Annotated in this window: 49 protein-coding genes and 2 pseudogenes (1 of these 51 cut by a window edge); 35 read left to right on the top strand and 16 right to left on the bottom strand. The window is 60.6% G+C overall.

From position 1 onward, the window contains the following. On the top strand, positions 1-1,142 hold a 1,142-nt coding region (locus PQR40_RS28470; protein ID WP_408510325.1), incomplete at its 5' end, for an autotransporter family protein. A 75-nt stretch (positions 1,143-1,217) separates the two neighbouring features. Here the strand turns inward: PQR40_RS28470 and PQR40_RS28465 are convergent. Next, positions 1,218-1,336: pseudogene (locus tag PQR40_RS28465) on the bottom strand (LysR family transcriptional regulator); the annotation flags it as partial. Between the two features lie 167 nt (positions 1,337-1,503). Between PQR40_RS28465 and PQR40_RS28460 the strand changes: the two are divergent. Then, positions 1,504-2,541 carry a DUF1338 domain-containing protein gene (locus tag PQR40_RS28460; protein WP_408230851.1) on the top strand — a complete coding sequence of 346 codons (1,038 nt, stop codon included), beginning with the start codon at positions 1,504-1,506 and terminating at the stop codon, positions 2,539-2,541. A gap of 52 nt (positions 2,542-2,593) precedes the next feature. Next, on the top strand, positions 2,594-5,608 hold the full coding sequence (locus tag PQR40_RS28455) for an FAD-binding and (Fe-S)-binding domain-containing protein (RefSeq protein ID WP_408510324.1): 3,015 nt from the start codon (positions 2,594-2,596) through the stop codon (positions 5,606-5,608). 96 nt (positions 5,609-5,704) lie between these two features. Here PQR40_RS28455 and PQR40_RS28450 read toward each other — a convergent pair whose 3' ends face one another. After that, on the bottom strand, positions 5,705-6,337 hold the full coding sequence (locus PQR40_RS28450; RefSeq protein ID WP_408510323.1) for a helix-turn-helix domain-containing protein: 633 nt from the start codon (positions 6,335-6,337) through the stop codon (positions 5,705-5,707). Positions 6,338-6,874: 537 nt separating this feature from the next. Between PQR40_RS28450 and PQR40_RS28445 the strand changes: the two genes are divergently transcribed. The 11 genes from PQR40_RS28445 to PQR40_RS28395 all read left to right on the top strand — a co-directional run bounded on the left by PQR40_RS28445 (position 6,875) and on the right by PQR40_RS28395 (position 18,815). Then, positions 6,875-7,933, top strand: coding sequence for an ABC transporter substrate-binding protein (locus tag PQR40_RS28445; protein WP_408340894.1), 1,059 nt, complete (start codon positions 6,875-6,877; stop codon positions 7,931-7,933). A gap of 68 nt (positions 7,934-8,001) precedes the next feature. Continuing rightward, positions 8,002-8,823, top strand: a complete 822-nt coding sequence (locus PQR40_RS28440; RefSeq protein ID WP_408510322.1) for an ATP-binding cassette domain-containing protein — start codon at positions 8,002-8,004, stop codon at positions 8,821-8,823. Then, positions 8,820-10,100: a sugar ABC transporter permease gene (locus PQR40_RS28435; RefSeq protein WP_408230836.1), complete on the top strand. Its 1,281-nt coding sequence runs from the start codon at positions 8,820-8,822 to the stop codon at positions 10,098-10,100. The genes PQR40_RS28440 and PQR40_RS28435 overlap by 4 nt, the downstream gene beginning before the upstream one ends. Positions 10,101-10,146: 46 nt before the next feature. Beyond that, positions 10,147-10,875: an SDR family oxidoreductase gene (locus tag PQR40_RS28430; protein WP_408230834.1), complete on the top strand. Its 729-nt coding sequence runs from the start codon at positions 10,147-10,149 to the stop codon at positions 10,873-10,875. A 93-nt stretch (positions 10,876-10,968) separates the two neighbouring features. Beyond that, positions 10,969-11,733, top strand: a complete 765-nt coding sequence (locus PQR40_RS28425) for an SDR family NAD(P)-dependent oxidoreductase (protein ID WP_408510321.1) — start codon at positions 10,969-10,971, stop codon at positions 11,731-11,733. Between the two features lie 174 nt (positions 11,734-11,907). Continuing rightward, positions 11,908-12,894 (top strand): tagatose kinase, encoded by a 987-nt coding sequence (locus tag PQR40_RS28420; RefSeq protein WP_408510320.1) that lies wholly within the window; start codon positions 11,908-11,910, stop codon positions 12,892-12,894. Beyond that, entirely contained in the window at positions 12,854-14,179 is a 1,326-nt protein-coding gene (locus PQR40_RS28415) for a D-tagatose-bisphosphate aldolase, class II, non-catalytic subunit (RefSeq protein ID WP_408510319.1), read from the top strand. The genes PQR40_RS28420 and PQR40_RS28415 overlap by 41 nt, the downstream gene beginning before the upstream one ends. Positions 14,180-14,340: 161 nt before the next feature. Beyond that, complete coding sequence (locus PQR40_RS28410) at positions 14,341-15,117, top strand: L-iditol 2-dehydrogenase (protein WP_408230825.1); 777 nt, start codon at positions 14,341-14,343, stop codon at positions 15,115-15,117. A 115-nt stretch (positions 15,118-15,232) separates the two neighbouring features. After that, a complete protein-coding gene (locus tag PQR40_RS28405; protein WP_408394593.1) occupies positions 15,233-15,991 on the top strand; it encodes a GolD/DthD family dehydrogenase in 759 nt (252 codons plus the stop codon). A gap of 201 nt (positions 15,992-16,192) precedes the next feature. Further along, positions 16,193-17,464, top strand: a complete 1,272-nt coding sequence (locus tag PQR40_RS28400; protein WP_408231165.1) for an ABC transporter substrate-binding protein — start codon at positions 16,193-16,195, stop codon at positions 17,462-17,464. A gap of 226 nt (positions 17,465-17,690) precedes the next feature. After that, on the top strand, positions 17,691-18,815 hold the full coding sequence (locus tag PQR40_RS28395) for an ROK family transcriptional regulator (RefSeq protein WP_408230819.1): 1,125 nt from the start codon (positions 17,691-17,693) through the stop codon (positions 18,813-18,815). A 412-nt stretch (positions 18,816-19,227) separates the two neighbouring features. Here PQR40_RS28395 and ald read toward each other — a convergent pair whose 3' ends face one another. The 3 genes and pseudogenes from ald to PQR40_RS28380 all read right to left on the bottom strand — a co-directional run. Next, positions 19,228-20,346, bottom strand: coding sequence for an alanine dehydrogenase (gene ald / locus PQR40_RS28390; RefSeq protein WP_408510318.1), 1,119 nt, complete (start codon positions 20,344-20,346; stop codon positions 19,228-19,230). 693 nt (positions 20,347-21,039) lie between these two features. Continuing rightward, positions 21,040-21,441 (bottom strand): hypothetical protein, encoded by a 402-nt coding sequence (locus PQR40_RS28385; protein WP_408510331.1) that lies wholly within the window; start codon positions 21,439-21,441, stop codon positions 21,040-21,042. A 12-nt stretch (positions 21,442-21,453) separates the two neighbouring features. Next, positions 21,454-21,630 (bottom strand): annotated as a pseudogene (locus PQR40_RS28380) (TetR/AcrR family transcriptional regulator); the annotation flags it as partial. A gap of 124 nt (positions 21,631-21,754) precedes the next feature. Between PQR40_RS28380 and PQR40_RS28375 the strand changes: the two are divergent. After that, positions 21,755-22,786 carry an MDR family NADP-dependent oxidoreductase gene (locus PQR40_RS28375; protein WP_408510317.1) on the top strand — a complete coding sequence of 344 codons (1,032 nt, stop codon included), beginning with the start codon at positions 21,755-21,757 and terminating at the stop codon, positions 22,784-22,786. Here the strand turns inward: PQR40_RS28375 and PQR40_RS28370 are convergent. The 4 genes from PQR40_RS28370 to PQR40_RS28355 form a co-directional block, all read right to left on the bottom strand. After that, the gene (locus PQR40_RS28370; protein WP_408510316.1) at positions 22,783-23,718 is read right to left on the bottom strand and encodes a dihydrodipicolinate synthase family protein; all 936 of its coding nucleotides are present in this window, start codon (positions 23,716-23,718) and stop codon (positions 22,783-22,785) included. The two genes, PQR40_RS28375 and PQR40_RS28370, sit on opposite strands and share 4 nt — an antisense overlap. Before the next feature lie 26 nt (positions 23,719-23,744). Then, a complete protein-coding gene (locus tag PQR40_RS28365) occupies positions 23,745-25,457 on the bottom strand; it encodes an IlvD/Edd family dehydratase (protein WP_408484966.1) in 1,713 nt (570 codons plus the stop codon). 50 nt (positions 25,458-25,507) lie between these two features. Further along, positions 25,508-26,224 carry a FadR/GntR family transcriptional regulator gene (locus PQR40_RS28360; RefSeq protein ID WP_408484964.1) on the bottom strand — a complete coding sequence of 239 codons (717 nt, stop codon included), beginning with the start codon at positions 26,222-26,224 and terminating at the stop codon, positions 25,508-25,510. 339 nt (positions 26,225-26,563) lie between these two features. Then, positions 26,564-27,457, bottom strand: a complete 894-nt coding sequence (locus PQR40_RS28355) for a LysR substrate-binding domain-containing protein (protein WP_408510315.1) — start codon at positions 27,455-27,457, stop codon at positions 26,564-26,566. Positions 27,458-27,558: 101 nt separating this feature from the next. Here PQR40_RS28355 and psrA point away from each other — a divergent pair, with 101 nt between their 5' ends. The 9 genes from psrA to PQR40_RS28310 all read left to right on the top strand — a co-directional run bounded on the left by psrA (position 27,559) and on the right by PQR40_RS28310 (position 39,271). Further along, positions 27,559-28,650, top strand: coding sequence for an iron-containing alcohol dehydrogenase PsrA (gene psrA, locus PQR40_RS28350; RefSeq protein ID WP_408238692.1), 1,092 nt, complete (start codon positions 27,559-27,561; stop codon positions 28,648-28,650). Between the two features lie 180 nt (positions 28,651-28,830). Then, on the top strand, positions 28,831-30,135 hold the full coding sequence (locus PQR40_RS28345) for an MFS transporter (protein WP_408238689.1): 1,305 nt from the start codon (positions 28,831-28,833) through the stop codon (positions 30,133-30,135). Between the two features lie 26 nt (positions 30,136-30,161). Then, entirely contained in the window at positions 30,162-31,457 is a 1,296-nt protein-coding gene (gene phnA, locus PQR40_RS28340) for a phosphonoacetate hydrolase (RefSeq protein WP_408238686.1), read from the top strand. Beyond that, positions 31,454-32,905, top strand: a complete 1,452-nt coding sequence (phnY, locus tag PQR40_RS28335; protein ID WP_408238683.1) for a phosphonoacetaldehyde dehydrogenase — start codon at positions 31,454-31,456, stop codon at positions 32,903-32,905. The genes phnA and phnY overlap by 4 nt, the downstream gene beginning before the upstream one ends. 16 nt (positions 32,906-32,921) lie before the next feature. After that, the gene (locus PQR40_RS28330) at positions 32,922-33,608 is read left to right on the top strand and encodes an MgtC/SapB family protein (RefSeq protein WP_408238680.1); all 687 of its coding nucleotides are present in this window, start codon (positions 32,922-32,924) and stop codon (positions 33,606-33,608) included. Positions 33,609-33,779: 171 nt separating this feature from the next. Then, positions 33,780-36,062, top strand: a complete 2,283-nt coding sequence (locus PQR40_RS28325; protein ID WP_408510314.1) for an alkaline phosphatase family protein — start codon at positions 33,780-33,782, stop codon at positions 36,060-36,062. Position 36,063: 1 nt separating this feature from the next. Next, positions 36,064-36,381 (top strand): hypothetical protein, encoded by a 318-nt coding sequence (locus tag PQR40_RS28320; RefSeq protein ID WP_408238674.1) that lies wholly within the window; start codon positions 36,064-36,066, stop codon positions 36,379-36,381. Positions 36,382-36,436: 55 nt separating this feature from the next. Beyond that, entirely contained in the window at positions 36,437-38,608 is a 2,172-nt protein-coding gene (locus tag PQR40_RS28315) for a phosphocholine-specific phospholipase C (protein ID WP_408238671.1), read from the top strand. Positions 38,609-38,839: 231 nt separating this feature from the next. Continuing rightward, the gene (locus tag PQR40_RS28310) at positions 38,840-39,271 is read left to right on the top strand and encodes a DUF1801 domain-containing protein (RefSeq protein WP_408238722.1); all 432 of its coding nucleotides are present in this window, start codon (positions 38,840-38,842) and stop codon (positions 39,269-39,271) included. Between the two features lie 87 nt (positions 39,272-39,358). On the opposite strand, the gene PQR40_RS28305 is transcribed toward PQR40_RS28310, so the two are convergent. Beyond that, positions 39,359-40,264, bottom strand: coding sequence for a LysR substrate-binding domain-containing protein (locus PQR40_RS28305; RefSeq protein ID WP_408238668.1), 906 nt, complete (start codon positions 40,262-40,264; stop codon positions 39,359-39,361). 191 nt (positions 40,265-40,455) lie between these two features. Between PQR40_RS28305 and PQR40_RS28300 the strand changes: the two genes are divergently transcribed. Genes PQR40_RS28300 through PQR40_RS28260 form a run of 9 tightly spaced genes read left to right on the top strand, consistent with a single transcriptional unit; the run spans position 40,456 to position 48,755 of the window. Then, on the top strand, positions 40,456-41,496 hold the full coding sequence (locus PQR40_RS28300) for an ABC transporter substrate-binding protein (RefSeq protein ID WP_408510313.1): 1,041 nt from the start codon (positions 40,456-40,458) through the stop codon (positions 41,494-41,496). 11 nt (positions 41,497-41,507) lie between these two features. After that, the gene (locus tag PQR40_RS28295) at positions 41,508-42,578 is read left to right on the top strand and encodes an ABC transporter ATP-binding protein (protein ID WP_408238662.1); all 1,071 of its coding nucleotides are present in this window, start codon (positions 41,508-41,510) and stop codon (positions 42,576-42,578) included. Positions 42,579-42,594: 16 nt separating this feature from the next. Further along, entirely contained in the window at positions 42,595-43,491 is an 897-nt protein-coding gene (locus tag PQR40_RS28290; RefSeq protein ID WP_408510330.1) for an ABC transporter permease, read from the top strand. Between the two features lie 4 nt (positions 43,492-43,495). After that, positions 43,496-44,290, top strand: coding sequence for an ABC transporter permease (locus tag PQR40_RS28285; protein ID WP_408238656.1), 795 nt, complete (start codon positions 43,496-43,498; stop codon positions 44,288-44,290). Between the two features lie 8 nt (positions 44,291-44,298). Beyond that, the gene (locus tag PQR40_RS28280) at positions 44,299-45,426 is read left to right on the top strand and encodes an NAD(P)/FAD-dependent oxidoreductase (RefSeq protein WP_408510329.1); all 1,128 of its coding nucleotides are present in this window, start codon (positions 44,299-44,301) and stop codon (positions 45,424-45,426) included. Continuing rightward, positions 45,416-45,775, top strand: a complete 360-nt coding sequence (locus PQR40_RS28275; RefSeq protein ID WP_408238653.1) for a (2Fe-2S)-binding protein — start codon at positions 45,416-45,418, stop codon at positions 45,773-45,775. Before PQR40_RS28280 ends, PQR40_RS28275 begins: the two co-directional genes overlap by 11 nt. Beyond that, on the top strand, positions 45,765-47,213 hold the full coding sequence (locus tag PQR40_RS28270; protein ID WP_408510312.1) for an FAD-dependent oxidoreductase: 1,449 nt from the start codon (positions 45,765-45,767) through the stop codon (positions 47,211-47,213). Before PQR40_RS28275 ends, PQR40_RS28270 begins: the two co-directional genes overlap by 11 nt. Next, positions 47,210-48,364: an NAD(P)/FAD-dependent oxidoreductase gene (locus tag PQR40_RS28265; RefSeq protein WP_408339831.1), complete on the top strand. Its 1,155-nt coding sequence runs from the start codon at positions 47,210-47,212 to the stop codon at positions 48,362-48,364. Before PQR40_RS28270 ends, PQR40_RS28265 begins: the two co-directional genes overlap by 4 nt. 37 nt (positions 48,365-48,401) lie before the next feature. Beyond that, positions 48,402-48,755 carry a RidA family protein gene (locus tag PQR40_RS28260; RefSeq protein WP_408207899.1) on the top strand — a complete coding sequence of 118 codons (354 nt, stop codon included), beginning with the start codon at positions 48,402-48,404 and terminating at the stop codon, positions 48,753-48,755. A gap of 54 nt (positions 48,756-48,809) precedes the next feature. Here the strand turns inward: PQR40_RS28260 and PQR40_RS28255 are convergent, their stop codons facing one another. After that, positions 48,810-49,403, bottom strand: coding sequence for a TetR/AcrR family transcriptional regulator (locus PQR40_RS28255; protein ID WP_408510311.1), 594 nt, complete (start codon positions 49,401-49,403; stop codon positions 48,810-48,812). Between the two features lie 146 nt (positions 49,404-49,549). Between PQR40_RS28255 and PQR40_RS28250 the strand changes: the two genes are divergently transcribed. Continuing rightward, on the top strand, positions 49,550-50,053 hold the full coding sequence (locus tag PQR40_RS28250) for a DinB family protein (RefSeq protein ID WP_408238641.1): 504 nt from the start codon (positions 49,550-49,552) through the stop codon (positions 50,051-50,053). A gap of 118 nt (positions 50,054-50,171) precedes the next feature. Here PQR40_RS28250 and PQR40_RS28245 read toward each other — a convergent pair whose 3' ends face one another. From PQR40_RS28245 to PQR40_RS28225, 5 genes are all read right to left on the bottom strand, one after another. Continuing rightward, complete coding sequence (locus PQR40_RS28245) at positions 50,172-50,591, bottom strand: cupin domain-containing protein (RefSeq protein ID WP_408393196.1); 420 nt, start codon at positions 50,589-50,591, stop codon at positions 50,172-50,174. A gap of 70 nt (positions 50,592-50,661) precedes the next feature. Continuing rightward, the gene (locus PQR40_RS28240) at positions 50,662-51,738 is read right to left on the bottom strand and encodes a polyamine ABC transporter substrate-binding protein (protein WP_408238716.1); all 1,077 of its coding nucleotides are present in this window, start codon (positions 51,736-51,738) and stop codon (positions 50,662-50,664) included. 793 nt (positions 51,739-52,531) lie between these two features. Continuing rightward, a complete protein-coding gene (locus tag PQR40_RS28235) occupies positions 52,532-52,840 on the bottom strand; it encodes a DUF4148 domain-containing protein (RefSeq protein ID WP_408510310.1) in 309 nt (102 codons plus the stop codon). A gap of 172 nt (positions 52,841-53,012) precedes the next feature. Beyond that, positions 53,013-54,098: an aldose epimerase family protein gene (locus PQR40_RS28230; protein WP_408510309.1), complete on the bottom strand. Its 1,086-nt coding sequence runs from the start codon at positions 54,096-54,098 to the stop codon at positions 53,013-53,015. 33 nt (positions 54,099-54,131) lie between these two features. Next, entirely contained in the window at positions 54,132-55,349 is a 1,218-nt protein-coding gene (locus PQR40_RS28225) for a XylR family transcriptional regulator (protein ID WP_408238629.1), read from the bottom strand. 360 nt (positions 55,350-55,709) lie between these two features. Between PQR40_RS28225 and xylA the strand changes: the two genes are divergently transcribed. Further along, a protein-coding gene (gene xylA, locus PQR40_RS28220; RefSeq protein ID WP_408510308.1) for a xylose isomerase crosses the window boundary here: on the top strand, positions 55,710-56,751 show its 5' portion. It continues 281 nt past the right edge of the window; the window shows 1,042 of its 1,323 coding nt (coding positions 1-1,042); the start codon lies at positions 55,710-55,712; its stop codon lies beyond the right edge, outside the window.

Here is a 56,751-nt window from a genome sequence, read left to right as displayed (position 1 = left end):
CACCGACACCCGCGCCAACGCCAACGCCAACGCCAACGCCAACGCCAACGCCAACGCCAACGCCAACGCCAACGGGCGCCCCTGCGCCGACACCGACACCCGCGCCCGCAGCGCTCCCAGCGCCCGTCCTCGCGGTCGGCGCGCCTGCTCTGCCCGTCGTCACAGCCAACGCTGCGACACCCGTGCCGATCTATCGCATGGAAGTACCGGTCTACGCCGAAGTGCCGTCGCTGGCGCGCGAACTTGCCGTTGAGCAGATCGGCACCTTCCACGATCGGCAAGGCTCGCAGAGTTTGCTAAACGAGAATGGCGTGGCGCCGGCAGGATGGGGCCGCGTATGGGGTGGGCACACGGTACAAGGCAACGACGGTGCGGTGAACCAGGAATTCGACGGCACGATCGTCGGCGCGCAGGTCGGACAGGACCTCTATGCCGACTCGAGTTCGAGCGGCCACCGCAACCACTACGGTTTCCTGCTCGGCTACGCCCGCGCGACCGGCGACGTCAACGGCTTCGCGCTCGCGCAACCGGATTTTTCGGCCGGTCATCTGTCGATCAATTCATACAGCCTCGGCGGCTACTGGACGCACATCGGCCCCGGCGGTTGGTATACAGACACCGTGCTGATGGGCAGCACGATGACGATCGATCCGCGCTCCAATCAGAACATCGGCGCGACCACGCATGGCAATGCGTTCACGGCATCGGTGGAGGCCGGCTTGCCGATTCCGTTGCCGCTGAATCTGTCGATCGAGCCGCAGTTGCAATTGATCTATCAGCACACGCACATCAATGACCTGAACGATGGCGTTTCTACCGTCTCGTTCCACAGCGCGAGCGGTCTGATCGGGCGCATCGGTGCACGGCTGCTGGGGCAGTTCTCCGCGCTCGGGACGCAATGGGAACCCTACGTACGCGTTAACGTGTTGCGTTATTTCGGCGGGACGGACGAGGCGACCTTCGCCGGCACCACGGCGATCCCGACGACGGTCGGTCAAACCGAGGGACATGTCGGCGCCGGCGTCTCGGCCCGGTTGAACAACACCGTCAGCGTCTATGCGACGGCGGGATATCTGTTCAATCTGGGCGGCGCGCATCAACGTACCGTCGAGGGAGATCTTGGCGTGCGTTGGCGCTGGTGAAGGCGGGGGCGACGCCAGGGCGCGCGGAGATCAAACGACCTGGCGTCGTCGAGTCCTGCCAGGAATGGGTTCGCCGCGCTTTCGGCGAGTTTCGGTGAGGAATAGCCCGCACGCCGCATATGCGAAGCTTTCGTGTCGCACGGCGGCTCCGAAAGCGAGCAGCGCGCCCATGTCGGGATCCTGAACTTCCGCATGTTCATTCCAAAAACGCATCAAGTAGCGATTTAATCTCGCTTTACGGCGGCGCTGTGGGTTTGAATAATCGTGCATCCAACGATACCGCGCTCGCGTCTTGAAGCCTGGCCGGCAGGCCACCTTCAAACACACGAACGCGCGCTTACCGCACTCCGTCGAGATCAATATGCGAAACACCAAAAATGCGAATGTCGAACAACTCCTGCTAAAACTGCTTGGCGCTGAGAAAACCGCGAGGCTGTTCGCTACGCTGAACCATCCGCAGATCCTCAACGAATGGGAAGACGGCATCGTCACGCGTGCCGAACTGGCTCAGGCGCTGAACATGGCGCTATTCGAAGGCCTTCTGGCGCGCTCGGCGAATGGCCGCCAATACACGGAGGGGACGATCGCCGCTGGCGGTAACGTCTACTTCGACCACGGCGCATTGCGCACAGTGCGCTGGACAGAAAGCGGCGCGTTGCCACCGGGCGAAGCGGCTTTCGCGCGCATCCTGCGTCCGCTCGGCTTCAGCATCAACGGCCGTTATCCGCTTGACCGTCTCGGCATGACCGGCCGCGCCTGGGCCCATGACGACGCCCCCGACGAGATCGCGCAGTTTTTCCTCAGCGAATTGCATCCGGAGCGTTTCTCGGCGGAATTCCAGCGGGCGGTGACGAACGTGATCGGCGATTCGCGCGATCCGTTGACACCTCAGGCCGTTGGTCAGTTGTGGGAGCTCGAACGTGAGGGCGTGTTGCCGCTCGAGGCGGCTCATGCTTTGTTGCCGGTGATCGTCGGCGCGTTCGCGCGTCAACACGAGACGCCACGCGAAGCCGATTACGAAGTACTGTTGAAGGAGTCGGCGGAAATGGCGTGGATCGCGACCGAAGGCAATGCCTTCAATCACGCCACTGATCGCGTCGTGGACGTGTTCAAACTTGCCGACGACGAAAAGGCGAAGGGTCGTCCAATGAAGCCGGAAGTCGAGCGCTCGCGTTCGGGCCGCGTATTTCAGACCGCGTACCGCGCGGACATCGTGCAGCGCGAATTCCGCGCAGCCGATGGCAGCATCGTGACGCGCGACGTGCCGGGCTCGTTCTACGAGTTCATCACGCGCAAGCGGACTTTCGATCAGGATGCACGCCGCTGGGAAACGGACCTGCGTTTCGACGCAGGCAACGCACAGGGCATCTTCAAGATGACCGCAAGCCAGGCTGCGTGATGTGTCAAGCAGGTCGTCACGCGGACGTTGGACACGAGACGTGAGGGACGCAGTGGGAACGTCATTGGATGAAGAGCAGGGCGCGAACGTGAATGCCTCGTTGAGCGACGCCGATAGCACGTCGAGAGAGCTGCGCATCGCCACGCCGTTTTCGAGTACCGCTGCCGTCATGCACGCGCTCGAAGCAGATTTGCGCCGCACTGTGCGCGGCGAAGTGCGGTTCGATCGGGGCTCGAAAGCGCTGTATGCGGCGGACGCGTCGAACTATCGGCAAGTCCCGCTGGCCGTGGTGGTGCCGTCGGACGTCGACGATCTGGTCGAAACGCTCGCGGCATGCCGCCGCAATGACGTGCCTTTTCTCCCGCGCGGCGGCGGCACGTCGCAGAACGGCCAATGTGTGAACGTCGCGGTGGTCGCCGACGCGAGCAAGTATGTGAATCGGGTTGTGTCGGTCGATCCCGTGGCGGGCGTAGCGATCGTCGAGCCGGGCGTGGTCTGCGATACCTTGCGCGACGCCGCCGAAGAGCACGGTCTCACTTTCGCCCCCGATCCCGCAACGCACAGCCGCTGCACGCTCGGCGGCATGATCGCCAACAACTCGTGCGGCGCGCATTCGGTGATGGCCGGCAAGACGGTTGAGAACGTCGAGGCACTGGAAATTGCGACCTTCGATGGCGCGCGTTTCTGGGTCGGGCCCACATCTGACGGCGAACTTGAACGGATCATCGCCGCAGGTGGCCGCCAGGGCGAAATCTACGCCGCACTCAGGCAACTGCGCGACACCTACGCGGATCAGATTCGCGCGAAATTCCCGCAAATCAAGCGACGCGTGTCGGGCTTCAATCTCGATCAACTGCTGCCGGAAAACGGCTTCAATGTCGCGCGTGCGCTGGTCGGCACCGAGGGCACTTGCGCGGTAACCCTGCAGGCGAAAGTGCGGCTCGTGAAGAGTCCGGCGAAACGCGTGATCGTCGTAGTCGGCTTCACGGATATCTACATCGCCGCCGACGCCGTGCCACATTTCATGCGCTGCGGGCCGATCGCGATCGAGGGACTCGACCGCGCGATCATCCGCGGCTTGCAGGCGCGTGGATTGAAGAAGGACGAGATCGCCTTGCTGCCCGAAGGCGATGCCTGGGTCGTGCTCGAATTCGGCGGAGACACGCAAGCCGATGCCGTGCGCCAGGCGGAAACCGCTGCGGCGTATTTTTTGTCGGGCGAAGCAGGGCCGAACGTGTCGGCGATGCTCGTCGAAGATCGCGCATTGCAGGCGAAGGTGTGGTCGATCCGCGAGACGGGTGCGTCGGCGGTGGCGTTGTCGGTGGAGGCGGGCACGCCCGATCCGATGGTCGGCTGGGAAGACGCGGCGGTTGATCCAATGCGTCTTGGCGACTATCTGCGCGCGTTTCAGGCACTGGTAGATCGTTACGGCTACGAGACGAGCCTGTACGGTCATTTCGGCGATGGCTGCGTGCACGCGCGTATTACCTTCGATCTGCGCAGCGTGGAAGGTGTCTCAACGTGGCGTAAGTTTCTGCGCGAAGCGGCGGAACTGGTGGTCGAATTCGGCGGCTCGCTTTCCGGCGAACACGGCGACGGCCAGGCCAAGGCTGAATTCCTGCCGATCATGTATGGCCCTGAACTGATGCGGGCCATGGAGCAGTTCAAGGCAATCTGGGATCCGGCTAATCGATTGAATCCCGGCAAGGTTGTGCATGCGTATCGCGCCGATGAAAATCTGCGCATGGGTCCGGCGTACAAATCGGTGACCCTGCAAACGAAGCTCACGTTCACGAGCCAGGAAGGTGACGGTTTTCAGCGCGAGATCGAACGATGCATCGGCATGGGCAAGTGCCGTTCGCTCGAAGGCGGCACGATGTGCCCGAGCTATCGCGCGACGCGTGAAGAAAAATATTCGACGCGTGGCCGCGCGCATCTGTTCTGGGAAATGTTGCAAGGCGACGTGATCGCTGACGGCTGGCAAAGCCGCGAAGTGAGAGAAGCGCTCGATACCTGCCTTGCGTGCAAGGGCTGCAAATCCGATTGCCCGACGCATACGGATATGGCTTCATACAAGGCGGAATTTCTTTCGCATTACTACGAGACGAATCGCCGGCCACGCCAGGCGCTGTTCATGGGACGGATCGGAGAATGGGCGCCGTGGGCGGCAAAGTTTCCGAAGTTGACGAATTTCATGACGTCGGCGCCAGGGTTGGCTTCGGTTGGAAAGTGGGTTGCCGGGGTGGCGCAGGCGCGTGAACTGCCGAGGTTTGCTACGCAGACGTATCGGCAGATTGCGCAGCGCTCGCCTCAAGCTGCGAGTACGGCTCGTTCCGGCGAAGAGGTCAAGAAAGTCATCCTGTGGGTCGATACCTTCAACGATCACTTCACGCCCGAGATTGCGCAGGCCGCTGCCGATGTGCTGACGCAAATGGGCTGGCACGTCGTGCTGCCGAAGAACCGTTTGTGTTGCGGACGTCCGCTGTATGACTTCGGTTTGCTTGACCGTGCGCGTGAGTTGCTGACCACGATTCTCGATGACCTTGGGGACGATATTGCCGCCGGTGTGCCGCTGGTTGGACTCGAACCCGGTTGCTTATCGGTGTTCAAGGATGAACTGCTGAAGCAACTTCCCGGTCATGCGTTAGCGAAACAACTGTCGGCGCAGACCTTTCTGTTTTCCGATTTCGTCGCGCGTCAGCCGTTCGATTGGCCGACGCTTGCAGCGGATGTGATCGTGCACGGGCATTGTCATCAGAAGGCGCTGTTTGGCATGCAAGGCGATACCGCGCTGTTGAACAAGCTCGGCGTGAAGTGGAAATTGCTCGATACGGGATGCTGTGGGATGGCGGGATCGTTCGGCTTTAACGAAGAGCATTACGCGCTCTCGGAAAAGATCGGCGAGGACACGCTGTTTCCGGCTGTGCGTGCTGCTACCGCTGCGAATGCGGAAACGATTGTGCTGACCAACGGCTTCAGTTGCCGTGAGCAGATCGAGCAGGGGACTGGGCAACACACGATGCATATCGCGCAACTGGCGCAGCGGGCGTTGGCGGCGCGTTGTTAAGGCGCCGTAGCGGTGGCAGTGGCGTTAGCGCTGCCAGCGGCATCGGTTTTCGCTTTTGGTGTTGAGACGTGTTGTTGCGCGGTCCACGCGCTTTGGCTATTTTTTCGCCGGCTCGGCGGTGGCCGGTGCTTGCGCGACGTCGACGCTGGTCGCCATCCACAATACTTCGGCGTCTTCTTCACTTGTGGAGACCGCGGCGTGCCCGGTGCGGCTGTCGAAGTACAGACTGTCGCCAGCATTCAGATGCGTCGGCGCGTACAACTCGGAATACAGGCACACGCTGCCGCTGATCACATACAGGAATTCTTCGCCTTCGTGACGGCCCCAGTCGTCGAACGCGTCCAGCGTGTGCGCAGAGATGCGGATGCGGAACGGCAACATCGCCTTGTGCGCCAGATCCGTGGCGAGTAACTCCATCTGATAGCCGCGATAGGCGTGGCGCTGACCTTCGTCTTTGCGAGTCAGAGCGCGTCGGCCGCTGGCGCTGACTTTGGGTGTCGAACCGAACAGCTCGCCGATTTCAATCTTCAGGCCGAGGACGATTTTCTGCAGGATGTCGAAGGTGGGGGACATCAGGCCGTTTTCGACTTTTGACAGCGTCGAGCGGGAGACGCCGCAGAGGCGGCTCGCGGTTTCGAGCGTCAAATCCTGCGCCTGGCGGGCGGCGCGGACGCGGCGCCCGAGGTCGGTTGTCGATTGGTCGGCGGGTTTGGTGAGGTGAGTATCCATGGGGTCCAACGGCTCAAATGCGCGCCTTGGGAGGCGGGTCGTGTTTCCGATAATAACATTTGAGAAGGGCTGGCCTGGGTAGCGTTCGGTTCACGCGACCATCGAGCAACTTTTCCCATCGGAAACATGGCGCTACACGAGGTTGACGCGGTCAGTTTCAATCCCGTTCCACCGCGGACTTGGCAGGCTTTAGGCCGACTTTCCAGTCCGCGCACGGCATCGATTGGTCTCCAAAACCTTCGTACAAGCACGGGATCAGTGTTTCCCCGAGGTACGATTGAATGCCGTTGACTAAGTTAAATCAATTGATTTAATCTGAAGTCGTCTGAAAAACGCGGACTGCTCTGATGCAGCACGGATGCAACATGCGCGCGAATCGGGTGCTTCCAGCGTTGGCGACCCACGCTGTCGATGACGCTGGTTACGACCGGATCATTGACGACAAGGGCGCTACGCCGGCTGGGCGAGGCGGTCGGACATCGGTACAGGTTCAGGCAACGCCTGCGCCGCTAATTACCTTAAAAACGGAGACACTCGATGACCAGACTATCGAACAAGCTGATCGGCGTCAGCACGCTGACCCTGAGCCTGATGAGCGGCACGGCGGCCATTGCAGCGCCGAGCGGAACGGTCGCCTTCCTGATGCCCGACGAGGGCTCGACGCGCTACGAACAGCATGATTTTCCCGGCTTCAAGGCCGAAATGAGCAAGCTCTGCCCCGACTGCAAAGTGCTTTATCAAAACGCAAACGGCGACGTCGCGCAGCAGCAGCAGCAGTTCAACTCGGCGATTTCCCAGGGAGCCAGGGTGATCGTTCTCGACCCTGTGGATTCGGCGGCGGCCGCCTCTTTGGTCCATCTGGCGCAGAGCCAGGGTGTCAAGGTGATCGCCTATGACCGGCCCGTACCGTCGACACCGGCGGACTACTACGTGTCGTTCGACAACGAAGGCATTGGCCGTGCAATCGCGCAGTCGCTCGTCCAGCACCTGAAAGACACGGGCGTGCCTACGACCAGGGGCGGCTTGCTCGAAGTTAACGGCTCGCCCGTTGATGCTGCGGCCGGACTGATCAAAAAGGGCAGCCACGAGGGGGTGCAGGGCAGCGGCTACAAGACGCTGGCCGAGTACGACACGCCGGACTGGGCACCACCGAAAGCGCAGCAGTGGGTCAGCGGGCAGATCACCCGCTTCGGGTCGCAGATTATCGGTGTCGTGGCCGCCAATGACGGCACGGGCGGCGGGGCCGTCGCGGCGCTCAAGGCAGCCGGTGTCAACCCGGTGCCGCCCGTGACGGGCAACGACGCGACGATCGCAGGGCTGCAGTTGATCATCTCGGGCGACCAGTACAACACGATCCTGAAGCCGAGCGAGATCGTCGCGGCCGCGGCGGCGAAGGTGGCTGTCGGCTTCCTGTCCGGCCAGTCCCCGAAGGCCGAAACGACGCTCTTCAAGACGCCGTCCCAGCTCTTCAAACCAGCAGTGATCACGGCGAAGAACCTCAAGGCGGAGGTCGTCGACAAGGGGTTCGCGAGCGCCAAGGATCTGTGCGCCGATCGCTATGCCGAAGGGTGCAAGAAACTTGGCATCACGAATTGATCCGGCGCGGCGCCGGACGGGATCTGACTCGTGCCCAGTCGCTCCATACATCATGAGGTGTCCCTCCCATGACTGACCAACCCACAACACGGTCCAGGCCAGGCGAGCTGGTCCTGAGCCTGCGCGGCGTCTCGAAGCACTTCGGAGCGGTCTCCGCCTTGACGGACATCGAACTCGACGTGCATGCCGGTGAAGTTGTCGCCCTGGTGGGCGACAACGGGGCAGGGAAATCAACACTGGTGAAGGTGCTCGCCGGTGTCCATCAACCGACCACTGGCACGATCACCTTCGACGGCCAGGAGGTCACGCTGCCCGATCCGGGCGCGGCGCTCGATCTCGGCATTGCCACCGTGTTCCAGGATCTCGCGCTGTGTGAAAACCTCGATGTCGTCGCGAACATCTATCTCGGACGCGAGCTGAATCCGCTGCGTCTCGACGAGGTCGCGATGGAGGTGAGGGCCTGGACGCTGCTGAACGAGCTGTCGGCCCGTATCCCTAGCGTGCGTGACGTGGTCGCCTCGCTGTCGGGTGGCCAGCGCCAGACCGTGGCGATCGCACGCTCGCTGCTGCTGGACCCGAAGCTGATCATGCTCGACGAGCCGACGGCGGCGCTGGGCGTGGCCCAGACCGCTGAAGTGCTAAACCTGATCGAGCGGGTCCGCGACCGCGGCCACGCGGTCATCATGATCAGCCACAACATGGAAGACGTCCGCGCGGTAGCGGATCGGATCGTGGTGCTACGGCTCGGCCGCAACAACGGCGTCTTCTATCCCGACTCTTCGAACGAGGAACTTGTGGCCGCGATCACCGGCGCCACCGAGAACGCCGTGTCGCGCCGCGCCGGCCGCCGTCAGGCCGAGCAGGGCGCCTGGACAAAGGAACGATCATGAGTAACAAAATGCAAGATGCCCCCCATGAAACGCCAGGCGCGCCGCAGCCGTCCCCGCTGCTCGACCGCGGTGATGTCCGCGTCAAGCATGCCGCCGGAGTCGGCGGTACCGTTGCCGCCTTCGTCGAACGGGTGCGCTCGGGCGATCTGGGATCGCTTCCGGTCATCGCGGGCCTGATCATCATCTGGACCGTGTTCACCAGCCTGAACCCGGTGTTCCTCTCGGCCAACAACATGGTGAACCTGCTGTTCGACTGCTCAACGGTGGGAGTGATCTCGCTGGGCATCGTCTGCGTGCTGATGGTGGGGCAGATAGACCTGTCGGTAGGCTCGATGAGCGGCTTCGCTTCGGCCCTCGTAGGGATGCTCTGGGTCAATCACGGCTGGCCGGTGCTGCTGGCTATCGTTGCTGCCGTCGCCGCTGGTGCGCTCGTCGGCGTGCTGTACGCGCTGCTGCTCAACCGCTTCGGCATGCCGAGCTTCGTCGCGACACTGGCCGGGCTGCTCGCGATCCTCGGGTTGCAGCTCTACGTCCTCGGCGCCAGCGGTTCGATCAACCTGCCCTACGACTCGGCGATGGTGAACCTCGGGCAACTCATCATCATCCCCGCCGTCGTTTCGTACCTCCTTGCGCTGGTGCCGGGCGCCGTGATGCTGGCGCTTGGACTGCGCACACGTGAACGCCGCCGCGTATCCAATCTCTCTGCGCCCTCGGTGGGCAGCCTGCTCGTGCGCAGCCTCGCCATCACCGTGCTGCTGGAGATCGTGGTGGCCTACCTCAACCAGGGAAGAGGCGTTCCGCTGATGTTCGGTATCTTCCTCGGCCTCGCGGTCGCGATGGACTATGCGCTTAAGAGGACGCGCTGGGGGCGCTCGATGAACGCAGTCGGCGGCAATCGCGAGGCCGCGAGGCGGGCAGGCATCAATGTCGGCGCCATCTACACCAGCGCCTTTGTGCTGTGCGCCAGTCTCGCCGCACTTGGCGGCGTGCTAACTGCGGCACGACTCGCCTCGGCAAGCACGCAGGCCGGCACCGGCGACGTGAACCTGAACGCCATCGCAGCAGCCGTGATCGGCGGCACCAGCCTGTTCGGCGGTCACGGCAGCGCGTATTCAGCAGTACTGGGCATTATTGTGATCCAGTCGATTGCTAGCGGTTTGACGCTGCTGAACCTGTCCTCCTCGTTGCGCTTCATGATCACCGGCGCGGTGCTGGCGATCGCGGTGATCGTCGACTCGCTCGCCCGGCAGTCTCGCGTCTCGCACGGTCGCGCGTAATTCCAGTAATCCAGCAACCATCTTGCATGAGACCGGAGAGCAGCAAATGACTGACTTGATGAAGGGAAAGGTTGCCGCTATCACAGGTGCTGCATCGGGAATCGGCCTCGAATGCGCGCGCACACTGATCGCGGAAGGTGCGAAGGTCGTGCTGATCGATCGTGCCAAGGAGAGGCTTGAGAAATTGTGCGCAGAGTTGGGGGAGAACGCGTTGCCGCTCGTCGTGGATCTGCTGCAGCCGTCGGAGGTTTCGGGGATGCTGCCGAGAATCCTTGACCTTGCCGGCGGACTCGACATTTTCCACGCCAACGCTGGTGCGTACGTTGGCGGCGAAGTGCTGAATGGAGATCCCGACGAGTGGGATCGCATGCTGAACCTGAACGTCAACGCCGCGTTCCGATCGGTCCACGCTGTGTTGCCGCACATGGTCGCGCAGAAATCCGGCGACATCATCTTCACCAGTTCTGTCGCGGGCTTCGTCCCGGTTGTGTGGGAACCGATCTACACCGCCTCCAAATTCGCGGTACAGGCCTTCGTCCACACGCTTCGACGTCAAGTCTCCAAACATGGCGTGCGGGTCGGCGCAGTGGCCCCGGGTCCGGTCGTCACGGCGCTGCTCGACGACTGGCCAAAGGAGAAGATGGACGAGGCGCTCGCGTTGGGCAGCCTGATGCAGCCCAAGGAGGTCGCCGACGCGGTGCTCTTCATGCTGACGCGGCCACGCAACGTGACGATCCGTGACCTCGTGATCCTTCCGAATAGCGTCGATATCTGAAACGCGTGGCAGGCGAGGGCCGGGTGTACCCGGTCCCTGCGCCGAAGGGCATTGTCAAACAGTCGATCTTCCAACCACTTCACGAGACTCACCATGACCCTTGAGAAATTCCGCCTCGACGGCAAGCTCGCACTGATCACTGGCGGCACGCGCGGCATTGGCCTGGCCATCGCGCACACCTTCGGCGAAGCAGGCGCGCACCTCGTCATCAGCAGCCGCAGCCCGGTGCCGGACGCTGAACGTAGCCTGCGGGAGGCTGGATACGACGTCGACTTCATCGCGGCCGACCTGGAGCAGGAACAGGCGCCCCAGCAACTGGTCGACGAGGTGCTCAAGCGCCACGGGCGCATCGACGTGCTGGTCAACAACGCAGGCGTGGCGATTCACGGTGACAGCGGCGACTTCGACGAAGCGCGCTGGCGTCGCATTATGAGCCTGAACCTCGACGCGGTGTTTCGCGCTTGCCGGGCCGTGCTCGCACCGATGCGAGCGCAAGGCGGCGGCGTGATTCTCAACGTAGGCTCTATCTCCGGCATCGTCTCCAACATTCCGCAGAACCAGGTCGCTTACAACAGTTCAAAGGCGGCCGTTCACATGATGACGAAGAGCCTGGCCAGCGAACTGGCAGCCGAGCATATTCGGGTGAACGCGGTGGCGCCCGGCTACATCGAAACCGACATGTCGCGCGGCGGCATTGAGAATGACGAATGGTTTGCCATCTGGCGCAACATGACCCCGATGGCGCGGGTCGGCCAGCCTGAAGAAGTCGCCGCAGCCGCGCTGTTCCTCTGCTCGCCGGCCGCCAGTTATGTGACCGGCGAAGTACTGGTCGTCGACGGCGGATATACGACGCGCTGAAATCCGCCCTCATGCAAATAGATAGATTTCGGCTGCGCTTGACGCGGCTACTGTGCCGCTCGACGGCAAGCTGTTCTAGCACCACCAATATGTCGATCCATTTTTATCCACTCATCGTGAAGGGCGTCGTGATTCTCGTCGCTGTCCGCATTGATGTTCAAATGAAAAAGCGTCATGGCTAATTCGGAACTGAACAAGGCCGGCAAGACCGGCTACATCCTGACGATGGGGGAAATCCTTGTCGAGATTATGGCGGCCGAGCGCGGACAGTCCTTTCGGCGGCCCGGCACGCTCATCGGTCCATATGCCAGCGGTGCGCCCGCGATCTTCATCGATCAGGTAGCCCGCATAGGCAGTCGCTGCGCGATGATCGGATGCGTCGGCGACGACGACTTCGGCATCCTGAATGTGGAACGCCTGCGCGCGGACGGCGTCGATGTATCGGGCATTGCGGTCATCAAAACCGCGACGACCGGTAGCGCTTTCGTGACCTACCGGGAGGACGGTGAGCGTGACTTCATCTTCAATATTGCGAACAGTGCGTCAGGTCAGCTATCGGTTGACAACATTCGCGAGGACTTCCTGAACGACTGCAGACATTTCCACGTGATGGGGTCGTCGCTGTTTTCGTTTCGCATCATCGAAGCGATGAAAAAGGCGATCGAGACGGTGAAGGGCCATGGCGGGACAGTCAGCTTTGATCCGAATGTCCGTAAAGAAATGCTACGTATCCCGGAAATGCGTGAAGCGCTCGATTTCGTTCTCGACTACACGGATGTGTTCCTGCCAAGTGGCCATGAAGTGACGTTGCTTGTAACGGCGGGTTCCGAGGCGGGAGCGATCGACGAGCTGCTCAAACGTGGTGTGCGCGAGGTGGTCGTCAAGCGCGGGAAGGATGGTTGTAGTTTCTACGACGGCACCAGCGAGACACATCTTCCTGCTTTCTCCGTCGAAGAGATTGATCCGACCGGTGCCGGTGACTGCTTCGGCGCGACGTACATCGCATGTCGCTCGCAGGGCATGGAAGCCGGGCAGGCGCTGCGCTACGCCTGTGCCAGTGGCGCAATGGCGGTGACCGTCATGGGGCCAATGGAGGGAACGGCGACACTCGCAGAGCTTGATGCGTTCATCGCAAGAACATCGGAGCACAATCATGCATAACGTCGTTGCACGGCTGGCCGGCCTGTCCGTCGATAGCGCCGCGGGTCAAACGTTGAAAGGCATCTACTCGATCTGCTCCGCGCATCCGTGGGTGCTTGGCGCCGCCATGAAGCAGGCGCTGGACGACGGCACGCCGCTGCTGATCGAGTCGACCTCGAACCAGGTCGATCAGTTTGGCGGGTACACGGGAATGAAGCCTGCGGATTTTGTGCGCTTTGTCCATCTGATCGCGGACCGTGTCGGCTTCTCGCGCGACCGTCTGATCCTCGGCGGAGATCATCTCGGACCGAATGCGTGGCGAGGCCTTTCCGCCGAAGAAGCGATGCAGCGGGCAGAGGCGTTGATCGACGCGTATGTCTCGGCTGGTTTCTCCAAGATCCATCTGGACACCAGCATGAGCTGCGGCGGCGACCCAGCGCGACTGTCGGATAGCGTCGTCGCGGAGCGCGCCTCACGTCTATGCGCTGTTGCGGAAACGGCGGCCTTGCGCGAAGGGAAAGCTACGAAGCCAGTTTATGTTATAGGCACCGAAGTCCCTGTGCCGGGGGGCGCCAGCGAAGAGCTGGAGAGTGTAGAGGTCACGCGCTGGGAAGCGGCTCTCGACACGGTCGCGGTTCATCGCGACGCGTGGCGTGAGCGGGGGCTTGATGAAGCGTGGGAGCGGGTGATCGCGCTGGTCGTTCAACCGGGTGTCGAGTTCGATCACACGAAGGTGATCGATTACAAGCCTGATCTCGCTACGAAGCTTTCCGACGTTCTCACACAACTACCGGGCATGGTCTTCGAGGCCCACTCGACTGACTATCAGAAGCCAGAAGCGCTCCGGCAACTCGTTCGCGACGGGTTCGGGATTCTGAAGGTAGGTCCGGGCGTGACTTTCGCGCTACGCGAAGCATTGTATGCGCTGGCAGATATTGAAGCAGAGATCGTCGCGGAGAGCGAACGCTCAAAACTGCACGAAGTTGTCGAGGCAGTCATGCTCGCCAAACCCGGGAATTGGGAAAAGTACTACCACGGCGATGACAACGAGAAACGTCTGCTCCGTACTTACAGTTATAGCGATCGAGTGCGGTATTACTGGGCCGACCCCGAAGTCGAGGCCTCGGCCCAAAAACTGATCAACAATCTCGCGGCAATTTCGATTCCGGAAAATCTGCTGAGCCGGTATCTTCCCGTCCAATATTGGGAGTTGCGCCGCGGCGTTATCGACGGCTCTCCCATGAGCATCATTCAAAGCAAGGTAAGAGAAGTCGTCGGGATGTACGCGTCGGCATGTCGCATTTGAATCTGAAAGCACCCGGGCTCGAGTGGCCTGTCTTTCAATGACGGACGATTTCTTATCATATGAGTAGTAGTGCATAGCAAATTTACAGGTAATTGTACTGTGAACTGAGGAAAGGCTTGAACCCGATTCCTTTCGGTACGATTTTTTGACAGGAGACGTACATGCAACTCAAAGACAAGGTTGCGATTGTGACAGGTGCGGCGGTCGGCATTGGCGAAGCAGTTGTACGCCGCTATCTGGACGAGGGTGCAATGGTCGTTGTCGTTGACGTAAAACCACAGGCCGAGCTTGAAAACACGTATAGCGACGTACCTGCGGAGCGGATCGTGCTCATCCAGGCCGACGTCACGAAGCGTGAAGGTATCGAGGGAATTGTCCGCGCAACTGTTGAGCGATTCGGGCGCGTCGACATCCTCTTTAACAATGCTGCGATTTTTGACATGCGCCCATTGCTGGAGGAATCGTGGGAGATATTCGACCGTGTCTTTGCGGTAAATGTGAAGGGCATGTTCTTTCTGATGCAACGCGTTGCGCGGCAGATGGTGGAGCAGGGAGGGGGCGGAAAAATTATCAATATGGCCTCGCAGGCTGGCCGTCGCGGTGAGGCACTGGTATCGCATTACTGCGCGAGCAAGGCTGCGGTGATCAGTTACACCCAGTCAGCAGCTTTGGCGCTCGCGCCTCATCGCATCAACGTGAATGGTATTGCACCGGGCGTAATTGACACGCCGATGTGGAAGGATGTCGACGCGCTTTTCGCGCGCTACGAAAACCGGCCGGTCGGCGAGAAGAAACGTCTTGTCGGAGAGGCCGTGCCCCTGGGCCGTATGGGTCGTCCGTCTGAGTTGACGGGTGCCGCAGTGTTCCTCGCTTCGGCGGACGCGGATTACATCACCGCCCAGACGCTCAATGTCGATGGGGGAAACTGGATGAGTTAACGGCACCCGTCTTACGCTGCAAGCGTGGTGCACAGGGCGCTCTCGATCTTTGGAGCACGACCCGTCGAATCGGATCACCCAGGCAACGATGTAAACGCACGATCAAGGAACAATCATGGTCTTTAAGTCGAACACTACTTATGACTTTACGGATGCTGTCGTCGTAGTCACTGGCGCGGCGGCCGGAATCGGACGCAAGACTGCGGAGCTTTTCGCAGAGGCGGGCGCGACGTTAGCACTCATTGACCGCTCTCGGTCGGTGACAGAGGTGGCGTCAGGTTTGGGCTCAAAACATGCCGGCTGGATTGTTGATGTAAGTAATGCTGAGTCTGTAACTGCAGCTGCGAACGAAATTCTGACGCGATTTGGTCACGTGGACGTGTTGGTCAATAACGCCGGTATCGGACCCCTGGCGCCGGCGGAGAATTTTCCCTTGGAGACGTGGGATAAAACGATCGCTGTCAACTTGACGGGGCCGTTTCTGATTGCGCGAGCGTTCGCGCCAGACATGCTCGCGCGCAAGAGCGGCAGGATTATTAACCTGGCGTCCCAAGCCGCTGTGATCGGCATCGAGGGGCATCTTGCCTACTGCGCAAGCAAAGCCGGAATTATCGGAATGACCAATTGCATGGCGCTCGAATGGGCACCTATGGGAGTCACGGTGAATGCGATTTCACCAACCGTGGTTGAGACTGAGCTAGGGCTAAGCGGATGGGCGGGGGAGACGGGAGAGCGTGCCCGAGCTGCAATTCCAACCCGTCGGTTTGCGAAACCCGCCGAGATAACTTCTGCAATCATGTATTTGGCCAGCACGGAAGCCGCCATGATAAACGGAGCAAACGTGATGGTTGACGGCGGTTACACCATCACTTAAGCCGGGCGTTCTACATGAATTTCCGTTCGTTTGTCTGGTGAGCCGGCTGGGATACTTCATTCGTGATTGAAGCTCTCTGTCCGATTTATGTGCTTGATAAGTTTTAAGGAGACGAAAATGAAAGCAAAGCTCTATCGTGGAGAGGGAATCCTGCGCACGTTATGCCGTTGTTTCACAATGACGGCGGCGATGTGTAGCGTCATGGGGGCATGCAGCGTTGCATACGCGACTACCATCACGGTCGGCGTTCCCAACAATAACGACCAGATTGAACTGAAGAAGCTGTCATCGGCTTTCGAGAAGGCTAACCCGGACATTCAATTGAAATGGGTGGTGCTCGAGGAGAATGTATTGCGTCAGCGCTTGACGACGGACATAACGACCAATGGCGGGCAGTTTGATGTCCTGGCAATCGGAACCTACGAGGCGCCTCTGTGGGGAAAGCGTGGCTGGCTCGTGCCGCTAAAAGACTTACCGACGGACTATGACGTCAACGACCTGTTCAAGACTGTGCGAGATGGTTTGTCCTATGACGACAAACTCTATGCGCTTCCATTCAATGCAGAAAGTTCGATGACGTTCTACCGCAAGGATCTGTTCGCGGCAAAGGGCCTGAAGATGCCCGATCAACCGACCTACGAACAGATCAAGGGATTTGCCGACAAACTGACTGACAGGAGCAATGGCGTATATGGCATTTGCCTTCGCGGCAAGGCGGGGTGGGGAGAAAACATGGCCTACGTCGGTACGCTCGTCAACACGTTCGGCGGCCGGTGGTTTGACGAGAAATGGCATGCACAGATCAATTCTCCTGAATGGAAGAGCGCAATCGGTTTCTATGTGAACCTTCTACAGAAAGATGGCGCTCCCGGTGCCAGCTCGAATGGCTTCAACGAGAATCTTTCATTAATGTCTAGTGGCAAGTGCGCCATCTGGGTCGATGCGACCTCAGCTGCCGGCATTCTCTACAACAAGAAGGAATCTTCGGTGGCAGACAAAGTGGGATTTGCGGCAGCGCCAGTCCAGGCGACGCCTAAGGGCTCACACTGGTTGTGGTCTTGGGCGCTTGCGATCCCGAAGACGTCAAGATCGCAAGACGCAGCGAAAAGATTTATTGAGTGGGCGACTTCAAAGGAATACATCAAGCTTGTCGGCGCCGATATTGGCTGGGCATCGCTGCCACCCGGTACCCGGCTCTCAACTTACCAGTTGCCTGAATACAAACAGGCTGCTCCGTTTTCAGACTTTGTGCGCAACGCGATCGAGACTGCGGATCCGGGTCATCCGACCGCGAAGCCTGTACCGTACACCGGTGTGCAGTACGTCAGTATTCCTGAGTTCCAGTCGTTCGGTACGGTGGTCGGTCAGAGCATCTCCGGCGCGGTTGCTGGACAGTTGACGGTCGACCAGGCATTGGCAGCCGGTCAGGCCGCCGCGGACCGTGCGGTGAAACAGGCCGGGTACCAGAAGTAAAACAGGGATCAGCCACTGGAGAAATACGGCACGCGCCGGCTGATACCCGTCAGTCGGCCGCGAGCTTTGTGAGCGGCGAAGTGCCGGTCGTTGACGGTCGGTATACTACTCGCTGAAAAGCACCGCCCTCGTACTGCGCAAGATCGCGAAGGGCTCAACTGCAACGGAGCATATTCGCGTGCCGAACAAGCAATCCCGACATCAACATGGATTCAACGGGCCTCGCGTGCGCGATCTCAATCGGGCACTCGTGCTCGAAGCCATCCGGCAGGACCCGGGCATCGGGCGCGCCGAGATCGCAGCGTCCACACGTCTGACCGCAGCGACGATCACCAATATCGTCGCTGCGTTGATCGCGGATGGCGCCGTCGAAGAGTCGGCTGAGCGTGAGGCACGGACCACGGGGCAGCCGGTGCGCCGTCTGCGCATCATCCCCGGCTATGCGGCCACGATCGGCCTGCACTTCGACCACGAGTTCGCGACCGGCGTGCTGGTCGACGTGGCGGGCAACGTGATCCATGAAGCGCGCAAACAGTTGTCGATCGAGGACCCCGCCAGTGCAGTGCATGTGCTCGCAGGGCTGTACGATGGCCTGCACGACCATCCGCAACGTGTCGGTAAGCTCCTTGGCGTGGGGGTTTCAGTGATGGGCGCGATCGATAACGTGCGCGGCCTTGTCTGCCAGTCGGCCGAATACCCCGCCTGGCGTGATTTCGGGTTTCGTGACGCGTTGTCCCAGCATGTCGAGCATGAAATCCATATCGAGAACAACGGCACGGCTGCGGGTCTGGGCGAGTACTGGTTCGGCGATGGCCGGCGATTGGGCAGCTACATCCATGTCTTTATCGGCAACGGCCTGGGTGGCGCGTTGCTGATGAATCGCCGGGCGGTACGCGGCCTCACCGGCAACGGCTGCGAGATTGGCCACGTCAATGCTCATAGAGAGGGCAAGCCTTGCTTCTGCGGTGCGCGCGGCTGTCTCGAAACCGTCGTGTCCTTGCGCGGACTGGCTCACGCTCTCGGGCATGAGCGGGTCGCCGAATTCGATCTCACGGCCTTTTATGCAAAGCACAGCGATGCTTTCGATCCGTGGGTCGAGCAGGCCGGCACCGACCTGGGCCGGGTGCTAGCTGGAGTATCCAACGTAGTCGACGTGTCCGACATCATCATTAACGGATTGCTACCGCCCGAGTTACTGCAGCGTCTGATCGAGCGCACGCGCGAGGTGGCGCCCGAGTACGAGATGAACGGTCGCCCGGGGCGCCTCGCTTTCCACCAGGGCCGCGCAAATAGAGAGATTTCGGCTGCGCTTGGCGCGGCCACGGTGCCGCTCTACGAAAATCTGTTCTAGCACCGCCAACAGGTCGATCAGGCTGCTGGTTGAACAGCCAGACGGCGAAGTCTCCGTCACCATGCTCGCCGGCGTTTGCCAGAAGGTCGAGCCGCTTTAGGGCGGCCCAACTGTACGCAAGAGCTTTGCGAGATGGTTGTTGCGCAAGCAAATGATCCGGGCGTTCGCGGCTGATGAGTGACGAACGTCCGGTCGCAAGGTGGTGGCAGACTGAAACGAGAGCGGACAACGCCATTGACAGCAAAGTGCGGCGAAGCAACCGTTTGAAAGCGGCATACTCACGTCACGAAAGCAGGCTCAGAATATCAACGTTGAAGCTCGCATCGAAAACCATTCCACCTAAACTCAGCGCAGCCGTCTAACCTGACTCGGCGTGACATTTCCGGCAAATCGATTGCCGACGATATTTTTGCTATTCAGTGGCGATGGCGCCGGCATCCTCGCAGGTGTAGCCCAGTGCTTCGGCGACCTCGGGACAGGTTACTTTGCCGAACGCGACATTCAGGCCGCGGCGCAGATGTTCGTCATCGGTAAGCGCCTTGCGCCAGCCCTGGTCGGCGATTTGCAGGACAAAGGGAAGCGTCGCGTTATTCAACGCATAAGTGGACGTGCGCGGCACACCGCCAGGCATGTTTGCGACACAGTAGTGTACGACTTCGCCAACTTTGTACGTGGGGTCAGCGTGAGTCGTAGGCCTCGCGGTTTCGCAGCATCCTCCCTGGTCGATCGCGACATCGACGATGACGGAGCCGGGGCTCATCGCATCAACCATCTTGCGCGTGACGAGTTTGGGCGCAGCGGCGCCGGGCACGAGCACGCCACCGATCACGAGGTCGGCATCGAGTACGTGTCGTTCGATGTTGTCCTGATTCGAATACACGGTGATCACGCGTGCGCCCAGCAGCCGGTCCATGCGTCGCAGCGCATCGACATTGCGGTCGATTACGACGACCTGCGCACCCGTGCCGACAGCCATCTGCGCGGCATTGGTGCCGACCACGCCGGCGCCGAGGACCACAATCTTCGCGGAGGGCACGCCCGCCACGCCGCCAAGCAGGATGCCCTTGCCACCGTGCGCGCGTTCCAGGCTGAACGCGCCCGCCTGAATCGACATGCGGCCCGCAACCTCGGACATGGGCGCGAGCAGAGGCAGTCCGCCGCCGCGTTGCGTGACGGTCTCATAGGCGATGCAGACCGCGTTGCTTCGGACGAGATCGGCGCACTGCTCGGGGTCCGGCGCGAGGTGCAAATAGGTGAAGAGAATCTGTCCTCGGCGCAGCATCGCACGCTCGGGCGCCTGAGGTTCTTTCACCTTGACGATCATGTCGGCAGCGGTAAACACCGCTTCTGCGCTGGGCGCAACCTGCGCGCCCGCGGCCCGGTACGCGTCGTCCGTTGCGCCGATGCCTGCGCCAGCGCCTGTTTCGACGTCTACGCTGTGTCCGTGCGCGACGATCTCGCGCACGGAAGACGGCGTGAGACCGACACGATACTCATGATTCTTGATTTCCTTCGGAACGCCTACGTGCATATTGCCTCCTGTATGAGACTGCCGGTCTGCCGCGAAATGATCTGATTTCTCACACGCCCAGCACGAGCGGCGAGCGTTGGCGAGGGAGGCGTCGACGACGCTAACGCCCGCAGCGGGATCGCAAGAAACGATCGCCACCGCCTTCCCGATTTCATCTGTTGGCCACGCCATCGCCGGGTGCCTGGCCAGTAGCACGTTGTGACGAGTAGCATCGGAGCGGGATGCATGCGGGAATCGAGCGTGACGTAGGTGCTATATCCGGCTACTAGTGGTGATTTCCACAATACTATCGACGGTGTGCTAGAGGTTGTTAATGTAATTGTGGTGAATTTTGGTTGAAACGCCTGAATGAGGCGACATGTGTCCATCATCTTACATCGCAGGCCTAAGGGTTTATAACTAGTCCTGTCTCTTCCATGTCTCCCCTTTCGCATGCAACCTTATTGTTGCCGAATGTGCAACGCCAACTTGTTGTTCGAACTCAATCCGCTGCAGCCGGAGCACTCGGATCAGGTTCGCCTGTATCAGGCCTCAAACATTTTTGACCCCGTCTCACCAGCTCATCCGGGTATGGACGAAGGCGATCGAGTTCGAACACGCCTATCCTTTGCTGGGCAGGAGAACTTATGTCTACGTGACCAAGGCGTTGCAAGCCAGGACGGTACCCGACCAACACGGCTACGCACAGCGTATCTAGCGCGGTCCGAGCAAATACGCACTCACCATCCCCACAAGCTCTCGCTTCAGGATCGGCGTTCCCAGCGTCCCTCTATGCGCGGCATCATGAATGACACCCGCAACTGCAGACGAAAGAACTTGCGCGGTCATTCCAACTGATTCCCGTCCACGCCGCTTCCCCGTTGACACAACCATCGCCGTGTAGCAACCGAGATACTCCGTCTCGAACTTGTCGTGAGCGGACCTCAAACCGTCGACGTAGGGCGTCTCCTCAAGAAGCACGCGATGGAGTGCCGGATTGATGCTATGGACCCCGATCATGCCGTCGACCAGTTGCTCGACACGCCGTGCGAGCGTCATCGTCCCGTCGTCGATTGCGCGTAGTACCGCGAGAATTTCGTCGAAGTGGCGAGCCATGATGGCCTCCACCAACACGTCCTTATTTGGAAAGTATTGGTACAAAGAGCCAATGCTCACGCCGGCGACTTCAGCGACTTCGTTGGTCGTGAATCTAGCCCAGCCCCTGCGCCCCAAAACCTGTGCGCCTGCCGTGAGAATAGCCTCGACCGTAGCGCGCGCACGTGCTTGCCGCGGGGCTTTGCGCATCGTTAAAGCACGCGCGGGAATGCGAGTAGCCAAATCGCTGCCCTCAAGTGAATATGAGCCATATGCTCACATTATTCGACGCGCTTGACAACGACATGCACGCCCATCTCGCGAGGACGCTCCGATGACCGCCATACCTGGCACCTGTCGCGAAGTTCGATTGAAGGTCAGACCCGACGGTCTGCCCAGCGCAGGCAACTTCGACATCGTTTCGGTTCCGTTGCCGATACCCGTGGACGGCGAGGTGCTTGTCCGCAACCGCTACTTTCTCGTGTCGGCTTCACTGCGCATGATGATCAGCAAAGGGGCCGAAGATGTGGACGGTGTGCCTTTTCGGGCCCTGCGCGCGGGCGAGACACTCGCAGGGGAAGCGCTGGGCGAAATCGTTTCAGCGCCCGCAGGCAGTGGGTTCTCGCCAGGCGACCTGATTCTGCATTTTCGGGGCTGGCGCGAATACGCGACCGTGCCCATCGCACAATGCCGGCCGGTAGAGCCTGGCTTGCCGGACCCGGTCGGCTACCTGGGGCATGGATGGACGGCTTATGCAGCGCTCACGCGCGGCGTGCAGATCCGGCCTGACGACACGGTATTCGTTTCCAGTGCTGCGGGCGCGATCGGTTCAATGGCTGGACAGATCGCGCGATTGCTCGGTGCGGGCCGCGTTATCGGCAGTACCAGCTCCAAAGAAAAGGCAGCCCGTCTCGTGTCCGAGTTGGGATATGAAGCAGCGGTGTTCCGCGGCGCCACACCGATCGTCGAACAGCTTGCCGAGGTCGCACCCCAAGGTATCGATGTCGTCATCGATAACGTCGGAGGCGAACAGTTGCAGGCAGCCGTCGCCAACGCACGCGTCGGTGCCCGTGTCGTGATTCTCGGCGCGTTGTCGGGGCAATTGGCGACTCACGGCTCCGGCCGAACCGCGCCGGTCGAGTTGGATTCGATCCAGCTTCTTCGAAAGAAGATTACGTTGCGCGGGTACAGCGCAGACGATGATCCTCACATGCATGTGGAGTGGATCAATCGATTCGCCGAGTGGTTGAGAGCCGGCAGCATTCGCTTTCTGCACGAAATCATCGTAGGACTCGAATGTGCGCCTCAGGCCTTGGAGCGAGTGATCAAGGGAGAATACTTTGGAACGGTGGTCGTGAAGTCTTAAGCTGCAGCCTTTCCAGATAGCGGAGACCTTAAAGGACCCAGCTGCATTGCAAAGCGTCGCGCACATTCCAGCCCGAACGCCGTCGGCTCGACGCCGCGATCGTGCTGTACGTCGAAGCCCATTCGCCACGCGGCGATCCGCTTGCCGTAGCACGTGAGAGCGTCGAGCGATTGCATCACAAAGACGATAACCGGCAATGTCTGGGCATAGAGCGATTCGGCCTCCTGCTCAAGTCCGTTAGCGAACGCCTGTTGTATTGCAACCTGCCAGTCGAATGTGTCCGGAGCAACGATCAATCCGGCACATCCTGCCCGCAGATTGTCGACGAGTTCCTGTCCGCCCCTGCCATTGAAGACCGGTAGCGTATGACCGAGCGCGCGCAGCCGTTCGACCGTGCGCTGAATCGTGGTCGCAGGTCCCTCGCCTTTAAGCAGGCAGAAATTTGGACATCGACTCGCAAGCGCCACGATCGATTCCGCCGACAAGCCGACGCCGAGGTATTCCGGCGCGTTCTGGATTCCGACCGGGACGTGTGTGCGCTGCATCACCGCTGCAAAGAAGTCGAAGTAGAACGATTCCGGCTTGTCGCGCATTGACGGCGGCTGAAGGATCAGCCACGAAGCGCCGCGCCCGACGGCATAATCAGCCATGGTGACTTGCGCATCCACGGTATCGCCTGTGATCGTGACGACGAGCGGTACGCGTGCGGCAATGTCTTCGCTTGCCCAGTCGATCAGTTGATGTTTCTCATCAAGTGATAGCCGATTTACCTCGGTCGCAAGACCGAGTATGACGATGCTCCGAGCGCCAGCCGCGATCGTCGCATTGATCTGCGTCCGTAGTGCTTCGCGATCCAGTTGGTTGCGGGCGTCGAAGTAGGCATAGAGAACAGGCCAGATTCCGCTCGGCGCAGAATGGGTGTCAGGTGTCATCGATATCATCCGCTGCCAGGTGGGGTTCAATGCGAGTCGCGCGGCACGGCCGCGCCGCTCGATCCGACCAGGAAATCGAGATCGGCGCCCTGGTCCGCTTGCAGCACATGGTCGACGTAAAGCTTGTAGTAGCCGCGCGTGGGCGGCGCAGGCGGCTGCCACGCGGCGCGCCGGCGCGCGAGTTCTTCGTCGGTGACGTCCAGATGCAGACGGCGGGCGTCGACGTCGAGTTCGATCATGTCGCCGGTTTGCACGAACGCGAGCGGGCCGCCCGCAGCCGCTTCCGGCGATACATGCAGCACCACCGAGCCGTACGCCGTGCCGCTCATGCGGCCGTCGGAAATGCGCACCATGTCCGTGATGCCTTTTTGCAGCACCTTCTTCGGCAGCGGCATGTTGCCGACTTCAGCAAAGCCCGGATAACCCTTCGGCCCCGCGCCCTTGAGCACCATGACACAGTGCTCGTCGATGTCGAGCGAGTCGTCGTCGATCTTGGCGTGCAATTCCTCGATGTTCTCGAATACCACCGCACGGCCGCGATGCTTCAGCAGATGCGGTGTCGCCGCCGACGGCTTGATCACCGCACCGTTCGGCGCCAGGTTGCCCTTGAGCACCGCAATGCCGGCCTTGGGCTTGAACGGCTCGGCAAATGTCGTGATGACCTTCTCGTCGTGATTCGGCGCGTTGCGCACGTTGTCCCAGATCGTCTTGCCGTTCACCGTCAGCGCCTCGCGATGCAGCAAGCCTTGCTCGCCAAGTTGCTTCAGCACGGCGGGCAACCCACCCGCATAATAAAAATCTTCCATCAGGTATTCGCCCGACGGCTGCAGATTCACCAGACACGGCACGTTCGAACCGAGCTCCCAGTCCTCCAGCGACAGCTCCACGCCAATGCGCTTGGCCAGCGCGATCAGATGCACGACCGCATTGGTCGAACCGCCAATTGCCGCATTCGTGCGAATCGCGTTTTCGAAGGCCTGGCGCGTGAGGATCTTGTCCATCGTCAGATCCTCGCGGACCATATCGACAATGCGCCGGCCCGCCAGATGCGCGAGCACCTGCCGACGTGCGTCGACCGCAGGAATCGCCGCGTTGTGCGGCAAACCCATGCCGAGCGATTCCACCATCGAGGCCATCGTCGACGCGGTGCCCATCGTCATGCAGTGGCCGCGCGAGCGGTTCATGCACGACTCGGCTTCGGTGAATTCTTCCTGCGTCATCGTGCCGGCACGCACTTCCTCGGACATCTGCCAGACACCCGTACCGGAGCCGATGTTCTTGCCTCGAAAGCGGCCATTGAGCATGGGGCCACCCGACACGGCAAGCGCGGGCAAATTGCACGACGCCGCGCCCATCAGCAGCGCCGGGGTGGTCTTGTCGCAGCCGACCAGCAGAATCACACCGTCCATGGGATTGCCACGGATCGATTCTTCGACGTCCATCGAGGCGAGATTGCGGAACAGCATCGCGGTCGGGCGCAGATTCGACTCGCCGAGCGACATCACCGGAAACTCGAGCGGCAAACCACCCGCTTCGTGAACGCCTTTCTTCACATACTCGGCAAGCTCGCGAAAATGCGCGTTGCACGGCGTCAGTTCGGACCACGTATTGCAGATGCCAATCACCGGACGTCCGTCGAATTCGTCGTGCGGAATACCCTGATTTTTCATCCACGAACGGTGAATGAAACTGTCCTTATCGTTCCTGCCGAACCAGCTCTGCGAGCGAAGTTTGCGCATGTCGTCTCCTTCGGTGTTTGTCGGGTACTTTTTGACAACCAGTTAATTGACTATCCCTGCGAGCGAAGTACTCCGCCGCGACCCATTGCGTCAAGGTCGCGCCGCGTAGAAAGGAGTAGCCAGGTCATGGCGGCATGCGCTTCCGCGGGTTGTCGCCGGCGAATCGCTTCAAAGACGTTCCGGTGTAGCTGCAAGGACTCTTTCGGGGAGGCCGCATACTGACCCGTCACCCGGATCTCGGCGGCAAGCGCTGCCCGGATCGTCACGATCAATTGTCGTAAAACCCAGTTCCCGGTTGCATCGATGATTGAGGTGTGAAAAGACAGATCTGCATCGTGCCAACCTGGGCCGCGCGTTCCTTCGGCCTGAGCTCCCATTGAAGTGAGCGCAGCTTCTATCCGTTCGATATCCTGATCGTTTGCGCGTTGTGCGGCGAGCTCCGCGGCGCGAGGTTCAATAAGCAGACGTGCCTCGATCAGAGCCTGAAAAAATTCTACATCCGCTACATACGTGACGGCTACGTCGAGCACGGTCGGGTCCAGCAGATTCCAGGCACTACGGGGCAGCACGCTGGCTCCCTTGCGTCGCCGCACTTCGATCAGGCCAAGGGACTGCAGCTTTTGCATGGCTTCCCGCGCCGCGGTTCGGCTGACCCCTCTTGCCTGAGCCAGTTCGATCTCGTTCGACAGGGAAGTGCCCGGCGCATGACGCCCGGACACGATCGCTTCGATCAAATCGGCGACGATCGACTCATGAAGCTTCAACATTCTCCCTCTCCGAATCGATCAATAATTTAGTCTGACATATTTTCCTGATGTCGGCCAATATTCACGAAAATGTCCAATATTTGCGAAAATATGACGTACATATAGGCTCGACAAGCAAGAGTTTGTTATACGCACTCGTCACACGTAAGACGTATATCGGATAGGGAATAGGGGGCCACGGGGGAGAAATTCTCACTTCAGTTGCCGGCAGGCGCGCGGTTGCGCATCGCCCAGCACGGAGTGCGGTTTATCGATTGGCAACGCATCACGATGGCCGATGGCCGACCTGGGCTGTCAGCCGATCACCGCATCCCGCTTTTAAACGCCACGCTGCCGTTCCTAGCTCGCGGCAGCCTCAGCGTCTTTTTCGACCAACACCTGATTGACCACATCCAGGAAAGCCTGCACGAGCCGCGCGGCCTTGCGCTCGGCGAGGCAGGCGACATGCGCGTGAGTCAACACCTGCTCGCCCTGAATCGTCAGCTTGCGCAGCCGCGAGTCGTCGACATGCTCGCGCTCCGACACCGCTGCTATTCCGAGCCCAAATATGACTGCTTCGCGCACGGCCTCCCGGCTACCCACTTCCAGCGCAAAGTTTGGCTCGATGTCGTGCTGGCGTAGTGCGTCTTCCAGCGCCTTGCGGGTGGTGGAGCCCGGCTCGCGCATGATCATGGGCTCGTCACGAAGTTCTTCCAGACGGACGCTGCGCCTACGCGCCAGCGGATGCTTCGCTGGCACGATGATGACCAGCGGGTGTTGACGATAGGGCACGTAATGAAGCAGGGGGTTGGCGCCGTATTGCGCTAGCACGGCGACGTCCGTTTCATACGACAACAGACCGCGTACGGTTTCCTCCGAGTTGCCGAGCCGGATCGATACGCGCAATCCCGGATAGCGAAGATGAAATGCCGCGACGATTTCCATTGCATGGAGTGGCCCGACCGCACCCACGTGGATGATTCCGGTGCTCAGGCCCGCCGATTCCTTCAGAAAGTCGATTGCCTCCTGTTCGTTACCGAACATCCGCTGGGCAATCGCAAACAAGGTTTCCCCGGCCGCCGTCAGGATGATTCGACGGCCGCGGCGGTGAAACAGCTCCACCCCGTAGCTTTCCTCCAGATCCCGCACCTGCGTTGTGACAGTCGGCTGACTGACGTGCAGCGCCCGCGCGGCGGCCGTGACACTGCCGTGCTTGCCGACGGCGTAGAACGAGCGCAATTGAGTGAGTCGCATAGATTGGTTGAATACATCGACAGAAATATTTGTATTTTTACTATACATCGATATTTCCCATAATTCATCCGTAACGACAGTTCACAAAACGAGGGGAGACGATGAACGGTGTCTTTTGGAATCCTGTAGAGGTGAATTTCGGTCCTGGCTGTATCGCGCGGCTACCCGAGATTCTCAATGGCCGCCGCGCCGTTGTTGTGACGTTCGCGGAGGCGGCTCAGATCGGCCTCGTGCAACGTGTGAGCGAGTTGTGCGGCGACAGCGTGGTCGCGGTAATCGACGACGTACAACCGAATCCGGACGTCACCCACCTCGCCGGGATGTACCGCGATTTCTGGCGAAAGCACGAGGATTGTCCGGTCGTGGTCGCGATCGGCGGCGGCAGTGTGCTCGACACGGCGAAAGCGCTGATGGTCGGAACACAAAGCAATGAGTTTGACGAACTACTGGCCTTGCTCGACACGGGCAAGCCGTTCACACCGCCGCGCGTGAAGTCGCTGATCACGGTGCCGACTACCGCAGGCACCGGCAGCGAAGTGACACCGTGGGCGACGATCTGGGACCGCACGATCAAGCAGCGCAAGTATTCGCTGCAGCTCCCGCAGACGTGGCCGGAAGCCGCGATCGTCGATCCGGATCTCACGCTGTCGCTGCCGCACTCGGTCACGGTGCAGAGTGGTCTCGATGCGCTATCGCACGCGCTCGAAGCTATCTGGAACGTCAATGCGAATCCGATTTCCGATGAATTCGCCGTGTCCGCTGCGCGCGACATGCTGGCCACGCTGCCGGCGCTCGTCGGGAATCTGCAGGACCGGAAGCTACGCGAACAGGCTTCGCTCGCAGCGCTCAAAGCCGGACTCGCGTTCTCGAATACGAAGACCGCACTAGCCCATTCCATTTCGTATGAGATGACGATTCATCACGGTCTGCCTCACGGCATTGCGTGTTCGTTCACGCTGCCGATGGTGCTGGATCTCGCGCTTGGAAAAAGCGCTGCGCGCGACGCCGTGCTCGCGAAAGTCTTTCCGTGCCCGCTGGCAAATGCGCGGGACTACCTGACCGGTTTCCTCGAAGCGTTGGGTGTGCAAACATCGTTCTCGAGCTACGGCGTCAGTGTTGAGGAGTCGGACCGGATGATTGCGCACGCACTCAGTGGGCCGCGCGGACGCAATTTCATCGCCGCAGCGGCCTGACGTTTTCGCAGTAGCGAGGCAAGGGGATCAGCATCACGCGACGGTGATAGAGGAGGAAAAGAGACATCCGGTTTCGTACCGGCGTATCTTGCAGCACAACAAAAGCCGCATGAACGGCAAGTGCTGAGGCAGCGGACGTCAGGCGACGTCACGGGCCCGGCAACTATCAGGAGACAAGCAATGGAAGCAGTGGATATTGCAGGAGGCCCGGCAGTCAGCGTCGACGCCAGGTCTGTGAAGTCGGTTGCCCTCGCCAGTCTGATCGGCACGACGGTCGAATGGTATGACTTTTTCCTCTACGGCACGATCACCGGACTCGTATTCGACAAGCTTTTCTTTCCGACGGGGAACGCATTCGTTTCCACCATGCTGGCCTATACGGTGTATGCGGTCGGCTTTGTCACCCGGCCGCTCGGCGGTGTGATCTTCGGCCATTTCGGTGACCGGTTCGGCCGCAAGCCATTGCTGGTGCTCACGCTTTCCATCATGGGCGTGTCCACGTTCCTGATCGGGATACTGCCAACCTATGCGTCGATCGGTATCTGGGCGCCGGCCTGTTTGCTCTTGTTGCGGCTGCTGCAGGGCATTGGGCTGGGCGGCGAGTGGGGCGGTGCAGTGCTGATGGCTTTCGAGTATGCACCTCGCAAACACCGCGGCCTGTACGCGTCATATCCGCAGATCGGGCTCGCAATCGGCCTGTGCCTGAGCAGTGGCGTGGTGGCCGCGCTGACGACCTGGCTGACGCCCGACGCCTTCCTGCAATGGGGATGGCGGGCCGCCTTCATGGCCAGCATCCTGCTCGTTGCCGTGGGCATGTTTATCCGGTTGCGCATCGTCGAGACGCCCGCATTCACGAAGATTCGCGACACGCACGCGGTTGCGAAAGTACCGGCGCGCGAGGTATTCACCGATTACCGCAAGAACGTGTTCCTGGGTTGGGGCGCGCGCTATATCGACGGTGTGATTTTCAACGTGTATGCAGTGTTCGCGCTGAGCTACCTGATCGGCATCCATCACTATGCGAAGTCGGCGATCCTCGTGGCCGTGACGCTTGCCGCACTGGTGCTGATGTTCATGATTCCGGTCGCGTCGCGCCTGTCGGACCGGATCGGCCGTCGCAAGGTGTTCGGCTGGGGTGCGCTGGCCTGCGGCCTGAGCGCGTGGCCAGCCTTCGCGGTCTTTCATTACTCGACCAGTCTCACTGCCGTGACTGCCACCATCGTGATCGTACTCGGTGTGATCTACGCGTTCGTCTACGGGCCCGAGGCCGCGATGTTCTGCGAACTGTTCGATACGCGGGTGCGCTATAGCGGCATCTCCATCGTGTACCAGGTATCGGGCATTGTCTCCAGCTCGATCACACCGCTCGTCGCAACGGCGCTGCTGCACTACGGCAATTTGCAGCCGTGGTGGATTGCCCTCTATATCGCGTGCGTTGGGTTGCTCAGCTCGGTTTGTACGTACTTCATCCGGCGCACGTTCTGAACATCTGACCTCCAGGGGAGCACGATATGAATCCAGTTTCAACCATAGCCGTCAACGGCCGAAGCTATCGCTTGCCGCATCGGCCGACGGTGATCGTCTGTGTCGACGGTTGCGAATACGACTATCTGAATCGGGCGGCAGAAGCGGGCGCCACACCGTTCCTGCGCGAGCTGCTCGAAAATGGCACGGCGCTGCACGCGAAATGCGTGATGCCATCTTTCACCAACCCGAATAACCTCTCGATCGTGTGCGGCGCACCGCCGGCCGTGCACGGCATCTGCGGTAACTATTTCTACGACCGCGATGCCGACGAAGGCCGTGGCCGCGAAGTGCTGATGAACGATCCGCGCTATTTGCGGGCCGGCACCCTGCTGGCTGCCGCCGCCGAGGCGGGCTCCCGTGTCGCTGTGGTCACTGCGAAAGACAAGTTGCGCGCGCTGCTCGGCCATGGCCTGCGTGGAATCTGCCTGTCCGCGGAAAAGGCAAACGAGGCCACCGTCGAGGCGAACGGCATCGATCAGGTGCTGGAGCGCGTCGGCAAGCCGCTGCCCGAGGTATACAGCGCAGACCTCTCCGAATTCGTCTTCGCGACCGGCGTGTGGCTGCTTGAAAACGATCGCGTGGATCTGATGTATCTGTCGACGACCGACTACGTCCAGCACAAGTTTGCCCCGGGCACCGACGGCGCGAACGCGTTTTACGCGATGATGGACCGGTATCTGTTGCGCCTGCACGAACTGGGAGCCGTAATTGGCATCACTGCGGATCACGGGATGAACGCCAAGCACGATCCGAAGACGGGCGAGCCGAACATCATCTATCTGCAGGACCTGCTCGACGACTGGCTCGGACGCGGCGTCGAAGCGGGCGGTGTGCGCGTGATCCTGCCGATCACGGATCCGTATGTCCGCCACCACGGAGCGCTCGGCTCGTACGCGACGGTGTATCTGCCGGCCAATGACGACGGCGTTGAGTTGCGTAGGCGGCTGGCTGGATTGCCGCACATCGAGGCGGTGTTGACCCGCGAAGAAGCGTGCGCGCGCTTCGAACTACCACCCGACCGTGTGGGTGACCTCGTGGTCATCAGTGACCAATCCTATGTGCTCGGCAGCAGTGCCGCGGCGCACGATCTCTCGGGGCTGACCGTGCCGTTGCGCTCGCATGGCGGCTTGTCTGAGCAGACCGTGCCGCTGCTGTTCAACCGCGCGCTTGCCGGGCCGCTCGAAGGCCGGACCTTGAGGAATTTCGACGTATTCGATATCGCGTTGAACGAGCTTCAGGAACAACCTGCCCTTGCATCGCGTCCGGAGCAGCACGCATGAACCATATCGATCGGAAATCGCCGCAGTTTCGCGAAGAGGCGCTGCGCATCGACGGCAACAAGCTGACGCGCGACCGCGTGATCGAAGTGACCAATCCCTACACCGGGGACGTGGTCGGCACCGTGCCGAAGGCGTCGGTCGACGACGTGCGCCTCGCCTACGAGGTCGCGCTCCGATACCGGCCGACACTGTCGCGCTTCGAGCGCGCATCGATCCTCAACCGCGCTGCGGAACTCCTGCGCAGCCGGACTGAAGAGGCGGCCGCGCTCATTACGCTCGAATCGGGTCTATGCCTGAAAGACTCGCGCTATGAGATCGGGCGCGTGGCGGATGTGTTCAACTTCTCCGCGAGCGAGGCGTTGCGCGACGACGGGCAGGTGTTCTCGTGCGACCTCACGCCCCACGGAAAGAAGCGCCGCGTGATCACGCAGCGCGAACCGCTCCTCGGTGTCATTACGGCGATCACGCCGTTCAATCACCCGATGAACCAGGTGGCGCACAAGATCGCGCCGGCAATCGCCACCAACAACCGTACGGTGTTGAAGCCGTCCGAAAAGGTGCCGCTATCCGCGTACTACCTGGCGGATCTGCTATATGAAGCCGGGTTGCCGCCGCCGATGCTGCAGGTCGTGACAGGCGATCCGGCCGAGATTGCCGATGAGCTGATCACGAACCCGAATGTCGCGCTGGTGACGTTCACGGGCGGCGTTGCCATCGGCAAATACATTGCCGAGCGGGCCGGTTATCGGCGCGTGGTGCTGGAGCTTGGCGGCAACGATCCGCTGATCGTGATGGACGACGCCGATCTCGAGCGCGCTTCCGATCTTGCCGTGCTCGGTTCGTACAAAAACTCCGGGCAACGCTGCACAGCGATCAAACGGATTCTGGTGCAACGGACGGTGGCTGATCGCTTCACCGAACTCGTGGTCGAGAAGACCCGGGCGTGGAAGTGCGGAGACCCGAGTGATGCCAATAACGACATGGGGACGGTCATCGACGAAGCGGCCGCCGCACTGTTCGAAGCGCGAGTGAATCAGGCCGTCGCGCAGGGCGCACGCCTGTTGATCGGCAACGAGCGGCAGGGCGCGCTCTTTCCGCCGACGGTGCTGGATCGCGTCACGCCTGCGATGGAGCTCGTTGCGCAGGAGACGTTCGGTCCGGTCTCGCCGATCATTGCATTCAACGATCTCGACGACGCCATCCGGATCGCCAACGGCACAGCGTATGGCCTGTCTTCGGGCGTCTGCACGGACAGTCTCGAGAACGTCACGCGGTTCGCGAATGAGCTCAATGTGGGAACGGTCAACGTTTGGGAAGTGCCCGGCTACCGCATCGAGTTGACACCGTTCGGCGGCATAAAAGATTCGGGGCTGGGCCATAAGGAGGGTGTCCAGGAGGCGATGAAGAGCTTCACGAACGTGAAGACCTTTACGTTGCCATGGGGCTGAAAACGGGGAGAACACGATGCCAGGCAACATCGAACTGATCTCGAGACTGCTGTTTGCCGCGATGCTGGGCGGCGCCATCGGTTTCGAGCGGGAACGGTTTGCATTTCCGGCCGGGCTGCGTACGCATATGTTGGTGTGCGTGGCGTCCTCGCTCGTCATGATCGTCTCGGCGTTCGGTTTCGAGGACACCCGCTCGATGCCGAACGTCGCGCTCGATCCATCGCGTGTAGCGGCGCAGGTCGTGTCGGGAATCGGTTTTCTCGGCGCCGGCGCAATCCTGCTGCGCGGCGAGGTAGTGCGAGGGCTGACGACAGCAGCGAGTGTCTGGGCCGTCGCGGGCATCGGGCTCGCGGCGGGTGGCGGACTCTACGTGCTGGCGCTGGCGGCAACCGCGATCATTCTGACGACACTCACATGGGTCAAGCCTGTCGCGCGCCAGTTGCGTACGAAGGGGCGACTGCGTCGGGAGCTTCGCCTTCAGGTCGATCGAGGGGCAATCACGCTGCCGGTGCTGTGCCGCGTGTTCGGTGATGACGGGCCGCGTATCAGACAGATCAGCGTAAGCGCCGACGACGACAACGAACAGCATGAACTGATCACGATTTCGCTGTCGCGAATGTCTACCGACGAATTCGTTGCCTATCGCAACATGCTCTGCGAGCTGATTGGCGTGCGTGAAGTTGAGGAGATCGAAGTGCACTGAGGGGGAGTGGTCCATTGCGGAGACAGGAGCACGCATTGGACGGCCCGATGCTTACGCAGCGATCAGGTGTCGGCCACGCAGCGGGGTTCGCCTGCCGCGTGACTCACCTCGCCCCGTGTGCTGTCCGTATTCTTTCCTTGCGTTTCCCACTTTAGAAAAAAAGGCGCGAGCATGCGAGCAGATCCATCTGGCTTCACTCATTTTGAAAGCGGGCCTGCCTCGCAGGTTTCGTTTCATGCAGACAAGCGTTCCGGTGCGATTTCCCTCGTCAAGGATCGCGCGAATACCTTAGGTGCGCTCCGGACCGTTGCCAGGTTCATGGGCTCGATAGCGTTGACCATCGCGATGGCGGGGACGCTGACTGCATGTAACGGCGGCCCCACGACGAATCCTTCTACCGGGAACACGCCGGCAAACGATCCCCCGGCTCCAGGCAGCAATCAATCGACAGGACCCGTCGTAAGCCGCGCGCTCGTCATCGATCTCGACGGCGCGACGTACAGTGCAGTGAAAGCCGGCATCGTGGCCGGCACATTGCCGAACCTCGCGAAGTTACAGATACAACTCGCGTACAGCGGTGGCATGTCGGGAACGCTCGGCCAGCAGCCAACGCTCGACACGCCAGGATGGGCAACGCTGCTGACCGGTACGTGGGCGGCGCGTCATCAAGTCATGTCGGACGCTCCTCGACAAACGCCGCACAGTGAAAGCGTGTTCCAGATGGCCAGGGCGTCGAGCACCGGGCTGAACGGTGTTGCGGCTGCATCAAGCGGACTTGCCCAATTGCTTTCGGCGGATCACAGCGCCGGATATCTGGACAGTCTTGCAGACTGCTCCGGAGACGCCACCGCCTCAGACTGCGTGACGAGCCAGGCAGTCCAGATGATCGACAACGGCTATACCACGATAGTCGCGCAGTATCACGCCGTGGAAGATGCCGCGATCGATTACGGACTCGGGGCGTCGCAATACTCGGACACGCTTACGCAACTGGATAAGTCTGTCGGCGCCCTCGTTGCCGAAACCGCGAAAGAACCGAACAGTCAGTGGCTCGTCGTGGTGACGGGCAATCACGGACTGAGCGCGAACAGTCAGGACGACGGATTGCCGCTCGTGCCCGAGTCGACCACCTTTATCGGCTTGAACCAGAGCGCCAACAACGGGTCAGGCACCAACAATGCGGCGGTACCCACTACGCTCAGCGGCCTCTATGCATTCCCCAGCATTGCGGACGTTACGCCGACTTTGCTGGCTTACCTGAACGAAGTGCCGGGCGCCACCAGTTATGCAATGGACGGCGGCGAACTGCTCGGCGTTCAGCCGGTGTCCCAACTGCTCGCCACGGTCAATAACAACAACTCGTCCAGCGCAAGCGTCGCGTTGAACTGGACGGCGCCGGCGAGCGGCACGATCTCCGTATTGCGCGACGGTCGAGTGATTGCTTCGAATCTACCGGCGGGAACGAAGACTTACACCGATAGCCAGCTTGCGCAGGAACTGACGGCGCAGGGAAGTTACCTGCTGAGCTATACGGTGCAGGCGGGCGCGGCGGCGAGCCCGGCTCTACGGTCGACGCTCACGCAGGTGTCGTTCGTGCCACCGGTTCCTCTTGCAACCACGCTCACAAACGGTCTCACCGTCTACTACCCGTTCGGCAGCACGTTGCCTCCGGTCGACCAGATCGGCCACAGCACGCTGGGACCGTACGCAGCCGACCTGCCTGCGGCAGCCGGTTCGGTCGTGGCGGGGCCGCTCGGCAGCGATCATGGGCTGCTCGTGGATACCAACTATGTCGATAGCAACGGCTTCGAGGGCTACCAACTGACCCCTGCATCCGGATTCGACGTTGCACAAGGATCGGCGCCCCAATTCACGATCGGCTTCTGGTTCAAGGTGCAGTCATGTATCGCGTCGAACGACGTGCCGGTCATATCGAATAAAAACTATACAAGTGGCGGCAATGCCGGCATTGCGATCGGCTTGTTCGCCAGCAGCACCGCCAATCAATGTGGCATTGCATTCAACATGGGCTCGGGCGGTCCTCGTGCGGATGGTCCGACGAGCCCGTACACGCAGATTACCGTGGGCCAGTGGATTTACATCGCGCTCTCAGTCGACGGCGTAGCCAAGACGATGAGCATGTATGCGTTGGACCCGATGCTCGGCAAAGCCGAAATCCTTGGCAAGTCAACCGGCACAGTGGACCTGAGCAAGCTGTCGCCGTTTGGCCAATGGGGCGTCGGCGAAGACGGGACGGGCACGTATCTGATGAACAAATGCAACGGCACCGTGACGCCGCCCTACACGGCCGGCAAATGCGCCACCGCACCAACCTATCAGGAGATGTTCGGCGAGTTGGCCATGTGGAATCGCGCGCTGAGTCAGGCCGAAGTGGAGTCCATATTCCTGTCGCAGAAACCGCTGTCTACGCTGCTGCCCAGTCAAGGGGGTTGAAATGAGTGCGCTCCTGTTGCTCAAGCGGTATTGCGCCAGCGCGAGGCACGGTGTGGTTGCGATTGCTGCCGTTGCCTTCGGCGCGTGTCTGGTGATATCCGGCTGTGGTGATGGCGGATCGAGCAATCCGGCGTCGGCAGCCTCAAGCGGTCAACCCGCCAAACAAGCGGCGGACGGGAGCTCGGCACCGTTGGGCGCGGGCGGTGCCGCGAGCGCGGTGCCCATCGTGCTGATGCCCGCGAGCGGCCCGTGTGCGGCTTCGGGCACGACCGCGCTGCAATCGCCACTACTGAATTCGCAAATCGACTGCGCACCTTGAGGCAGGGCCGGCAAGGCCTTTATATCGTGATGCCCCACTTCACTTCGAATCCGTCATGACCAGAATGAATCGCCGCACGTTTCTGCACACCGCCGCAGCCGGAGCCGCGCTCAGCGCGTTTCCTCCCGCTATCCAGCGCGCGCTCGCCATCCCGGCAAACAACGCGACTGGCACCATCAACGATGTGGAACACGTCGTCATCTTCATGCAGGAAAACCGGTCGTTCGACCATTACTTCGGCAACTTGCCGGGCGTGCGAGGCTACAGCGACCGCTTCACGATTCCGATGGCCTCGGGCAATCCCGTTTGGGTTCAGCAGGGGACGTCGGGCACCGTTCAGCCCTATCACCTCGATCCCGCACTGGGAAATGGACTGTACGTGGGGGGTGTGCACACGTGGAGCGACCAGCAGGCCGGATGGGATGGCGGACGCATGTCGGCATGGCCGAAGGCGAAGAACATTGCTGCTTCGATGGGTTATCTGCAGCCCAATGACCTGTCGTTCCACTCGGCGCTTGCCAATGCGTTCACCCTGTGCGATGGGTACCACACGTCGACGCATACCGGCACTTTCCCGAACCGCATCTTTCTCTGGAGTGGCACGAACGGCGCGAACGTCGTCGGCCATGCGGTGACCAGCAACAACAGTTGGGGCTACACCGTTTCAGGCAACACCATCGGCTCGTCGAGTACGGGCCTGCCGTGGACCACGTATCCGGAACGTCTGCAAGCAGCAGGGATCAGCTGGAAGGTCTATCAAAACCCGACCAATAACAGCAACAACAATCAGTTGGGTGCGTTCGCGAGTTACCGCGCGGCGGTTGAAACCATGGCGGCGAAGGGCTATTCAGTCAACACGCCATACTCGTCATCGGTCATGGACCCGATTTCACCGCTGCTCAGGGGTGTTGGAAACACCATGCCGGATGGCGGATATTTACAGGCTTTCGCTGATGACATCGCGGCCGGCACACTGCCGCAGGTCAGCTGGATAGTCGCGCCCGCAGCCTACAGTGAACATCCGATCTTGTCCGTTCCGAACCAGGGCGCCTGGTACATTCAGACTCTGCTCGACATGCTGACGGCCAACCCTGCTATCTGGAGCCGGACAGTCTTGCTCATCCCCTACGATGAAAACGATTGTTTCTTCGATCATGCTCCGCCGCCCGATCCGCCGTGGCGCAACAGCGACGGTACCTACCTTGGCAAGTCCACCGTCGATATATCGAGCGAACATTTCACGATGCCGCATCTGCCATTCGACGCCGACACGACCCCACCGGACGGGCGGCCCTTCGGCGCGGGGGTACGCACGCCGATGCTGGTTGTTTCGCCGTGGAGCGCCGGTGGGTGGGTCAATTCGCAGGTGTTTGATCACACGTCGACACTGCGCTTCCTCGAACAGCGATTCGGGGTAATCGAACAGAACATCAGTCCGTGGCGACGTACAGTATTCGGCGACCTCATGTCGTGCTTCAATTTCAGCAATCCCAACAGCGCCACGCCGACACTCGTTGCCGCGCCGACCAAAGCACAGGCTGACGCAACCTATTCGCAGCAGCAAGCCGCCGCCGGGGTACCTGTGCCCACCGTTGGATCGGTGCCGTTGCCCACGCAGCAACTGATGTCGCGGCCATCGCGCGCGCTGCCGTATCGGCTGCATACCAGCTCGAACGTTGATACGTCAGACGGACTGCTGTGGTTGACATTCAGCAACACGGGTACCCAGGGTGCAGTGTTCCACGTCTACGACAGGTTGAACCTTGCGAACTATCCACGCCGTTACACGGTGGAAGCGGGTAAGGAAATCTCTGATTCCTGGAACCTTGCCACTAACGCACCGGCAGGGCAGTACAGCTTGTGGGTGCTGGGTCCAAATGGCTATCACCGGCTGTTCGAGGGAAATGTCGCAACGGTGGCAAGTGGGCCGAACCCGGAAGTACGTGTCTGCTATGACCATGGCAATAACGCCGTCTATCTGACGATCATGAATGCCGGCAATGCGTCAGCGCAGGTGACCGTTACATCGAACGCGTATCGGATCGACGGTCCATGGGTGTATACGGTTGCTGCCGGGATGCAGGTGGAGCCGTACTGGACACTGTCGCAATCTGGTGGTTGGTACGACTTCACAGTCAGCGCCGGGAATCAGTTCGTGCGCCGGTTTGCAGGGCGTCTCGAAACAGGAAGCGATGGCATTAGCGATCCGGCGATGGGTGTTGCCTGACGCCTGGTTACTCGCGGCGCGCGGGAGATGCTGAGCGGATTGAATGCTGGCAACGACGTATAGCGATACTGACGACTGGAACCGTGTCTTCATTTCAGGGAACACTAGCGATTACAATGGCCAAGCCGTCGACGGCCCCCTGCTGCTTGCGTCTCATTGAATAATGTAGCCGCTACATTATTCAATTGTGATCGCATAAAACGAGACCGGAATTCAATGCAAAAAGATCAAATGAATCCATCGGAACGTATTGACCAGCTGATCGCAGAAATTACGGACTGGCGTGGCAAGACGTTCGCCAGCGTCCGCAAGAGCCTCCTTGAGGCCGACCCGGAGATCATCGAGGAATGGAAGTGGATGGGCAGCCCCGTGTGGTCTCGCGACGGAATGATCGCGGTCGCCAACGCCCACAAGGGGAAGGTAAAGCTGACCTTTGCCCACGGCGCGAGCCTCGCAGATCCTGACAAACTCTTCAACGCAGGCCTCGAAGGTAACGCGAGACGAGCGATCGATTTTTTCGAGGGCGACAAGGTTAATGAGCGTGCTCTGAAAAATCTCGTCCGTGCCGCGATTGACTACAACCAGAAAAATTTGAAGAAGAATGTGTCTGCGAGTACTCGAGCGAAAGTAGCCGCGAAAGTACCCACAAGCAAAAAAGCATGAAGCTAACGCGCCAACCGCTGTGCAAACCGCGATAAACGCGCATCAAGCGTTTGCAACGCGCAGCTTGGTGCGCCGCGAGGTAAGCCGCTACAGCATTGCATCCTTCGGCAACTGTGCATGTGCAAACGCTCGCACATGCGCCACGAACTTCTTCACCAGCAACGAAGGCGGCCGTTGCGACGGCAACAGCACGGAGAAGTCCGTGCCGATCACCGGCTCGAAGCGCCGGAAGACGATATCCGTGCCGCGATACTCAAGCGCCGCGACCGGATCGATAATCGCGATCCCCATACCCGCGGAGACAAAGGCGCAAATGCCCGCGGACGTCTGCGTCTCCACCATCAGCTTGCGCTCAACACCATGCGAGGCGAACAGCGCATCGATCTCATAGCGCGATTGCAAACCGCGCCAGTGAGACACGAACGGCTCGTTGCGCAAATCTTCCGGCACCAGGGTGGTTTTTGCGGCGAGTGGATGGGCTGCCGGCAGTGCGCAGACCATACGCGTCGACATTAATAGTTCGCCGTGCGCAGTCGGCATACTCAACGCGAGAATCACAAAACCGACGTCGCAGCGGTGCTCGACCACCATGTCGAGCACCGTGCGCGACGCATGCGAAGCGAGCGAAATCTCCACCCCCGTATGCATCGCGCTGAACTCGGCAATCGCGCGAGGCAGAAACGATAGCGCCAGCGCCGGCGCACTTGCGATCTGCAGCATGCCGCGCTGCGCTGCGCGAATCTCCTGCGCGGCGCGCTCGATCCGCTCCACGCCGACCAACGAACGTTGGACCTCCTCATGCAGCGCAAACGCCTCCGGCGTCGGCTGCAAACGTCCGTGCGTGCGATCGAACAGCGCAAAGCCGGTGCTCTCCTCCAGATCGCTGACGAGCCGCGTCACGGCGGGCTGCGATACATGCAGCATCGCCGCTGCGCGCGTGACGGTACGGCACACCATGACTGCATTGAACGCTTCCAACTGCCGGATCTTCATGAGGGCTGCCGCTCGAAATGTATAAGTGAATGTTATACGACACAGAAAAAATTCGATTTCACGCTGCTTTTTTTTCTCAATAAGCTAAGTCCACTGCTGGATTCGTGGCGTATTCGCGACACGGCATGACGATAACCTGGTGATATCCCTGATGGAGTTGGCGTGCTACGGGCGCCGCTGAGGAGAAAAAAATGGCTAGACGTTTGAGGTGGGTGCTAGGTGCGGTCGGTGGTCTGGTAGCCGGTTGCGCGTTGCCCGCGTTGGCGACGCCGACGCTGTATCTCGGCTCATACGGTGGGTCCACGCAAGACCTGTTTCAGAAAAAAATCATCCCGGCGTTCGAAGCCAATCACGACGTCAAGATTGTCTACGTGCCCGGCAACTCGACCGATACGCTCGCGAAGCTGCAGGCGCAAAAGTCGAAAGAGGAACTCGATGTCGTGCTGCTGGACGACGGCCCGATGTATCAGGCCACGCAATTCGGCTTCTGCGACAAGCTGCAGGATGCGCCGGTCTACAAGGACGTGTACGACATCGGCAAGATGAACGCGAATGCGACGTCGGTGGGCGTAGTGGCGACCGGTCTCGTCTACAACACGGAAGCCTTCAGGAAGGCCGGCCTGCCGAACCCGGATTCGTGGGAAGCGCTAACCGACAAACGTCTGCGCCAGAAGATCGCGATTCCGCCGATCAACAACACCTACGGCCTGCAAACGCTGCTCACCTACGCGCGGCTGCGCAAAGGCAGCGATCACAACATCGATCCAGGCATGACGGCGCTGGCGAAAGAAGTCGGCCCGAACGTGCTGGCATGGGAACCGTCGCCGGGCAAGATGACGGAGATGTTCCAGAACGGCGACATTACGCTTGCTGTATGGGGCAGCGGCCGCGTTGCGGCGCTGAAGGCCACCGGCTTCCCGGTCGAATTCGTCTACCCGAAAGAGGGCTCCCCCGCGATGTTCACGGCGGTGTGTCCGGTCATCCATAGCGATGTGGCCGCGCTCTCGCAGCAGTTCATTCAGTTCCTGCTGACGCCTCAGGTACAGGCATGGCTCGCCGAAGGACAGGGCTGGGGTCCCGTCAACAAGAACACGAAGCTCACGCCGCAAGTTGCCGCGACCGTGCCGTACACGCCGGAGCAGATTGGCCGGCTGGTGAAGACCGACTGGACTTACGTCAACGAGAATCGTTCTGACTGGACCAACCGCTGGAATCGCACCGTCGAACGGTAAGGCATAACACCATGAGCTTTCTTACTCTGGATGGCCTCGGCAAGGCTTACGGCGAATTCAATGCGGTGGACAGTATCAGCCTGTCGATCGAACGCGGTGAATTCGTTTCGCTGCTCGGTCCATCGGGCTGCGGCAAGACCACGACGCTGCAGATGGTCGCGGGTTTCGTCGACCCGACCCGTGGCCGCATTCTGCTGAACGGCGTCGATATCACGCGTGAGCGGCCGGAAAAACGCGGCATGGGCATCGTGTTCCAGAGCTACGCGCTGTTTCCGCACATGACGGTCGGCAACAACGTCGGCTTTGGTCTCGAGATGCGCAACGTGACACGCGGCGAACGCGCCACGCGTGTTGCCGAAGTACTCGAGATGGTGCGGCTCACTGGCCTCGACAAGCGCTATCCGCGTGAACTGTCGGGTGGACAGCGGCAGCGAGTCGCGATTGCCCGTGCGCTGGCGATCCGTCCGCAAGTGCTGTTGCTGGACGAACCGATGTCGAATCTCGACGCGAAGCTGCGCGAAGACATGCACGTGGAACTGCGTGCGATCCAGAAGAAGCTCGGCATTACGACGATCCTCGTCACGCACGATCAGGTCGAAGCGATGACGATGAGCGACCGCATCGCGGTCATGCATGGCGGCCGCATCGTGCAAACCGGCTCACCGTTCGATGCCTACGAAAAGCCGGAGTCGGTGTTCGCTTCCGGTTTCCTCGGCAAGACGAACGCATTGCGCGGCACCGTCGAGCAGATGAACGACCGTTGCGCGGTGGTGCGAGTCGGCGCCAGCGTGATGAAGGTGCCGCATGGCGGCCGCCGCTTCGAGGGCGACGTGCAACTGTATGTGCGGCCCGAACGCGTGGCGCTGACCGATTCGTCCGCAGCCGATGCGGCGCTGCAAGGCCGCGTGACGACCTGTCTGTTCCTCGGCAACCACTGGATGCTGCAGATCGAGACGCCGCTTGGCACGGTGCGTGCGAGCCTGCCGAATCTCGGCACCACGCCGCCGCGCGAAGGCGAAACGGTGGGCGTGCACTGGCCCGACGACGCCATGCGTATTCTCGCGGAGACCGCCCATGGCTGATTCCTCGCATTCCCCAATGCCGGCGCCGGTTCAAGCCGCATCACGGTCGAACGCTGAGCGGGCCAACGCTGCGCCCTGGCTGCTCGCGGGTCCCGCACTGCTGCTGTTCTGCGGACTGTTGCTCGTGCCATTGCTGCTGACGGCCGTGCTGTCCTTCCACGCGTTCGACGGTACCCGAGGCGTGTTGCCGACCTTCACGCTGTCGAACTACGTGGAAGTGCTGAGCGACGGCTACTACCACGAGATCTTTCTACGCACGGGCGGTATGGCGCTCGCGGTGACACTGCTATGCGTGGTGCTCGGCGTACCGGAGACCATCATTCTCGCGCGCATGAAAAGCCCGTGGCGCTCGATCTTCCTGATTGTGATTCTGGGTCCGCTGCTGATTTCAGTGGTGGTGCGCACGCTCGGCTGGGCGATCCTGCTGGGCAATAACGGACTGCTCAACGACGCCTTGCAAGCGCTCGGCATCACCAGCGAACCGATCAAGCTGGTCTTCACGATGACCGGGGTGATCATTGGTCTCACGCACGTTCTGGTTCCGTTCATGGTGATCGCCGTGTGGGCCACGCTGCAAAAACTCGATCTGCAAATCGAAAATGCCGCGCGTTCGCTCGGTGCGCAACCGTTCGCGGTGTTTCGCCGGGTGGTGTTGCCGCAGTTGCTGCCGGGCGTGCTGTCCGGTTCGATCATCGTGTTCGCGCTGGCGGCGTCCGCGTTCGCCACGCCGGCGCTGCTCGGCGGCCGCCGTCTGAAGGTCGCCGCCACCGCGGCTTACGACGAATTCCTCAACACGCTGAACTGGCCGCTCGGCGCGACCATCGCGGTGCTGCTGCTGATTGCGAATATCGTCATTATTCTGGGCTGCAATCGTTGGATCGAGCGCCGCTTCCGCGCGGTTTTCGAGGGCTGACGTCATGCGCAAAAACAACTGGCTCGCGCTGTGTTATCACACGCTCTTCGTGCTTTTCATCGTCGCACCGCTGCTGGTGGTGATCGCCGTGTCGTTCACCGACAAGGGCTATATTTCGATGCCCACCACCGGGCTGTCGCTGCGCTGGTTCCGCGCGATCGCTGACGCGCCGGACATTATCGACGCGTTCTGGCTCTCGCTGCGCCTCGGTCTCGCTTCGGCAAGCGTAGCAGTGCTGTTCGCGGTGCCGAGCGCGTTGGCACTGACGCGCTATCGTTTTCCCGGCCGCGGTGCCTTGTCAGCATTCTTCCTGTCGCCGCTGATGATTCCGAACGTGGTGCTCGGCGTAGCGTTTCTGCGTTTCTTCAACACAGCGGGCATGTCGGGCTCGTTCTTCTGGCTCACGCTTACGCACGTCACGGTGATCTTCCCGTATGCGCTGCGTTTGACGCTGGCTGCGGCCACAGGCCTCGATCGTGACGCGGAACGCGCGGCGCTCTCGCTCGGCGCGAAACGCTTTACCACCTTTCGTCGCGTGATTCTGCCGATGATCCTGCCCGGCGTTGCGGCAGGCTGGATGCTCGCCTTTATCCAGAGCTTCGACGAATTGACGATGACCGTATTCGTTGCGACGCCCGGCACCACGACGTTGCCGGTGGCGATGTACAACCAGATCGCGCAAACCATCGATCCGCTCGTCGCTTCTGTGTCGACCGTGCTGATCGTCGGCACCGCGATTCTGATGGTGGTGATGGACCGCATTGTCGGCCTCGATCGCGTGCTGATCGGCAAAACCTGAAACAGATGATGAACTCTTCCGATGTACTGGTGATCGGTGGCGGCCTGGTGGGTACGGCCGTCGCCTATGGACTTGCCCGTGAGGGGCTGAAGGTCGGCGTACTCGACGAAGGCGACGACGCATTTCGGGCTTCTCGCGGCAACTTCGGCCTCGTGTGGGTACAGGGCAAAGGCTATGGCATGTCGCCGTACGCGACATGGACACGCGGTTCGGCGACCCGGTGGCCGATGCTGTGCGAATTCCTGCTCAACGAAACCGATATCGACGTGCAACTGCTGCAACCCGGCGGCTTCCATTTCTGCTTCAGCGAAACGGAATGGCAGGAACGCGCCGCGCGTCTGCAGGCAATCCGCGACGATCTGAACAGCGACTATCCGTTCGAGATGATCGACCACGCCGAATTGAAACGACGGCTGCCCGGCATCGGCCCCCAGGTGATCGGCGCGAGCTATTCGCCAATGGATGGCCATGTGAATCCGCTCAAGTTGCTGCGCGCGTTGCATACCGCGTGCGGCAAATGGGGCGTGACGATGACCCCGGGCGTCCGCGCGCAGCGTATCGAACGCGATGGCAGCGGTTTTGTCGTCGACACGGGTGGGCAGCGTTTTCATGCGGGACGTGTGGTGCTGGCTGCGGGACTCGGCAATCGGGCCCTGGCGCAGCAAGTGGGCATTCACGCGCCGGTCGCGCCGAATCGCGGGCAGGTGCTGATCGCCGAGCGTGTCGCGCATTTCCTCGATTTCCCCACCACCTACGTGCGGCAGACCGACGAAGGCACCGTGCAGATCGGCGATTCGATGGAAGACGTCGGCTTCAACGACGGTGTGACCGCCGACGTCGTGAGTCACATCGCGTGGCGCGGTGTGCGCAGTTTCCCCGCATTGGGCGAAGTGAAGCTGGTGCGCGCATGGGGTGCATTACGCGTGATGAGCCCTGACGGCTTTCCGATTTATCAGCAATCGGCCACTTGTCCAGGCGCGTACGTCGTGACCTGCCATAGCGGCGTCACGCTGGCGGCCGCACATGTACTGCGGGTCGCGCCGTGGATTGCGAAAGACCTCGCGCCAGCCGGCATTGAACATTTCTCCGGCGAGCGCTTCTCGCAGACCGACAAGGTATTCACACATGGTCACTGACAGTCTTTTCAAGGTGCTGCCCGCAGAGGCCAACGGCGGCACAACCGGTACCGTCAGCATTTCGTTCGACGGAAAGGCACTCCGGGTACCACTCGGCGCGAGTGTTGCCGCAGCCTTGCTCGCGGCCGGGGTCGAGCGTTTTCGCACGACGCCGGTGAGCGGCGCGGCCCGCGCGCCGTATTGCATGATGGGCGTGTGCTTCGAATGCCTCGTCGAAATCGACGGCGTAGCGAACCGGCAGAGTTGTCTTGTGCCGGTGGCCGAAGGCATGACGATCCGTTCGCAACTCGGTATGCGCGAACTGAACGACTTCATTACGTTGGCAGGAGGCACGCGCGATGAACGCTAATTACGTCGATCTGGTGATCGTCGGCGCGGGGCCGGCGGGCATGACCGCCGCAACCGTCGCCGCGCAACGCGGTCTGAGCGTGACCGTGCTCGACGAACAAGGCGCGCCCGGCGGGCAAATCTATCGCGCGATCACGCAGACCAATACGCGGCGTCTGAACATTCTCGGTCCGGACTATGCCGCGGGCAGTGAACTGGCACGCGCCTTTGCCGCGAGCGGTGCGAAGCACGAACGCGGCGCTTCGGTATGGCAGGTGACGACTGAGCGCAGCATCGATTACGTGCAGGACGGCGTGGTGAAGTCGTTGCAAGCCGGTTCGATCATTCTTTGCAGTGGCGCGATGGAGCGGCCGTTTCCGATTCCGGGCTGGACGCTGCCGGGCGTGCTGACGGCCGGCGCTGCGCAGATTCTGCTGAAGAGCGCCGAAGTCGTGCCGTCGCAACCGGTCGTGCTGGCGGGCTGCGGGCCACTGCTGTATCTGCTCGGCTGGCAATATCTGCGCGCGGGTGTGCCAATCCGTGCCATCGTCGATACGACCACGAGTGCCGACTATCGTCGTGCACTTGCGCATCTGGGCGGCGCGCTGAAGGGTTGGCGGCAACTCGCGAAAGGGCTGAAGCTGATGCGCGCGTTGAAACGCGCCGGTGTGCCGTTTCACCAAGGTGCGACGGACCTCGCGCTCGAAGGCACGGACGCGCTCACCGCGGTCCGCTTCGCCGTCGACGGCAATGCGCAGCGCATTCCCACCGAGGTCGTGCTGCTGCACCAGGGCGTTGTGCCGAATACGCAGATCAGCTGGTCGTTGCGCGCGCAACATAAGTGGGACGATACACAGCTGTGCTGGGTACCCGTTATCGACGCATGGGGCGAACTCGACGTACCCGGCATCTATGTCGCGGGCGACAGCCGCGGCATTGGCGGCGCGCAGGCTGCAGCGGAACAGGGCCGCCTCGCGGCGCTGGAGGTCTTGCATCAGAGCGGCCGCATCGACCGCGTAACGCGTGACTCATTGGCCGCACCGGTGCAACGGGCATTGCGCGAGACGTTGCATATCCGTCCGTTTCTCGATGCGCTCTATCGGCCGAAGGATGCGAATCGTATTCCTGCGGACGAGGTCACCATTTGCCGCTGCGAGGAGGTGACCGCGGGACAGTTGCGAGACTTCGTGAAACTCGGCTGCCTTGGCCCGAATCAGGCGAAGTCGTTCGGCCGTTGCGGCATGGGGCCGTGTCAGGGCCGTCTTTGCGGACTGACGGTTACCGAGGTGATTGCGGATGCACGGGGCGTGTCGCCCGCCGAGGTCGGTTACTACCGCGTGCGTCCACCAATCAAGCCCGTCACGCTCGCTGAACTCGCGGCGGCGCACGACGCGGCGCTGCAGCGAGCGGCGCAACCGGCCGCTACGTCCGCCGAAGCCCACGACACTGCCACGCGATGAACAGCGCGATCGCAACTGCGGGCGCCGATGTTGTGGTGATCGGCGGTGGCTTGCATGGCTTGTCGAGCGCGCTGCATCTGGCGCGGCGAGGCGCCAGCGTGGTCGTGCTGGAGAGCGACGTGTGCGGCCGCCATGCATCGGGTGTCAATGCGGGTGGCGTGCGTACGCTCGGACGCCACGATGCCGAGATTGCGCTGTCGCTGGCTTCGCGTGACCTGTGGTTCAGACTGGCCGAACTGATCGGCGACGATGCCGGTTTCGTGCCGTCCGGTCAGTTGAAAGTGGCCGAGACCGAGGCGGAACTGTCGGCGTGCCGTGCACGCGTCGCGCATCTGCAGACGCTCGGCTTCATGCATGAAGTCATGGTCGATGCCGGTACCGTTCGGGACCTCGTGCCGAGTCTTGCGCGCCACGTCGTGGGCGGTGTCTGGGTCGAGCACGACGGCCATGCGTTGCCGTTTCGGGCGGTCACAGCATTTCGGCTGGCGGCGCAGCAAGCGGGCGTCGAGATTCATGAGCAGTGCGCGGTCCGCGAAATCGCGCGCCGCGACGGACAATGGGATATCGAAACAGCAAGCGGACAGTGGCGCGCGCCGCACGTCGTCAACGCAGCAGGCGCGTGGGCCGGCGAATTCGCACGGCAAGCGGGCGAGCCGGTGCAGATTGAACCGCGCGGGTTGATGCTGATGGTGACACAGGCCGTGCCGCCTTTCGTCAAACCGGTGCTTGGCGCAACGGGGCGCCCGCTGTCGTTCAAACAGTTCAGCAACGGCACGGTCGTGATCGGCGGTGCGCTCGAATGCACCGCTGATATGAGCGCACGGCAATGCGCCCTCGATTTTCGGCAGTTGGGCAAAAGTGCACGCACAGTCACTGATCTGTTTCCGCACTTGCAACATGTTGTGGTCAACCGTGCATGGGCCGGTATCGAAGGTTTCATGCCCGATGGTATTCCGGTGATTTCCCGCAGCAGCACGCATGACGGTCTTGTGCATGCGTTCGGTTTCTCCGCGCATGGATTCGAGCTTGGACCGGTTGTCGGCAGCGTGGTAGCCGAGCTGGTGTGCGATGGACGTAGCACGCACGACATCGACGCATTCCGGATTGGCCGCTTCACGGCAGCGGCGCATGCCCAGTTCGAGACGCATTAGGTCTCTTCATTTTTTCAACCAACTCAAGAAATAGACAATGAGCGATATTCAACGTTTCGAAACCAATCCGCGCCTCTCGCGCATCGTGATTCATAACGGCACGGTGTACGTTGCCGGCCTGACGGCGACCTCGCGCGACGGCGACGCGAAGGCGCAAACCGAGGAGATTCTGAGCAAGCTGGACGGGCATCTGAAAACTGCGGGTACCGATAAAACGCGTCTGTTGTCCGTACAGATCTGGGTGGCCGATATCGCTCGCGATTTCGGTCCGATGAATGCCGCGTGGGAAGCCTGGGTGCCGGCCGATGCGACGCCGGCGCGTGCGACTTGCGAAGCTGCGTTGGCATCGCCGGATATCCGCGTCGAAGTGATCGTGACCGCGGCGCTGTAAGCGTATGGCTTGAATTCTGTGGAGCGCGCGCTGGGGGTAGCGGTTGCGCGCTTTCTAATTTGATTGCAACGGCATTTTGCTAGCGAACTTTTCGCTGGGTCGATTATGTAAATAACCACAGACCAATTTGATCAGCTCTTCCTTGAGTATGGGCGAATCAAGTTCCCCGCTCCGGGCAGCGGCGTGAACCACGCCTTCGACAGCTGCAGCGAGCACTCGCCCGGCCATGTCGTCGCGTGCCTTATCGCGTGTCTTTGAACTTGATTCGATGACAGCGCGATAGCGACGCTGATATTCCCTTTCAAAGTCACTGGAATTCGAGCGTGAAGCCAGAGGGACTTCATTGAGCAGAATGCGGTGCAACACATGATTGACCGAGTGCACAGCAATGACACCATCAATCAGGCAAACGACACGTTCATCGAGCGTCTCCGGCTCGCTCCCTTCCCCCGCTATGGATAACGCATCAAGCACGGAGCCGAGATGGCGCTGACGAATCATCTCGGCGAGCGCGAGCTTGTCAGCGAAGTATTGATAGAGCGATCCAACACTGACGCCAGCAACCGCGGCGACTTCGTTCGTCGTGAAATCCACCCAGCCCCGGGTCGCCAGAACGCGAATAGCCGCATCAATAATGGTGTCTACCATCACTCGGGAACGCTGCTGCCGCGGTGGTTTCCGCAAGATCGCCGGTTGTCGGGAAACGCGAGTATTCAAAATTGTGTCTCCGAGTCAGAATGCGAATAGCAACTCGCATAATACAGAGATCAACCCATCCCTCTACGAGAATCCACATGAGTGCGCAGACGCTTTTGATTTCCCTGTTCGAATACAAGGCATGGGCTGATCAAGGTCTCATTGCCGGGTTGACCCGGCTTGGCACGTTATCGTCCGAGGTCGAGTACCGCACGGCAGTTGGCATCTTCAATCATGCCCATATTGTTGATCGTATTTTCGGTGCCAATCTTCAGTGCGAGAAGCACACCTATTCCCGGACCGATTCCGACGACGTACCGAACCTGGAAGATCTGTTCAACGCCATCAGGGACATGGATCGCTGGTATGTCCAGTATGTTACGCACCTGCGCGATGCCGATCTCATGAAAGCGATCGCATTTTCCTTCACGGACGGGACACCAGGGCAGATGTCGCGCGAGGAAATGCTCGGGCACGTCGTTACACATGGCGGATACCATCGCGGTGAAATCGGGCGAATCCTTACCCAACTCACAGGGTCGTCACCACGTGACACCTTTACCGGCTTCCTTCACGAAGTGGACCCCGCACGCAGCCGTTGATCAGATAGACCCGGCCACGTGGTACAGGCTCATCTGACACGCCGCCGTACTTACACGCTGCGTCTAATGGAGCTGTATGAGCGGCCGCTGCGCATTATCGTTCTGCCGCCGCAACAACTTACCCCTTAAACTCAACCGAAACAAACACCTTCTTACACGGCTCAACCACTTCCCACGTCCCCCTAAACCCTGCCGGAATCAGAAACCGGTCACCAGCTCGCACAGTCTTAGCTGTCCCATCCGCATCGCGAATCACGGACACGCCTTCAAGAATCTCGCAGTACTCACTCTCGGTGAAGTTCACTGTCCATTGACCACAAGCGCCCTCCCAAACTCCCGCCGCAAGCTGCCCGCACGGACTGGCAAAATGCGTATGAACCGTTTGCAAAGGATCGCCGGCAAGAACCGCTTCCGCCTTCGGCATGTACTCAAGACTTTCCTTGGCAGGCTGTGCAAAATCTACGATGTTCAAAATGCTCATAATGGTTCGAATGCAAACAGAGTTAAAAATCAAGGCTTCAAAAAGGGCGTAGCGCACACACCCACTGCATGCGCCACGCTCAAAAGGAGACACCTACCCGCAGCAGACCACAACAGCTAAACCGAATTCAAGTCCCCGACTTCAACTGCGCCCACAGTCGGTTCTCAAGCCGCATGATCGGCGCAGGTTGCGGCCGCATCAGCGTCATTTTGTTCAGCACAGCCTCAGGCGGATACACATTCGCATCCTGCTCGATAGCCGGCGTCACAAACTGCCGCGCGACCCGATTCGCAGTCGGATAGAAAACTTCGTTGGTAATCGCCGCACTCACCTTCGGGTCTTCGATGTAGTTCATCCACTTCATCGCCGCTTCCGGATGCGGGGCATCTTTCGGAATTGCCATCACGTCCATCCAGATGAGACCCGCATCCTTGATGTTCGAGAACCGCACTTCGTACGAGCGCTTGGCTTCCGATGCGCGACGCCGTGCGATCCCAACGTCGCCGGAATAACCCAACGCCACGCAGATATCGTTGTTCGCCAGATCGTTGATATAGCCGGAGGAATTGAATTGCGTGATATACGGTCGCACTTTCTTCAGCATTTCATACGCTGCCTGGTAGTCGCCAGGATTAGTGCTGTTCGGGTCCTTGTGCATGTACTGAAGCGCGGCCGGGAAAACGTCCGCCGCCGCGTCGAGGAAAGACACGCCGCAGCTTTTCAGCTTCGAAAGATTCGCCGGGTCGAACACCAGCGACCAGCTATCGAGAGGCGCATCCGCGCCGAGTGCTTTTTTCACGGACTGGACGTTATAGCCGACACCGTCTGTGCCCCACGCCCAGGGCACGCCGTATTGATTGCCAGGATCCGCATCGGCAATCAGCTTCATCAAACCAGGATCGAGATTCGCGAGATTCGGCATTTTCGACTTGTCGATCTTCTGATATACACCGGCTTCGATCTGGCGCGCCATATAGCTCGATGTGGGCACCACGATGTCATACCCCGAGCTGCCTGCAAGCAGTTTCGCCTGCAGCGTGTCGTCGCTATCGTAGCTGTCGTATTTCACCGTGATGCCGGATTGTTTTTCGAAGCCGGAAATCGTGTCTTTGGCAATGTAGTCCGACCAGTTGTAGACGTTGATCGTCGTGTCCGCTGCGTGTGCAGCGTTCATTGCGGTTAACGCGGTCAGCGAGCACAGCATCGTGCCGGTGAGCGAGAGAAGCTTGGCATGACGGATCTTCATTCGACTATCTCCTTGGTTTCAATCTTCAGTTTTCGCCGCAGCACGGGCACAGATACACGAGCGTGACGACCCGCACGTCCATATGTCTCGCACGAATACGGACGAGAAAGAGACGTGACGCCGCCTGCCACGGCGCAAGCGCACAGCAGAGCAAAAAGGAACGTAGATAGGCGAGCGCTATAGGCCGGCCAACGCTAGCAAGACAACTTGCAAAGCGCGGACAGGAAAATGCATTGCAGGCATTAAACCGCTAAAAGAACGGTCCATTGCATGCAACACTTGCTCGCGAAAAGAGACGGGGACTAAGGCAGAAGCGACGCGATTTCGTCAGTTCGCACGCCGATGGCTGCGGGCGCTGCAATGACGTTGTGCCGGCGGACGGAGCGACGCGACAACACGGTATCGATGGACAGGGGGCGGGATGGCGAAGCGCAGTTGCTCCCCTGATGAGCGATCGAACAGCCGGACAGGAATGTTCTTTCCCGACCAGGCTGGTATCTCACCAATGGACCACGGACTTTCACGATGGAACCCGAAGCGATGTTGAGTAGAAGTCCTCGCTGATGCAGATCGACCGCGCTGCGAGAACCACCAAACTTCCGCCTTAGGATATATGAGCCATTATTTTCGTCAAAGGATTTTCTGACATTGCGCGGTCATTGTCGTTCACGGTGGAACGCGTTCATGCGAGCGCATGCTTCAACAAGCATGGCTCGCATCGAACTACGCAACGGCAGACAACGGCAGCGTTTTACTGACCGTCCATTGGCGCGGGTTGAACCGGAGTCGCAGCGGGTGCGGTAGCGCCGGTTTGCGACGACCCGTTCGCCGAAGAACCATAGCCGGTGTCATGCTGTGCGGCTACGCGCGCTTCAGCTGCCTGAATGTCCGCGGGGTAGGTAGAGTCAGTTGCAACGGCGGGGTTGTAGCCGGCCTGTTCAATCTGGACCAGTTGCGCCCGGACCTCAGCGCGGGTCAGCGGTTGCTCCGACTGTGCGAACGAAGCCACCGGGGCTGCGAGAACAACCACCAGTGCGACTGCTTTGATCAGTGATTTCATGATGCTTCCCTCCGAGAATTGTTTTATGGCGCCGCAACAAGTGTTCGGCGACCTATGGAGGGATTCTAGGAAGCAGGTGATCCAGGGCAAACCCCTAAACGGGTAATTCAGTCTTGCAGCAAACGATAAGTCGGCGTTATGTAATGAGCTTCGTAAGATATGAAAAATCGTTTCAGACTCCAGAACGTACGCCCACTCGATACGCCGTCACCTGCCGGTATGCGCTGCCCGGCCGTACGATGACCTGCTCCTGCGCAGCCATATTGACTTCGTTCGGAAAGCCGCCCGCTTCGAGGCAAAGTCCGGCGTGCGGCTGGTAGGCGATACCGTTGCGTCCCGGGTCGCCATTCAGCGAATTACCGGTATAGAACTGTAAGCCATGCTGATCAGTCGACACGGTTAATTCGCGCCCGCTACCGGGGTCATATGCGCAAGCAACCCGCCGTACTTGCGGCGCGCGGTCGGCCGTCGTGGCGTCAGCCGTGTCGCGCAGCACATAGCAGTGATCGAAGCCGCCCGCCCTCGCGAGCTGCGCATGCGGCCAATCGAGCCGTGCGCCGATCGGCGCGCTCTGCCGGAAGTCGAACGCATTGCCTGCTACTTCGGCAAGCTCGCAAGGAATCATCGACGCATCGACTTCGAAGAACCGGTCGGCGTCGATCGACAACACATGTCCGCGAATGTCTGCACCCTGCCGGCCCGTCAGGTTGAAATAGGGATGGCTCGTCAGGTTGAGCGGCGTTGCTGCGTCCGTGATGGCTTCATAGGTGATCATCAAGGTGCCGTCGTCGTCGAGCGTGTAACGCACTTGCACCGTTACGTTGCCCGGGAAGCCGGCGTCGCCTTCGGGCGACTCCAGGCGCATGACCAGCGCGCCGTTGTCTTCACTCACGTCCCATAGCGCGCGATGAAAACCCTGCGTGCCGCCATGCAGCAGATTCGCGCCTTCGTTGCGATCGAGCGTGTACTCGATGCCGTCGAGCGTGAAGCGCGCATCGGCAATGCGGTTTGCCCATCGGCCGATCAGTCCGCCCATGTAAGTTGTGGCCGCCATATATTCGGCGGGCGTGTCGTGGCCGAGCAGAATATCGCCGAGGCGACCCGCGCGGTCCGGTGCGTGCCACGAGACCAGCGTCGCGCCCAGGTCGCTGATGGCGACTTTCATGCCGTGCGGATTGCGCAGCGTGAAGAGCCGCACACGATCGCCGCCGGGCAGTGTGCCCCATGGCTCAGAAGAAAGAGGTGCAATGCTGATCATGTCGTCGGTGGGAATAGAAAATGAAAGGCATGCTCAGCCGGGCGCTGCCGTCGAGTTCACACGGTCCTGGTATTCGCGCGGTGTACAGCCGAGTTCACGGCGAAACACCGCGTACATATATTGCAGCGACGTGAAGCCACAACGGATCGCGACCTCAGCGCTCGACGCATCGCGCCTGGCAAGCAGCGCTTTCGCGACATCGAGTTTGTGGCGCAGAATTTCCTGATGCACGGTGCACTGTCGTTCGCGTCGGAAGTACTCTTCGAGCGACGAACGCGATACACCCACATAATCGGCAACCTGTTCGGTGCGAATGCCCTGACACGCGTACTGGCGGATGAAGTGCCGTGCGCGCATCACATACGGGCTTGCCAGCGGCTGATGCTTCGTCGATTCGAGCACATTAATGCCGACTGGCGGCACGAGAATGCGCCTCCCGGGGAAACGCGCCCCGTGCAGCATCTGATGCAGCAAGTGAGCGGCCGTACGGCCCATTTCCTCAGTGCCTTGAATTACGGAGGAAAGCGGGATACGAGTCAACGTACGTGTGAGCGGGTCGTTGTCGATGCCGATGATCGCTACTTCTTCAGGCACGGGGATACCCGCGATTAAACAGGCTTGCAACAGATGCCGCGCGCGGGCGTCGGTCACGGCGATGATGCCGACTGGCTTCGGCAATTGGCTCAGCCACGCGGTGAGTTGCTCGGTTGCCTGATTCCATGAAGGTGCGCTGGTCGACAGGCCGCGGTAGATTTCGGTGCCGATCTGTTCGGCGCTGTGACCGTCCGCGCTGCGCAGATGAGCGAACGCCAGCTCACGTTGCTGCGCCCAGCGATTTTCCTGCGCTTGCGGAAGGCTATACAACGCGAAGTGCTCGAGTCCCGCGCCAATCAGATGCGTGTAGGCGAGCGAAACGAGCTTGGCGTTATCGGTTGCGATATAGGGTAAGTCCGGAGGGTAGTGCGCGGGATCTTCGAACGATGAACCAACCGCCACGACCGGCAACGGACAATCCCGCAGCGCTTCGCCCACAGCGGGATCGTCGAAATCCGCGATGATGCCGTCGCCGTCGAAACGCTCGATACCCGTCAGCCGGCAGCGGAAATCTTCTTCGAGAAAGAGATCCCAGGCCACGCGCGTCGACAGGAGGTAATTGCCGATACCGGTGATGATCTCGCGGTCGTAGACCTTGTTCGCGTTGAACAGCAGCGCGATCCGGTGGGTCGTCTGTGGTGTTTGCGGACGGGTCATGGCAGTGAGCGTTGTGCGGATCGTTGGACTCGCAACGCTGTCGTCTCCTGTTTAGGTGCGCTTCGAAGGCAGCACTGTTTTTTAAGCGTCTGGTTATTCTAGGCCGCGAACCTCGCGCCCGTGTGAAACAAACGCATGGGCGGTAAGAAACATCAAGCACGCTGCGCAATTTCGCAATTGCCGATGCATCGGGCAAGCGGCAGCATGGCGTCACCTTGTCGACCGGCGCGGCGACGTCGCGCGGGTTGCAGTGCAGCATGGGGTCTGAGTTAGCGCTAAAGCGCTAACTCAGACCGAAATACGGTGTATGGGACCGGAGTAGTGCTAAAGCACTAACTCCGGTCGACACAGGAGACGCTGATGTCCTACTTCGAACACATTCCCGAGATCCGCTACGAAGGCCCGCAATCGGATAACCCGCTTGCGTACCGCCATTACGACAAGAGAAAACGCGTGCTCGGCAAGACACTCGAAGAACATCTGCGCATCGCAGTGTGCTACTGGCATACGTTCGTGTGGCCGGGCGTCGATATCTTCGGTCAAGGGACGTTTCGGCGTCCCTGGCAGCAAGCCGGCGACGCAATGGAGCGGGCACAGCAAAAGGCGGACTGCGCTTTCGAGTTTTTTTCGAAGCTCGGTACGCCGTATTACACGTTTCACGACACTGACGTCGCGCCGGAAGGCGACAGCCTGAAGACCTATAGCGAGAACTTCACGCGCATCTCCGATTATCTGGCGCGCAAGCAGCAGGATACTGGCATAAAACTCTTGTGGGGCACGGCCAATCTGTTCTCGCATCCGCGTTACGCGGCAGGCGCGGCGACCAGTCCCGATCCGGAGATTTTCGCGTTTGCCGCGACGCAGGTTCGTCACGCGCTCGACGCGACGCAACGGCTCGGCGGCGAGAATTATGTGTTGTGGGGCGGCCGTGAAGGCTATGACACGTTGCTCAATACCGATCTCGTTCGTGAACGCGACCAGCTCGCGCGTTTCCTGAACATGGTCGTCGAACACAAGCACAAGACCGGCTTCAAAGGTGCATTGCTGATCGAACCGAAGCCGCAGGAGCCGACCAAGCATCAGTACGACTACGACGTGGCGACCGTCCACGGTTTCCTGCTGCAGTACGGGCTGGAGAAGGAAATTCGCGTGAACATCGAGGCCAATCACGCGACGCTTGCCGGCCACTCGTTTCATCACGAAATCGCTACAGCGTATGCACTCGGTATTTTCGGCAGCGTCGACGCGAATCGCGGCGATCAGCAAAACGGCTGGGATACAGACCAGTTTCCGAACAGCGTCGAAGAACTGACGCTGGCCTTCTACGAAATTCTCAAGCATGGCGGCTTCACCACCGGCGGCATGAACTTCGACGCAAAAGTACGGCGGCAGAGCGTCGACG

The sequence above is a fragment of the Paraburkholderia sediminicola genome (assembly GCF_046026855.1).
Lineage (GTDB): Bacteria > Pseudomonadota > Gammaproteobacteria > Burkholderiales > Burkholderiaceae > Paraburkholderia > Paraburkholderia sediminicola_A.
This window is presented reverse-complemented; position numbering and strand designations above follow the sequence as displayed.

What these genes read in the sequence shown, in the direction of transcription:
- PQR40_RS28325 (WP_408510314.1), top strand. Translation starts at nt 33,780, where the DNA reads ATGCGAGCAGATCCATCTGGCTTCACTCATTTTGAAAGCGGGCCTGCC.
- PQR40_RS28275 (WP_408238653.1), top strand. Translation starts at nt 45,416, where the DNA reads ATGGTCACTGACAGTCTTTTCAAGGTGCTGCCCGCAGAGGCCAACGGC.
- PQR40_RS28235 (WP_408510310.1), bottom strand. Translation starts at nt 52,840, where the DNA reads ATGAAATCACTGATCAAAGCAGTCGCACTGGTGGTTGTTCTCGCAGCC.
- psrA (WP_408238692.1), top strand. Translation starts at nt 27,559, where the DNA reads ATGAACGGTGTCTTTTGGAATCCTGTAGAGGTGAATTTCGGTCCTGGC.
- PQR40_RS28310 (WP_408238722.1), top strand. Translation starts at nt 38,840, where the DNA reads ATGAATCCATCGGAACGTATTGACCAGCTGATCGCAGAAATTACGGAC.
- PQR40_RS28445 (WP_408340894.1), top strand. Translation starts at nt 6,875, where the DNA reads ATGACCAGACTATCGAACAAGCTGATCGGCGTCAGCACGCTGACCCTG.
- PQR40_RS28450 (WP_408510323.1), bottom strand. Translation starts at nt 6,337, where the DNA reads ATGGATACTCACCTCACCAAACCCGCCGACCAATCGACAACCGACCTC.
- PQR40_RS28435 (WP_408230836.1), top strand. Translation starts at nt 8,820, where the DNA reads ATGAGTAACAAAATGCAAGATGCCCCCCATGAAACGCCAGGCGCGCCG.
- PQR40_RS28355 (WP_408510315.1), bottom strand. Translation starts at nt 27,457, where the DNA reads ATGCGACTCACTCAATTGCGCTCGTTCTACGCCGTCGGCAAGCACGGC.
- PQR40_RS28295 (WP_408238662.1), top strand. Translation starts at nt 41,508, where the DNA reads ATGAGCTTTCTTACTCTGGATGGCCTCGGCAAGGCTTACGGCGAATTC.
- PQR40_RS28305 (WP_408238668.1), bottom strand. Translation starts at nt 40,264, where the DNA reads ATGAAGATCCGGCAGTTGGAAGCGTTCAATGCAGTCATGGTGTGCCGT.
- phnA (WP_408238686.1), top strand. Translation starts at nt 30,162, where the DNA reads ATGAATCCAGTTTCAACCATAGCCGTCAACGGCCGAAGCTATCGCTTG.
- phnY (WP_408238683.1), top strand. Translation starts at nt 31,454, where the DNA reads ATGAACCATATCGATCGGAAATCGCCGCAGTTTCGCGAAGAGGCGCTG.
- PQR40_RS28320 (WP_408238674.1), top strand. Translation starts at nt 36,064, where the DNA reads ATGAGTGCGCTCCTGTTGCTCAAGCGGTATTGCGCCAGCGCGAGGCAC.
- PQR40_RS28385 (WP_408510331.1), bottom strand. Translation starts at nt 21,441, where the DNA reads ATGGCTCGCCACTTCGACGAAATTCTCGCGGTACTACGCGCAATCGAC.
- PQR40_RS28260 (WP_408207899.1), top strand. Translation starts at nt 48,402, where the DNA reads ATGAGCGATATTCAACGTTTCGAAACCAATCCGCGCCTCTCGCGCATC.
- PQR40_RS28375 (WP_408510317.1), top strand. Translation starts at nt 21,755, where the DNA reads ATGACCGCCATACCTGGCACCTGTCGCGAAGTTCGATTGAAGGTCAGA.
- PQR40_RS28285 (WP_408238656.1), top strand. Translation starts at nt 43,496, where the DNA reads ATGCGCAAAAACAACTGGCTCGCGCTGTGTTATCACACGCTCTTCGTG.
- PQR40_RS28365 (WP_408484966.1), bottom strand. Translation starts at nt 25,457, where the DNA reads ATGCGCAAACTTCGCTCGCAGAGCTGGTTCGGCAGGAACGATAAGGAC.
- PQR40_RS28330 (WP_408238680.1), top strand. Translation starts at nt 32,922, where the DNA reads ATGCCAGGCAACATCGAACTGATCTCGAGACTGCTGTTTGCCGCGATG.
- PQR40_RS28290 (WP_408510330.1), top strand. Translation starts at nt 42,595, where the DNA reads ATGCCGGCGCCGGTTCAAGCCGCATCACGGTCGAACGCTGAGCGGGCC.
- PQR40_RS28460 (WP_408230851.1), top strand. Translation starts at nt 1,504, where the DNA reads ATGCGAAACACCAAAAATGCGAATGTCGAACAACTCCTGCTAAAACTG.
- PQR40_RS28415 (WP_408510319.1), top strand. Translation starts at nt 12,854, where the DNA reads ATGCGTTCATCGCAAGAACATCGGAGCACAATCATGCATAACGTCGTT.
- PQR40_RS28265 (WP_408339831.1), top strand. Translation starts at nt 47,210, where the DNA reads ATGAACAGCGCGATCGCAACTGCGGGCGCCGATGTTGTGGTGATCGGC.
- PQR40_RS28370 (WP_408510316.1), bottom strand. Translation starts at nt 23,718, where the DNA reads ATGACACCTGACACCCATTCTGCGCCGAGCGGAATCTGGCCTGTTCTC.
- PQR40_RS28250 (WP_408238641.1), top strand. Translation starts at nt 49,550, where the DNA reads ATGAGTGCGCAGACGCTTTTGATTTCCCTGTTCGAATACAAGGCATGG.
- PQR40_RS28280 (WP_408510329.1), top strand. Translation starts at nt 44,299, where the DNA reads ATGAACTCTTCCGATGTACTGGTGATCGGTGGCGGCCTGGTGGGTACG.
- PQR40_RS28420 (WP_408510320.1), top strand. Translation starts at nt 11,908, where the DNA reads ATGGCTAATTCGGAACTGAACAAGGCCGGCAAGACCGGCTACATCCTG.
- PQR40_RS28255 (WP_408510311.1), bottom strand. Translation starts at nt 49,403, where the DNA reads ATGGTAGACACCATTATTGATGCGGCTATTCGCGTTCTGGCGACCCGG.
- PQR40_RS28345 (WP_408238689.1), top strand. Translation starts at nt 28,831, where the DNA reads ATGGAAGCAGTGGATATTGCAGGAGGCCCGGCAGTCAGCGTCGACGCC.
- PQR40_RS28315 (WP_408238671.1), top strand. Translation starts at nt 36,437, where the DNA reads ATGACCAGAATGAATCGCCGCACGTTTCTGCACACCGCCGCAGCCGGA.
- PQR40_RS28225 (WP_408238629.1), bottom strand. Translation starts at nt 55,349, where the DNA reads ATGACCCGTCCGCAAACACCACAGACGACCCACCGGATCGCGCTGCTG.
- PQR40_RS28425 (WP_408510321.1), top strand. Translation starts at nt 10,969, where the DNA reads ATGACCCTTGAGAAATTCCGCCTCGACGGCAAGCTCGCACTGATCACT.
- PQR40_RS28410 (WP_408230825.1), top strand. Translation starts at nt 14,341, where the DNA reads ATGCAACTCAAAGACAAGGTTGCGATTGTGACAGGTGCGGCGGTCGGC.
- PQR40_RS28230 (WP_408510309.1), bottom strand. Translation starts at nt 54,098, where the DNA reads ATGATCAGCATTGCACCTCTTTCTTCTGAGCCATGGGGCACACTGCCC.
- PQR40_RS28400 (WP_408231165.1), top strand. Translation starts at nt 16,193, where the DNA reads ATGGGGGCATGCAGCGTTGCATACGCGACTACCATCACGGTCGGCGTT.
- PQR40_RS28270 (WP_408510312.1), top strand. Translation starts at nt 45,765, where the DNA reads ATGAACGCTAATTACGTCGATCTGGTGATCGTCGGCGCGGGGCCGGCG.
- PQR40_RS28430 (WP_408230834.1), top strand. Translation starts at nt 10,147, where the DNA reads ATGACTGACTTGATGAAGGGAAAGGTTGCCGCTATCACAGGTGCTGCA.
- PQR40_RS28440 (WP_408510322.1), top strand. Translation starts at nt 8,002, where the DNA reads ATGACTGACCAACCCACAACACGGTCCAGGCCAGGCGAGCTGGTCCTG.
- PQR40_RS28360 (WP_408484964.1), bottom strand. Translation starts at nt 26,224, where the DNA reads ATGTTGAAGCTTCATGAGTCGATCGTCGCCGATTTGATCGAAGCGATC.
- PQR40_RS28240 (WP_408238716.1), bottom strand. Translation starts at nt 51,738, where the DNA reads ATGCTGTGCTCGCTGACCGCGTTAACCGCAATGAACGCTGCACACGCA.
- PQR40_RS28405 (WP_408394593.1), top strand. Translation starts at nt 15,233, where the DNA reads ATGGTCTTTAAGTCGAACACTACTTATGACTTTACGGATGCTGTCGTC.
- PQR40_RS28300 (WP_408510313.1), top strand. Translation starts at nt 40,456, where the DNA reads ATGGCTAGACGTTTGAGGTGGGTGCTAGGTGCGGTCGGTGGTCTGGTA.
- ald (WP_408510318.1), bottom strand. Translation starts at nt 20,346, where the DNA reads ATGCACGTAGGCGTTCCGAAGGAAATCAAGAATCATGAGTATCGTGTC.